This is a genomic window from Meridianimarinicoccus sp. MJW13, from assembly GCF_014901205.1.
GTDB lineage: Bacteria > Pseudomonadota > Alphaproteobacteria > Rhodobacterales > Rhodobacteraceae > Meridianimarinicoccus.
In genome coordinates, this window is the sequence record NZ_JACNMU010000002.1 from 277,742 (window position 1) to 332,065 (window position 54,324).

General features: G+C 64.8%; 58 protein-coding genes (2 of these 58 only partly in view). 30 read left to right on the forward strand and 28 right to left on the reverse strand.

The window, feature by feature from the left end; translation table 11 throughout:
- The 5 genes from H8B03_RS04300 to mdh form a co-directional block, all read right to left on the reverse strand.
- Positions 1 to 1,099: the beginning of a 2-oxoglutarate dehydrogenase E1 component gene (locus H8B03_RS04300; protein WP_193140499.1), read on the reverse strand. The gene continues 1,865 nt to the left of window position 1, outside the view; only the first 1,099 of its 2,964 coding nucleotides appear in the window; it begins with the start codon at positions 1,097 to 1,099; its stop codon lies off the left edge, out of view.
- Between the two features lie 322 nt (positions 1,100 to 1,421).
- Positions 1,422 to 2,309, reverse strand: a complete 888-nt coding sequence (gene sucD / locus H8B03_RS04305) for a succinate--CoA ligase subunit alpha (RefSeq protein WP_193140500.1) — start codon at positions 2,307 to 2,309, stop codon at positions 1,422 to 1,424.
- Positions 2,310 to 2,313: 4 nt separating this feature from the next.
- Entirely contained in the window at positions 2,314 to 3,507 is a 1,194-nt protein-coding gene (sucC, locus tag H8B03_RS04310) for an ADP-forming succinate--CoA ligase subunit beta (protein WP_193140501.1), read from the reverse strand.
- A 249-nt stretch (positions 3,508 to 3,756) separates the two neighbouring features.
- The gene (locus tag H8B03_RS04315; protein ID WP_193140502.1) at positions 3,757 to 4,584 is read right to left on the reverse strand and encodes a glycosyltransferase; all 828 of its coding nucleotides are present in this window, start codon (positions 4,582 to 4,584) and stop codon (positions 3,757 to 3,759) included.
- A 3-nt stretch (positions 4,585 to 4,587) separates the two neighbouring features.
- Positions 4,588 to 5,550: a malate dehydrogenase gene (mdh, locus tag H8B03_RS04320; RefSeq protein WP_193140503.1), complete on the reverse strand. Its 963-nt coding sequence runs from the start codon at positions 5,548 to 5,550 to the stop codon at positions 4,588 to 4,590.
- A 161-nt stretch (positions 5,551 to 5,711) separates the two neighbouring features.
- On the opposite strand from mdh, the gene H8B03_RS04325 reads away from it, so the two are divergent.
- The 13 genes from H8B03_RS04325 to H8B03_RS04385 all read left to right on the forward strand — a co-directional run bounded on the left by H8B03_RS04325 (position 5,712) and on the right by H8B03_RS04385 (position 14,523).
- Positions 5,712 to 6,464: a sulfite exporter TauE/SafE family protein gene (locus tag H8B03_RS04325; RefSeq protein ID WP_193140504.1), complete on the forward strand. Its 753-nt coding sequence runs from the start codon at positions 5,712 to 5,714 to the stop codon at positions 6,462 to 6,464.
- A gap of 111 nt (positions 6,465 to 6,575) precedes the next feature.
- On the forward strand, positions 6,576 to 7,448 hold the full coding sequence (locus H8B03_RS04330) for a CoA ester lyase (RefSeq protein ID WP_193140505.1): 873 nt from the start codon (positions 6,576 to 6,578) through the stop codon (positions 7,446 to 7,448).
- Between the two features lie 2 nt (positions 7,449 to 7,450).
- Positions 7,451 to 7,996, forward strand: coding sequence for an NnrU family protein (locus tag H8B03_RS04335; protein WP_193140506.1), 546 nt, complete (start codon positions 7,451 to 7,453; stop codon positions 7,994 to 7,996).
- Between the two features lie 3 nt (positions 7,997 to 7,999).
- Positions 8,000 to 8,203: a DUF1737 domain-containing protein gene (locus H8B03_RS04340; protein ID WP_193140507.1), complete on the forward strand. Its 204-nt coding sequence runs from the start codon at positions 8,000 to 8,002 to the stop codon at positions 8,201 to 8,203.
- A complete protein-coding gene (locus H8B03_RS04345) occupies positions 8,203 to 9,237 on the forward strand; it encodes a MaoC family dehydratase (RefSeq protein ID WP_193140508.1) in 1,035 nt (344 codons plus the stop codon). Before H8B03_RS04340 ends, H8B03_RS04345 begins: the two co-directional genes overlap by 1 nt.
- Before the next feature lie 175 nt (positions 9,238 to 9,412).
- Positions 9,413 to 9,796: a succinate dehydrogenase, cytochrome b556 subunit gene (sdhC, locus tag H8B03_RS04350; RefSeq protein WP_193140509.1), complete on the forward strand. Its 384-nt coding sequence runs from the start codon at positions 9,413 to 9,415 to the stop codon at positions 9,794 to 9,796.
- Positions 9,797 to 9,808: 12 nt separating this feature from the next.
- Positions 9,809 to 10,180, forward strand: a complete 372-nt coding sequence (sdhD, locus tag H8B03_RS04355) for a succinate dehydrogenase, hydrophobic membrane anchor protein (protein ID WP_193140510.1) — start codon at positions 9,809 to 9,811, stop codon at positions 10,178 to 10,180.
- A 20-nt stretch (positions 10,181 to 10,200) separates the two neighbouring features.
- Positions 10,201 to 12,006, forward strand: a complete 1,806-nt coding sequence (sdhA, locus tag H8B03_RS04360; RefSeq protein ID WP_193140511.1) for a succinate dehydrogenase flavoprotein subunit — start codon at positions 10,201 to 10,203, stop codon at positions 12,004 to 12,006.
- Positions 12,007 to 12,016: 10 nt separating this feature from the next.
- Entirely contained in the window at positions 12,017 to 12,796 is a 780-nt protein-coding gene (locus H8B03_RS04365; protein WP_193140512.1) for a succinate dehydrogenase iron-sulfur subunit, read from the forward strand.
- Positions 12,797 to 12,879: 83 nt separating this feature from the next.
- Entirely contained in the window at positions 12,880 to 13,077 is a 198-nt protein-coding gene (locus H8B03_RS04370; RefSeq protein WP_193140513.1) for a DUF3955 domain-containing protein, read from the forward strand.
- 3 nt (positions 13,078 to 13,080) lie between these two features.
- Complete coding sequence (locus H8B03_RS04375; protein ID WP_193140514.1) at positions 13,081 to 13,305, forward strand: hypothetical protein; 225 nt, start codon at positions 13,081 to 13,083, stop codon at positions 13,303 to 13,305.
- 113 nt (positions 13,306 to 13,418) lie between these two features.
- Positions 13,419 to 13,577, forward strand: a complete 159-nt coding sequence (locus tag H8B03_RS04380) for a hypothetical protein (protein WP_193140515.1) — start codon at positions 13,419 to 13,421, stop codon at positions 13,575 to 13,577.
- An 88-nt stretch (positions 13,578 to 13,665) separates the two neighbouring features.
- Positions 13,666 to 14,523, forward strand: a complete 858-nt coding sequence (locus H8B03_RS04385) for a DUF1989 domain-containing protein (RefSeq protein WP_193140516.1) — start codon at positions 13,666 to 13,668, stop codon at positions 14,521 to 14,523.
- Positions 14,524 to 14,552: 29 nt separating this feature from the next.
- On the opposite strand, the gene deoD is transcribed toward H8B03_RS04385, so the two are convergent.
- The 3 genes from deoD to H8B03_RS04400 form a co-directional block, all read right to left on the reverse strand.
- Positions 14,553 to 15,257, reverse strand: a complete 705-nt coding sequence (gene deoD / locus H8B03_RS04390; protein WP_193140517.1) for a purine-nucleoside phosphorylase — start codon at positions 15,255 to 15,257, stop codon at positions 14,553 to 14,555.
- 34 nt (positions 15,258 to 15,291) lie between these two features.
- Positions 15,292 to 15,756, reverse strand: coding sequence for a hypothetical protein (locus tag H8B03_RS04395; RefSeq protein WP_193140518.1), 465 nt, complete (start codon positions 15,754 to 15,756; stop codon positions 15,292 to 15,294).
- Between the two features lie 108 nt (positions 15,757 to 15,864).
- Positions 15,865 to 17,832 (reverse strand): protein meaA, encoded by a 1,968-nt coding sequence (locus tag H8B03_RS04400; protein ID WP_193140519.1) that lies wholly within the window; start codon positions 17,830 to 17,832, stop codon positions 15,865 to 15,867.
- A gap of 359 nt (positions 17,833 to 18,191) precedes the next feature.
- On the opposite strand from H8B03_RS04400, the gene ccrA reads away from it, so the two are divergent.
- The 5 genes from ccrA (at position 18,192) to H8B03_RS04425 (ending at position 22,898) form a co-directional block, all read left to right on the forward strand.
- Positions 18,192 to 19,481: a crotonyl-CoA carboxylase/reductase gene (gene ccrA / locus H8B03_RS04405; RefSeq protein WP_193140520.1), complete on the forward strand. Its 1,290-nt coding sequence runs from the start codon at positions 18,192 to 18,194 to the stop codon at positions 19,479 to 19,481.
- 219 nt (positions 19,482 to 19,700) lie between these two features.
- The gene (locus H8B03_RS04410; RefSeq protein ID WP_193140521.1) at positions 19,701 to 19,874 is read left to right on the forward strand and encodes a hypothetical protein; all 174 of its coding nucleotides are present in this window, start codon (positions 19,701 to 19,703) and stop codon (positions 19,872 to 19,874) included.
- Positions 19,846 to 20,559 carry a LuxR family transcriptional regulator gene (locus tag H8B03_RS04415; protein ID WP_193140522.1) on the forward strand — a complete coding sequence of 238 codons (714 nt, stop codon included), beginning with the start codon at positions 19,846 to 19,848 and terminating at the stop codon, positions 20,557 to 20,559. Before H8B03_RS04410 ends, H8B03_RS04415 begins: the two co-directional genes overlap by 29 nt.
- Before the next feature lie 104 nt (positions 20,560 to 20,663).
- Complete coding sequence (locus H8B03_RS04420) at positions 20,664 to 21,299, forward strand: acyl-homoserine-lactone synthase (protein ID WP_193140523.1); 636 nt, start codon at positions 20,664 to 20,666, stop codon at positions 21,297 to 21,299.
- Positions 21,300 to 21,338: 39 nt separating this feature from the next.
- Positions 21,339 to 22,898 carry an ATP-dependent RecD-like DNA helicase gene (locus tag H8B03_RS04425; protein WP_193140524.1) on the forward strand — a complete coding sequence of 520 codons (1,560 nt, stop codon included), beginning with the start codon at positions 21,339 to 21,341 and terminating at the stop codon, positions 22,896 to 22,898.
- Here H8B03_RS04425 and H8B03_RS04430 read toward each other — a convergent pair.
- The 12 genes from H8B03_RS04430 to trpS all read right to left on the reverse strand — a co-directional run bounded on the left by H8B03_RS04430 (position 22,869) and on the right by trpS (position 33,358).
- Entirely contained in the window at positions 22,869 to 23,627 is a 759-nt protein-coding gene (locus H8B03_RS04430) for a TIGR02186 family protein (protein WP_193140525.1), read from the reverse strand. The two genes, H8B03_RS04425 and H8B03_RS04430, sit on opposite strands and share 30 nt — an antisense overlap.
- Entirely contained in the window at positions 23,627 to 24,547 is a 921-nt protein-coding gene (locus H8B03_RS04435; protein WP_193140526.1) for a sulfite exporter TauE/SafE family protein, read from the reverse strand. The genes H8B03_RS04430 and H8B03_RS04435 overlap by 1 nt, the downstream gene beginning before the upstream one ends.
- A gap of 123 nt (positions 24,548 to 24,670) precedes the next feature.
- Positions 24,671 to 25,639, reverse strand: a complete 969-nt coding sequence (locus H8B03_RS04440; RefSeq protein WP_193140527.1) for an ABC transporter permease — start codon at positions 25,637 to 25,639, stop codon at positions 24,671 to 24,673.
- Positions 25,636 to 26,727, reverse strand: a complete 1,092-nt coding sequence (locus H8B03_RS04445; protein ID WP_193140528.1) for an ABC transporter permease — start codon at positions 26,725 to 26,727, stop codon at positions 25,636 to 25,638. Before H8B03_RS04445 ends, H8B03_RS04440 begins: the two co-directional genes overlap by 4 nt.
- 1 nt (position 26,728) lies before the next feature.
- A complete protein-coding gene (locus H8B03_RS04450) occupies positions 26,729 to 28,270 on the reverse strand; it encodes an ABC transporter ATP-binding protein (RefSeq protein WP_226925688.1) in 1,542 nt (513 codons plus the stop codon).
- Between the two features lie 42 nt (positions 28,271 to 28,312).
- Entirely contained in the window at positions 28,313 to 29,308 is a 996-nt protein-coding gene (locus tag H8B03_RS04455; RefSeq protein WP_193140530.1) for a BMP family protein, read from the reverse strand.
- A 177-nt stretch (positions 29,309 to 29,485) separates the two neighbouring features.
- Complete coding sequence (gene rimI, locus H8B03_RS04460; protein WP_193140531.1) at positions 29,486 to 29,899, reverse strand: ribosomal protein S18-alanine N-acetyltransferase; 414 nt, start codon at positions 29,897 to 29,899, stop codon at positions 29,486 to 29,488.
- Positions 29,896 to 30,549 carry a tRNA (adenosine(37)-N6)-threonylcarbamoyltransferase complex dimerization subunit type 1 TsaB gene (gene tsaB, locus H8B03_RS04465; protein ID WP_193140532.1) on the reverse strand — a complete coding sequence of 218 codons (654 nt, stop codon included), beginning with the start codon at positions 30,547 to 30,549 and terminating at the stop codon, positions 29,896 to 29,898. The genes rimI and tsaB overlap by 4 nt, the downstream gene beginning before the upstream one ends.
- Positions 30,550 to 30,553: 4 nt before the next feature.
- Positions 30,554 to 31,114: a NifU family protein gene (locus H8B03_RS04470; RefSeq protein ID WP_193140533.1), complete on the reverse strand. Its 561-nt coding sequence runs from the start codon at positions 31,112 to 31,114 to the stop codon at positions 30,554 to 30,556.
- 75 nt (positions 31,115 to 31,189) lie between these two features.
- Positions 31,190 to 31,645, reverse strand: coding sequence for a universal stress protein (locus H8B03_RS04475; RefSeq protein ID WP_193140534.1), 456 nt, complete (start codon positions 31,643 to 31,645; stop codon positions 31,190 to 31,192).
- Positions 31,646 to 31,720: 75 nt separating this feature from the next.
- Positions 31,721 to 32,200, reverse strand: a complete 480-nt coding sequence (locus tag H8B03_RS04480; RefSeq protein ID WP_193140535.1) for a VOC family protein — start codon at positions 32,198 to 32,200, stop codon at positions 31,721 to 31,723.
- Between the two features lie 102 nt (positions 32,201 to 32,302).
- Complete coding sequence (gene trpS, locus H8B03_RS04485) at positions 32,303 to 33,358, reverse strand: tryptophan--tRNA ligase (protein ID WP_193140536.1); 1,056 nt, start codon at positions 33,356 to 33,358, stop codon at positions 32,303 to 32,305.
- A 75-nt stretch (positions 33,359 to 33,433) separates the two neighbouring features.
- On the opposite strand from trpS, the gene H8B03_RS04490 reads away from it, so the two are divergent.
- On the forward strand, positions 33,434 to 34,111 hold the full coding sequence (locus H8B03_RS04490; protein ID WP_193140537.1) for a rhomboid family intramembrane serine protease: 678 nt from the start codon (positions 33,434 to 33,436) through the stop codon (positions 34,109 to 34,111).
- A 3-nt stretch (positions 34,112 to 34,114) separates the two neighbouring features.
- Here H8B03_RS04490 and murJ read toward each other — a convergent pair whose 3' ends face one another.
- From murJ to H8B03_RS04505, 3 genes are read right to left on the reverse strand one after another with little or no spacing between them, the layout of a single operon-like run.
- Positions 34,115 to 35,659 (reverse strand): murein biosynthesis integral membrane protein MurJ, encoded by a 1,545-nt coding sequence (gene murJ / locus H8B03_RS04495; protein WP_193140538.1) that lies wholly within the window; start codon positions 35,657 to 35,659, stop codon positions 34,115 to 34,117.
- Positions 35,656 to 38,463, reverse strand: coding sequence for a [protein-PII] uridylyltransferase (locus tag H8B03_RS04500; RefSeq protein ID WP_226925689.1), 2,808 nt, complete (start codon positions 38,461 to 38,463; stop codon positions 35,656 to 35,658). The genes murJ and H8B03_RS04500 overlap by 4 nt, the downstream gene beginning before the upstream one ends.
- Positions 38,464 to 38,475: 12 nt before the next feature.
- Entirely contained in the window at positions 38,476 to 39,636 is a 1,161-nt protein-coding gene (locus H8B03_RS04505) for a penicillin-binding protein activator (RefSeq protein ID WP_193140539.1), read from the reverse strand.
- 94 nt (positions 39,637 to 39,730) lie between these two features.
- On the opposite strand from H8B03_RS04505, the gene rsmI reads away from it, so the two are divergent.
- The 3 genes from rsmI to gshB all read left to right on the forward strand — a co-directional run bounded on the left by rsmI (position 39,731) and on the right by gshB (position 41,943).
- Entirely contained in the window at positions 39,731 to 40,591 is an 861-nt protein-coding gene (rsmI, locus tag H8B03_RS04510) for a 16S rRNA (cytidine(1402)-2'-O)-methyltransferase (RefSeq protein ID WP_226925690.1), read from the forward strand.
- Entirely contained in the window at positions 40,588 to 40,938 is a 351-nt protein-coding gene (locus tag H8B03_RS04515) for a YraN family protein (protein WP_193140541.1), read from the forward strand. The genes rsmI and H8B03_RS04515 overlap by 4 nt, the downstream gene beginning before the upstream one ends.
- A gap of 69 nt (positions 40,939 to 41,007) precedes the next feature.
- Positions 41,008 to 41,943 carry a glutathione synthase gene (gshB, locus tag H8B03_RS04520; protein ID WP_193140542.1) on the forward strand — a complete coding sequence of 312 codons (936 nt, stop codon included), beginning with the start codon at positions 41,008 to 41,010 and terminating at the stop codon, positions 41,941 to 41,943.
- A gap of 38 nt (positions 41,944 to 41,981) precedes the next feature.
- On the opposite strand, the gene H8B03_RS04525 is transcribed toward gshB, so the two are convergent.
- The 4 genes from H8B03_RS04525 to cobU are packed head-to-tail and all read right to left on the reverse strand — an operon-like array spanning position 41,982 to position 45,407.
- The gene (locus H8B03_RS04525; protein ID WP_193140543.1) at positions 41,982 to 43,493 is read right to left on the reverse strand and encodes a YifB family Mg chelatase-like AAA ATPase; all 1,512 of its coding nucleotides are present in this window, start codon (positions 43,491 to 43,493) and stop codon (positions 41,982 to 41,984) included.
- A 46-nt stretch (positions 43,494 to 43,539) separates the two neighbouring features.
- Positions 43,540 to 44,241: a glutathione S-transferase gene (locus tag H8B03_RS04530; protein WP_193140544.1), complete on the reverse strand. Its 702-nt coding sequence runs from the start codon at positions 44,239 to 44,241 to the stop codon at positions 43,540 to 43,542.
- 58 nt (positions 44,242 to 44,299) lie between these two features.
- Complete coding sequence (locus tag H8B03_RS04535) at positions 44,300 to 44,875, reverse strand: histidine phosphatase family protein (RefSeq protein ID WP_193140545.1); 576 nt, start codon at positions 44,873 to 44,875, stop codon at positions 44,300 to 44,302.
- On the reverse strand, positions 44,868 to 45,407 hold the full coding sequence (cobU, locus tag H8B03_RS04540; RefSeq protein ID WP_193140546.1) for a bifunctional adenosylcobinamide kinase/adenosylcobinamide-phosphate guanylyltransferase: 540 nt from the start codon (positions 45,405 to 45,407) through the stop codon (positions 44,868 to 44,870). Before cobU ends, H8B03_RS04535 begins: the two co-directional genes overlap by 8 nt.
- Positions 45,408 to 45,491: 84 nt before the next feature.
- Between cobU and H8B03_RS04545 the strand changes: the two genes are divergently transcribed.
- From H8B03_RS04545 to H8B03_RS04570, 6 genes are all read left to right on the forward strand, one after another.
- Positions 45,492 to 46,370, forward strand: a complete 879-nt coding sequence (locus tag H8B03_RS04545) for an RNA polymerase factor sigma-32 (RefSeq protein WP_193140547.1) — start codon at positions 45,492 to 45,494, stop codon at positions 46,368 to 46,370.
- Positions 46,330 to 47,163: a ChaN family lipoprotein gene (locus H8B03_RS04550; protein ID WP_193140548.1), complete on the forward strand. Its 834-nt coding sequence runs from the start codon at positions 46,330 to 46,332 to the stop codon at positions 47,161 to 47,163. The genes H8B03_RS04545 and H8B03_RS04550 overlap by 41 nt, the downstream gene beginning before the upstream one ends.
- 72 nt (positions 47,164 to 47,235) lie before the next feature.
- Positions 47,236 to 48,429 carry a bifunctional phosphopantothenoylcysteine decarboxylase/phosphopantothenate--cysteine ligase CoaBC gene (gene coaBC, locus H8B03_RS04555; RefSeq protein ID WP_193140754.1) on the forward strand — a complete coding sequence of 398 codons (1,194 nt, stop codon included), beginning with the start codon at positions 47,236 to 47,238 and terminating at the stop codon, positions 48,427 to 48,429.
- Positions 48,426 to 48,896 carry a dUTP diphosphatase gene (dut, locus tag H8B03_RS04560; RefSeq protein WP_193140549.1) on the forward strand — a complete coding sequence of 157 codons (471 nt, stop codon included), beginning with the start codon at positions 48,426 to 48,428 and terminating at the stop codon, positions 48,894 to 48,896. Before coaBC ends, dut begins: the two co-directional genes overlap by 4 nt.
- Positions 48,896 to 49,969: a HesA/MoeB/ThiF family protein gene (locus tag H8B03_RS04565; RefSeq protein ID WP_193140550.1), complete on the forward strand. Its 1,074-nt coding sequence runs from the start codon at positions 48,896 to 48,898 to the stop codon at positions 49,967 to 49,969. Before dut ends, H8B03_RS04565 begins: the two co-directional genes overlap by 1 nt.
- A complete protein-coding gene (locus H8B03_RS04570; protein ID WP_193140551.1) occupies positions 49,966 to 51,990 on the forward strand; it encodes a M3 family metallopeptidase in 2,025 nt (674 codons plus the stop codon). The genes H8B03_RS04565 and H8B03_RS04570 overlap by 4 nt, the downstream gene beginning before the upstream one ends.
- Before the next feature lie 17 nt (positions 51,991 to 52,007).
- Here H8B03_RS04570 and H8B03_RS04575 read toward each other — a convergent pair whose 3' ends face one another.
- Positions 52,008 to 52,544: an SH3 domain-containing protein gene (locus tag H8B03_RS04575; protein WP_226925691.1), complete on the reverse strand. Its 537-nt coding sequence runs from the start codon at positions 52,542 to 52,544 to the stop codon at positions 52,008 to 52,010.
- A gap of 120 nt (positions 52,545 to 52,664) precedes the next feature.
- Between H8B03_RS04575 and H8B03_RS04580 the strand changes: the two genes are divergently transcribed.
- Both H8B03_RS04580 and H8B03_RS04585 read left to right on the forward strand, forming a co-directional pair.
- Positions 52,665 to 53,651, forward strand: coding sequence for a D-glycerate dehydrogenase (locus H8B03_RS04580; RefSeq protein ID WP_193140552.1), 987 nt, complete (start codon positions 52,665 to 52,667; stop codon positions 53,649 to 53,651).
- A 7-nt stretch (positions 53,652 to 53,658) separates the two neighbouring features.
- On the forward strand, positions 53,659 to 54,324 hold the 5' portion of the coding sequence (locus tag H8B03_RS04585) for a hypothetical protein (protein ID WP_193140553.1). The gene runs 228 nt beyond the window's last position; the window shows 666 of its 894 coding nt (coding positions 1-666); it begins with the start codon at positions 53,659 to 53,661; the stop codon falls past the right edge of the window.

The following is a 54,324-nucleotide window of genomic DNA, read 5'->3' on the forward strand; positions in this document are numbered from 1 at the left end:
CCGGGTTCACGGCTTCAAGGTGCGAAGGGTTGGCGGTCAGCGACAGGTGGACCGTGTTGCCGTCGAACTCGCGGTCCGACGAGGCGCCGAGGTGATATTTCACGTCGCCGGAGCCATCCACGTCCTCGGGCTTGAAGCTGCCGCCCTGGAATTCGTTGAAGATGGCGCGGTAGGGCTTGCTCATCACGCTGGCCAGGATGTTCAGACGGCCACGGTGCGGCATGCCGATCACGATGTCCCGCAGGCCAAGCGCACCACCGCGCTTCACGATCTGTTCCATCGCCGGGATCAGGCTTTCGCCGCCGTCGAGACCGAACCGCTTGGTGCCCATGTACTTGACATGCAGGAATTTCTCGAAGCCCTCGGCCTCGACCAGCTTGTTCAGGATGGCGCGGCGGCCTTCGCGGGTGAAGGCGATTTCCTTGCCATAGCCTTCGATGCGTTCCTTCAGCCAGCCGGCCTGCTCGGGGTCCGAGATGTGCATGTACTGCAGCGCGAAGGTACCGCAATAGGTGCGCTTCACGATCTCGACGATCTGGCGCATGGTGGCCATTTCCAGCCCCAGCACCTTGTCGATGAAGATCGGGCGATCCATGTCGGCCTCGGTGAACCCGTACGAACGCGGGTCAAGTTCCGGGTGCGGGGTCTGGTCGTGCATCCCCAGCGGGTCCAGGTCTGCCACCAGGTGACCCCGGATCCGGTAGGCGCGGATGATCATCAGGGCGCGGATCGAATCCAGCACCGCGCGCTTGATGGTGTCGTCGCTGACCTCGACGCCCAGTTCCTGCGCCTTGGCCTTGATCTTGTCGCCCGCAGCTTTCTGTTCCTTGACCGGATCGGACCATTGCCCGTCCAGCGCGGCGGTCAGTTCGTCATTGGGCACCGGCGGCCAGTCGGCGCGGGCCCAGGACGGACCGGAAGCCTCGGCCCGCACGTCGCTTTCGGCATCCCCGAGCGCGCGGAAGAATTCAGCCCAGGCCGCGTCGACGCTGGCCGGATCGGTCGCGTAACGGGCGTAGAGTTGTTCCACATATTCGGCGTTGTGTCCCTGCAGGAAGGATGACGCATGAAAGAGGTCGTTGGGGGATTGATCGGTCATTTGATTGCCTCTTGCGGGTTAGGACCGGATTAGGGGCTGCCCAAAACGGGCGGGCAGGCGCGCCGGGGGAAGCGCGGGAAAATTCAGGGGCGCGGTCGATGACCACGCGTCGGGCACAGACCCGATCATGCCAGTTGCCCCGGACCGATCAACAGCCAATCCGGCCGGAAGGCCCGGCAGGTGGCGTGAAACGGAAGGAAACACTGCGATCATGGTGGCCTAAACATGTCGGGCGAGGGCCCGAAGTCCGGTTGCAGGGCGAGGGCGCGGCGGGACCGCACCCTCGGGTATCATTCGGGCGCCACGGGGGCGCGAAGCGGGCTCAGCCCAGTTCGATGGCCTTCAGCACGGCTTCGCCCAGACCGGCGGGGCTGTCCGCCACGACGATGCCAGCGGCTTGCATGGCTTCGATCTTGTCCTCGGCGCCGCCCTTGCCACCGGCAACGATCGCACCGGCATGGCCCATGCGGCGGCCCGGAGGCGCGGTGCGGCCGGCGATGAAGCCCGCGGTCGGTTTCCAGCGGCCCTTTTTCTTCTCGTCCGCCAGGAACTGCGCGGCTTCTTCTTCCGCCGAGCCACCGATTTCACCGATCATGATGATCGAGGTGGTTTCCGGGTCGGCCAGGAACATTTCCAGCACGTCGATATGCTCGGTGCCCTTGATCGGGTCGCCGCCGATGCCCACGGCCGTGGACTGGCCCAGACCGGCGTCGGAGGTCTGCTTGACCGCCTCGTAGGTCAGGGTGCCCGAGCGCGAGACCACGCCGACCGAGCCACGCTTGTGGATGTGGCCGGGCATGATGCCGATCTTGCAGGCGTCCGGGGTGATGACACCGGGGCAGTTCGGGCCGATCAGGCGCGACTTGGAGGTTTCCAGCGCTTTCTTGACCTTCATCATGTCCAGCACCGGGATGCCTTCGGTGATGCAGATGATCAGTTCCATCTCGGCGTCGATGGCTTCCAGGATCGAATCCGCAGCAAAGGGCGGCGGCACGTAGATCACCGAAGCATTGGCCGCGGTCACGTCCTTGGCTTCATGCACGGAGTTGAACACCGGCAGGTCAAGGTGGGTCGATCCGCCTTTGCCCGGCGTCACGCCGCCCACCATCTTGGTGCCATAGGCGATGGCCTGTTCGGAGTGGAAGGTCCCCTGCGAGCCGGTGAAGCCCTGGCAGATGACCTTGGTGTTTTCGTCGACAAGAACAGCCATTTTCTTAACCCTTCACCGCTTTCACGATTTTCTCGGCGCCATCGGACAGGTTGTCTGCCGCGATCACGTTCAGGCCGGAGGTGTTGATGATCTCCTTGCCTTTTTCCACGTTGGTCCCTTCCAGTCGGACAACCAGCGGCACCTGAAGACCGACTTCCTTGACCGCGCTGACCACGCCTTCCGCGATCACGTCGCAGCGCATGATGCCGCCGAAGATGTTCACCAGGATGCCTTTGACGTTCGGGTCGCTGGTGATGATCTTGAAGGCTTCGGTCACTTTCTCGGTGGTGGCGCCGCCGCCGACATCAAGGAAGTTGGCGGGCTCGGCGCCGTACAGCTTGATGATGTCCATGGTGGCCATCGCCAGGCCGGCACCGTTGACCATGCAGCCGATCTCGCCGTCCAGGGCGATGTAGTTCAGGTCGAACTTGGAAGCGGCCAGTTCCTTGGGGTCTTCTTCGGTCTCGTCGCGCAGGGCGGCGATATCGGCGTGGCGGTAGACCGCGTTGCCGTCAAAGCCGACCTTGGCGTCCAGAACCTTGAGGTTGCCCTCGTCGGTGACGATCAGCGGGTTGATCTCCAGCATCTCCATGTCCTTCTCGACGAAGGCCTTGTAGAGAATGCCCATCAGCGCCACGCACTGCTTCACCTGCGGGCCTTTCAGACCCAGCGAGAAGGCGATGCGGCGGCCGTGGAACGGCTGGTAGCCGGTGGCGGGATCGACCGAGAACGACAGGATCTTCTCGGGGGTGGCTGCGGCCACTTCCTCGATGTCCATGCCGCCTTCGGTGGAGCACACGAAGGAAATGCGCGAGGTCTGGCGATCGACCAGCAGCGCCAGGTACATCTCGGTCTCGATGCCCGAGCCGTCTTCGATGTAGATGCGGTTGACTTGCTTGCCCGCCGGGCCGGTCTGATGGGTCACAAGGGTGCGGCCCAGCATCTTCTTGGCTTCCTCGGCGGCTTCTTCCACCGATTTGGCCAGGCGCACGCCGCCCTTTTCGCCGGCGTCAGCTTCCTTGAACGAGCCCTTGCCGCGTCCGCCGGCATGGATCTGGGCTTTCACGACCCACAGCGGGCCGTCCATCTCGCTGGCAGCAGTCTTGGCATCTTCGGCCTTGAGAACGACGCGGCCGTCAGACACCGGAGCGCCGTAGTCGCGGAGGAGGGCTTTCGCCTGGTATTCATGAATGTTCATGAAACTGTCCCGTCTTGGTTCATGTGATGCGCCTGACTAACCACAGGTCATTCACAGTCGGAAACACCATTTGGTCGCACTGACGGGGTTTTAGCGGGTTTTCCGGCGTTTGTGATCACAGCCAAAAAATTAGTGATCACAAATCAATTCCCGATGCGCGGGATGATAGCGGAAACACGCATTTTCTGGCGAATCACCCAGGGGGCGTGCGGCTGCCCGGGGTTGGGGGTACGGGCCGCGTGGGTGGTTTCAGCCGCGCCTGATCCGGAACAGGTTGCCCAGCCTGCCACCCAGATCATAGGGACGGGGCACATAGCCGGTGGCGTCCGGGTTCAGGGTCCGGTCCTCGGCCAGCAGGTTTTTCACATGGCGCATGAAGGCGCGGCCATACAGCTGTTCGGGCGTGATCGGCTTGCCGTTCTTGAACCGCATGAAGCGGCTGGCGTGCAGCACGCGGGGCGCGGTCAGGCGGGAGCTTCCGTGCTGCCACAAAGCCCGGTCGCGGGAGTTGTATTCCGGCGGCAGGGTCGCGACGCGCAGGCTGCTGTCATAGATCAATTCACGCAGGACCGGTTGGTCCTTGGGCGCGCCCGCCTCCAGCGCGGCAATGCACTCCATCAGCATTTCGGTGACTTCAGGGCTGCGCCGGATGCCCAGAAGCCCGCCGTTGAACTGCGGAAAGGCATTCGGGATCGGCTTGCGCCAGGTCTTGCGCGCGAACTTCTGGTTGCGGTTCTGCACATGGGCCAGCGCCACGTCGAACCGTTCCAGAACGTCGAAGATGTCCGAGATATCGCCGACAACCACGATGTCCACATCAAGATAGACCGTGCGTTCGAACCGCGAACGCAGCAGCGCCTCGAACTTCGGCCGGAACCAGCTTTTGCCCAGGGCGTGCACCATGTCATAGGCGCTCTCGTCCACGGGACTGTCGGTATAGATGTCGATGGGGATGCCAGGAGAGGCTGCGCGCAGTGAGCGCGCAGCCCGGTCCGCGACCTTGGCAAACCGATCGCCCGAGGCTCCGAAAACGAAGCCGCAAGGGGCCGTGGCAGGTGTGCCGGTCGCGGTGGTCATGGCTTAGACCAGGGTATCGTCGATGCCCTTGCAGGCAGCCATCAGACCTTTGACGGCATCAACCGACTTGTCGAACATGACCTGTTCGTCCTTGCCAAGCTTGATGTCGATGACCTTTTCGATGCCACCGGCGCCGATCACGGTGGGCACGCCCACATACATGTCCTTCAGGCCGAATTCGCCGTTGCACTGAGCGGCACAGGGCAGGACGCGCTTCTGGTCCTTCAGGTAGCTTTCCGCCATTTCGATGGCCGAGGTGGCCGGTGCGTAGAAGGCCGATCCGGTCTTCAGCAGGCCAACGATTTCGGCGCCGCCGTCACGGGTGCGCTGCACGATGGCGTCCAGCTTTTCCTGCGTGGTCCAGCCCATGTCCACCAGGTCGGGCAGCGGGATGCCGGCGACGGTGGAATAGCGGGTCAGCGGCACCATTGTGTCGCCGTGGCCGCCCAGAACGAAGGCGGTGACGTCTTTCATCGAAACGTCGAATTCCACCGACAGGAAGTGGCGGAAACGTGCGCTGTCCAGAACGCCGGCCATGCCGCAGACCTTGTTCGCGGGCAGGCCCGAGAACTGCTGCAGGGCCCAGACCATGGCGTCCAGCGGGTTGGTGATGCAGATCACGAAGGCGTCGGGGGCGTTGTCGCGGATGCCTTCGCCGACCGATTTCATGACCTTCAGGTTGATGCCCAGCAGGTCATCGCGGCTCATGCCCGGCTTGCGCGGCACACCGGCGGTGACGATGCAGACGTCTGCGCCGGCAATATCGGCATAATCGGTGGTGCCGGTCATCGTGGCATCGAAGCCTTCGGAAGGACCGGATTCTGCAATGTCCAGGGCCTTGCCCTGCGGGATGCCGTCCGTGATGTCGAACAGAACGACGTCGCCCAGTTCTTTCAGAGCTGCGAGATGGGCAAGGGTGCCGCCAATTTGCCCCGCACCGATCAGGGCGATTTTGGGTCTGGCCATGAGTCTTGATCTCCGATCCTATGGATTGTGCGGGGTGCGTAGTCCTATTGCGACGTTGGTGCAAGTATCGCAGACGCGGCGAACCGCAGCAGTTAGCGCTCGCGTCCGGCAATAATTCCAAATAATCCGGGGGCAGTGACACACATCCGTTCGGTGGACCCATGCAATTCGACCTGTTCTTTCTTACGGTGGCCTCGGTCGGGGTGTTGGTGGCCGCGGTGTCGAAGACCGGGTTCGGCGGCGGAGCCTCTTTCGCGGCAACGCCGATCCTGGCGTTGGTGCTGGAACCGGGACTGGCGCTCAGTGTGATGCTGCCGCTTCTGATGCTGATGGATGTGACCGGGCTGAAAGCCTATTGGGGCAAGTGGAGCCTGCGCGAATTCCGCATCCTGATTGCCGGGGCGATGCCGGGCATCTTCCTGGCCGCCGCCGTCTATGGCTTTGCCGACCCGGATGTGTTCCGCTTTCTGATCGGGACCATCGCGCTGTTGTTCGTCGGATTCCAGCTGGCGGTGGCGCTGGGCTGGGTCAAGGCGCGGACCGAGCCGCTGCCGCCGCGGATCGGTCTGCTCAGCGGGCTGGGCGCCGGCTTCACCAGTTTCGTGGCTCATGCCGGCGGGCCGCCGACGCTGATGTACCTGTTGTCGCAGGGGCTGCCCAAGGTGATGTTCCAGGCCACCACCGTGGCGATGTTCTCGGTGGTCAACGCGGTCAAGGCGGCGGTCTATACCGGGCTGGGCATGTTCACGCTGGAAGGCATGACCATCGTGGTGTGGCTGGCGCCAGTGGCGGTTCTGGGCGCTGTTCTGGGGGTGTTCGCCAACCGTGTGATGCCTGACCGGCTGTTCTTCGGCATCACCTATGTTCTGCTGACCATCGCCGGGTCAAAGCTGATTTGGGATGCACTCACGTAGTGGCTAAGTAAAAATCCTTCGGAAAACACGGTCCTTGCGCATTTTTGTTGCGCACCCCCTTTGCAGTTGCGGCATAAATATGGCATGGCGCAGAAAACGAATGAGGGAATCATGGATAATCTCGCGCGCCCCTACCGGTCCGTCCTTTACATCCCCGGCTCGAACGAGCGGGCACTGGAAAAGGCCAAGACACTGCCGGTGGATGCCATCATTTTCGATCTGGAAGACGCGGTCGCCATCGACGCCAAGGACAGCGCCCGCGACACGCTGGCCGCGGCCCTGAGCGCGGGTGGATATGGTCAACGTTATCAGATCGTTCGCCTGAACGGCATGGACACGGACTGGGGCCCGAAGGATCTTGAGGTGATTGCCGCCGTCGGCCCGCAGGCGGTGCTGCTGCCCAAGGTCGGCTCGGCCGCCGAGATCGCGGCAGTGGCGGCCAGGCTGGACGCCATTCCGGCCTGCGCCGAGACCCGCATCTGGGCGATGATGGAGACCCCGCAGGGCATCCTGAACGCCGCCGATATTGCTGCGGCGCCGCGTATGGGCGGCTTCGTTATGGGCACCAACGATCTGGCCAAGGAGCTGATGACCCGCTTCCGCGCGGATCGCGAACCGCTGCTGACCTCGCTGCAACTGTGCCTGCTGGCAGCGCGTGCCGCTGGCATTGCCATCGTCGATGGTGTCTACAATGCCTTCAAGGACGAAGACGGGCTGAAGGTCGAATGCGATCAGGGCCGCGATATGGGGTTTGACGGCAAGACCCTCATCCACCCGGCGCAAGTGGCCGTCGCCAACGCTGCCTTCGCCCCGTCCGAGGCCGAGATCGACCTGTCGAAACGGCAGATCGAAGCCTTCGAGGCCGCCGAGGCCGAAGGGAAAGGTGTTGCCGTCGTCGATGGCAAGATCGTTGAAAACCTACATATCGTCACCGCCCGCCAGGTACTGGCGAAGGCGTCGGCGGTTGCAGCTCTGGAGGGCTGATCATGTTCCTTCTTATCCTGGGTCTGGCGCTGTGGATCGGCGCCCATGTGTTCAAACGGGTCGCGCCCGATCGTCGGGCTGGCCTGGGGGAGAAGGGCAAAGGTATGGTGGCGCTGGCCATCGGCGCCGGTCTGGTGCTGATGATCCTTGGCTATCGCGGCGCGGATTACATCGAAGTCTGGTCGCCGCCGACCTTTCTGACCCATGTCAACAATTTGCTGATGCTGATCTCGGTCTACTTTTTCGGCATCGGCTCGTCCAAGGGCCGGCTGGCGCAGATCGTCCGGCATCCGATGCTGACGGGCGTCAAGACCTGGGCGTTTGCGCATCTGCTGGTGAATGGCGATCTGGCCTCGATCCTGCTGTTCGGCGGGATTCTGGGCTGGGCGGTGGTGCAGGTCGTGCTGATCAACAAGGCCGAGCCGGAGTGGACCCCGCCCGCCGAGATCAGGCCGCGCGGCGACCTAGTCAACATCGGCATCTCGCTGGTGATCTATGCGGTGCTGGCCTGGGCGCACACTCTGTTTGGTCTTTCTGTTTTCGGGTGATCCATGAAAATCTATCGGTTCCTCAGCGAGGATGACACGAGCGCCTTCTGCCACAAGGTGACGGCGGCGCTGAACAAGGGATGGATGCTGCACGGCGATCCGACCTATGCCTTCGACGCGGCGCGTGGCGTGATGCGCTGCGGGCAGGCGGTCGTCAAGGATGCGCCGGGCGACTACACCCCCGACATCAAGCTGGGAGCGCAGTGATGGGCAAGACCAATCCGGGCCGGTTTTTCGAAGACTACCGCGTCGGCGAGGTAATCGCCCACGCGGTGCCGCGCACCGTGGCCGAGGGCGAGCGGGCGCTGTACCATGCGCTGTATCCGGCGCGGCATGCACTGTATTCCTCGGACATGTTCGCGCAGGATTGCGGGCTGGAAAGCGCACCGCTGGATGATCTGGCGGCTTTCCATGTGGTGTTCGGCAAGACTGTCCCCGACATTTCCCTGAATGCCGTGGCCAACCTTGGCTACGCCGAGGGCCGCTGGCTGGCGCCGGTCTGGCCCGGCGACACGCTGAATTCAGTGTCCGAGGTCATCGGGCTGAAGCAGAACTCCAACGGCAAATCGGGCGTGGTCTATGTGCGCACCACCGGCCTGAACCAGAATGGCGAGCCGGTGCTGGAATACGTGCGCTGGGTGATGGTGCGCAAACGCGACCCGGACGCCCCGGCGCCGGAAACCGTGATCCCCGCGTTGCGCACCGTGGTGGACCCGGCCGATCTGGTGATCCCCGAGGGGCTGGATTTCACCGGCTACAACTTCGCGCTGGCCGGAGAACCGCACCGCTGGGGCGACTACGAGATCGGCGAGAAGATCGACCACGTGGATGGCGTGACGCTGGAAGAGGCCGAGCACATGCTGGCCACGCGTTTGTGGCAGAACACGGCCAAGGTGCATTTCGACGCCACCTTCCGCCCCGATGGCCAGCGCCTGATCTATGGCGGGCACATCATCTCGCTGGCGCGCGCGCTGTCGTTCAACGGGCTGGCCAACGCGCAGATGATCGTCGGCCTGAACGGCGGCGCCCATGCCAACCCGGCGTTCTCGGGCCTGACCGTCAAGGCGTGGTCCGAAGTGCTGGACAAGGCCGAAACTTCCGCCCCCGGCGTCGGTGCCCTGCGCCTGCGTCTTGTGGCCACCAAGGACGGGGCCGAGCCCTTCGCGCTGAAGGGCGATGACGGCAAATACAAGCCCGAGGTCCTTCTGGATCTGGACTATTGGGCGCTGATTCCCATCTGAGGAGTCGCGCCCCGGAACGTGATCACAAAATTTTTCCTGTGATCACGTTTGCTGTCCGTTACCGCTAATTGCGCCAAAACACCGCGCCATTTGCGTGGCTTGCCGCGCTGACAGCTAGTGAAAAGCTGCTATCACCTATGCAGCAAGTGTATTCGATCCCGTGAAAGGATGACCTATGGCTGATGTGAACCGCGGATCCCGTCCGCTCTCGCCGCATCTGCAGATCTACCGTATGCCGCTGGCGGCCATTACTTCGATCCTGAACCGGATCACGGGCGTGGGTCTGCTGCTGGGCGCGCTCCTGTCCGTCTGGTGGCTGGTTGGTGCAGCGTCCGGGCCGGAGCATTTCGCCTTCGTCGACGGGATCGTCACAAGCTTCATCGGCGACCTGATCATGTTCTGCTCGGTCTGGGCGCTGTGGTATCACGCGCTGGCCGGACTTCGTCACCTTGTCTGGGACGCCGGCTATTGCCTTGAGGTCGAGATGGCCGACAAGCTGGCCTATGGCATCATCGGCGGCTCTGTCCTGCTGACCCTCATCACCGCGATCGCCGTCTGAGGAGACCGGAAAATGGCATATCTTACCGACCGCAAGCGCGCCGTGGGCATGGGCTCGGCCAAGACCGGCACCGAGAATTTCTGGCGGATGACCGTCAGCTCCTATGGCCTGCTGATCCTGACCCCGCTGTTCCTGTGCACCTTCGGGTCGCAACTGGGCCAACCCTATGAAGAGGTCCTGGCCCATTTCGCCCGCCCCTATCCGGCGGTGATCACCGCGCTGATGCTGGTGGCGGGCTTTCTGCACTTCATCCGCGGCATGCGGATGGTGATCGAGGACTACTCCCACGGCATGACGCGGGAATGGCTGATCATCGCCGTCACCTGCCTTTCCTATTTCGCCATGGGCATGGGCGTCTTCGCGCTTGTGCGGCTGGCCCTCTGATCTGACGGAGCTGACACCAAATGGCTGCTTATGAATACGAATCCCACGACTATGACGTGGTTGTCGTCGGCGCCGGTGGCGCGGGCCTGCGGGCCACGCTGGGCATGGCCGAACAGGGGCTGCGCACGGCCTGTGTGACCAAGGTCTTCCCGACCCGGTCGCACACCGTGGCGGCACAGGGGGGCATCGCTGCCTCGCTGTCCAACATGGGCCCCGACAACTGGCAGTGGCACATGTACGACACCGTGAAAGGGTCGGACTGGCTGGGCGATACGGACGCCATGGAATATCTGGCCCGCGAGGCGCCCAAGGCGGTGTACGAGCTGGAACACTACGGTGTGCCGTTTTCGCGGACCGAAGAAGGCAAGATCTACCAGCGCCCCTTCGGCGGTCACACCACCGAATTCGGCGAAGGCCCCCCCGTGCAGCGCACCTGCGCCGCGGCGGACCGGACCGGCCATGCCATCCTGCACACGCTTTATGGCCAGTCGCTGAAGAACAACGCCGAGTTCTACATCGAGTATTTCGCCATCGACCTGCTGATGAGCGACGACGGTGTCTGCCAGGGCGTGCTGTGCTGGAAGCTGGACGACGGCACCTTCCACGTGTTCAACGCCAAGATGGTGGTTCTGGCCACCGGTGGCTATGGCCGCGCCTATTTCTCGGCCACTTCGGCCCATACCTGCACCGGCGACGGTGGCGGCATGGTGGCCCGCGCCGGCCTGCCGCTGCAGGACATGGAGTTCGTGCAGTTCCACCCGACCGGCATTTATGGCTCGGGCTGCCTGATCACCGAAGGGGCGCGCGGCGAAGGCGGCTACCTGACCAACTCGGAAGGGGAGCGGTTCATGGAACGCTACGCCCCGACCTACAAGGACCTGGCCCCGCGCGACTATGTTTCCCGGTCGATGACCATGGAGATCCGCGAAGGCCGTGGCGTGGGTGCCGAGGGTGACCATATCCACCTGCACCTGAACCACCTGCCGCCCGAAACCCTGGCCGAACGCCTGCCCGGGATCTCGGAAAGCGCCAAGATCTTCGCCGGTGTCGATGTGAACAAGGAACCGATCCCGGTTCTGCCCACCGTGCATTACAACATGGGCGGTATCCCGACGAACTATTGGGGCGAGGTTCTGAACCCCACCGCCGACAACCCCACTGCCGTGGTGCCGGGCCTGATGGCCGTCGGTGAAGCGGGCTGTGCCTCGGTGCACGGGGCGAACCGCCTGGGCTCGAACTCGCTGATCGACCTGGTGGTCTTTGGCCGCGCTGCCGCGATCCGCGCCGGTGATGTGGTCGACCGCGAGGCCGCGATCCCGACCGCGCCTGCGGACAAGATCCAGAAGAGCTTCGACCGGTTCGACGGTCTGCGGTACGCGCAGGGCACCATCGGCACCGCCGAGTTGCGCCTGGAAATGCAAAAGACCATGCAGGCCGACGCCGCCGTGTTCCGCACCTCGGAAACCCTGAAGGAAGGCGTCGAGAAGATGACAGCCATCGCCGCGAAGCTGGATGACCTGAAGGTCACCGACACCTCGCTGGTGTGGAACTCGGATCTGATGGAAACGCTGGAACTGACCAACCTGATGCCGAACGCGCTGGCCACCATCACCGGGGCCGAGGCGCGTCAGGAAAGCCGTGGCGCCCATGCGCACGAGGATTTTCCGACCCGCGATGACGACAACTGGCGGGTGCACACCGTGGCGCGTGTCGACGGCATTGCCGTGGACCTGAGCTATCGCCCGGTCGTCACTGACCCGCTGTCCACCGAAGCTGAAGGCGGCATCAGCCTGGCCAAAATCGCGCCCAAGGCGCGGACGTTCTAAGGAGGCGACGATGGTACAATTTACCCTGCCCAAGAACTCCAAGATCACCACGGGCAAGACCTGGCCGAAGCCCCAGGGCGCGACCAACGTGCGCAAGTTCCAGATCTATCGCTGGAACCCGGACGACGGTCAGAACCCGCGCGTGGACACCTATTTCCTGGACATGGACACCTGCGGTCCGATGGTTCTGGATGCGCTGATCAAGATCAAGAACGAGATCGATCCGACGCTGACCTTCCGCCGGTCCTGCCGGGAAGGCATCTGCGGCTCCTGCGCGATGAACATCGACGGGACCAACACGCTGGCCTGCATCTATGGCATGGACGAGATCAAGGGCGACGTGAAGATCTACCCGCTGCCGCACATGCCGGTGGTCAAGGATCTGATCCCCGACCTGACCCATTTCTACGCCCAGCACGCCAGCATCATGCCGTGGCTGGAAACCAAGACCAACCGCCCGGCGAAAGAGTGGAAGCAATCCATCGAGGATCGCAAGAAGCTGGACGGTCTGTATGAATGCGTGATGTGCGCCTCCTGCTCGACCTCCTGCCCGAGCTATTGGTGGAACGGCGATCGCTACCTCGGCCCGGCCGCGCTGCTGCACGCCTACCGCTGGATCATCGACAGCCGCGACGAAGCCACGGGCGAGCGTCTGGACGAGCTGGAGGATCCCTTCAAGCTGTATCGCTGCCACACCATCATGAACTGTTCCAAGACCTGCCCCAAGGGGCTGAACCCGGCCAAGGCCATCGCCTCGATCAAGAAGATGATGGTCGAACGCCAGGTCTGAGGGAACGGTTCGACACGGTATTCGGGGGACGCGGCTTGTGGCCGTGTCCCCCGATTTCATTGCAACAAGGGGAACCGCCCGTGATGATGCGTCTGGGACTGATCCTGATGATCCTGGCGGCGGCCTGCTGGGTCGCCTTCGGACTGATCGGCAGCGAGGTCGACGAGAACGGCGTCCTGCAAGAACCCTTCTTCCTGCTGGGCGGTGGCTGGTTGTTGATGCTGGCCGGTGCCGGTCTGGTGCTGTTCGCACTGGTCACTCGGTTTTTCCGGAGAGGCTGAGCCATGCCCCTTCTTCTTGTCGTCGCGGTGATCGTGCTGGTCTGGATGATCCTGACCTACAAGGCGCGCCAGCGCCTGAAAGACTGCCGCTGGCGGGAAAACCACACCAAGGATACCCCCGAGGGGCGCTATTTCATCTGCATGAACTGCGGCGCGGAAACCTTTGCTGCCAACAACCTGCCGCCGCCCGTGTGCCTGCGCAAGGCACGGCGTACCCCGCGCCCCTAGATCCGACCGACATGCGTGGCACGCATGACGCCCTTGCCGACTTGGGCGATGACGTGCACGTCAGGCAGGCCTATCTTCATCGGCAGGGAGGATGTCTTGTTCTGGAGTTTCCAATGAACAATGTATCCGTGTTTCCGAAAACGCCGGCCGACAAGGCCTTGGCCATTCTGGAAGAATCGTGGTCCTACTACATGCCGGCCCCGGTCCGGACCAACGAAGAACTGCTGCGGCGCGACGCCCGTACGTTCGAGGGCTACTACGAAGCCGCCTGACCCTGCGCGGATTGCACTTGCAGCCGGAACCGATCCGGGGCGTTCTGGGGGAAACTTCCCTCTGGTGTCGCCCCGAAAGATTCCGCCCATGCCCCAACCGCCACAGGATGCCGAGGCCCGGCGCGCCGTCGCCCCGGTGATCTGCTATCCCAACCAGACCTTGCCCCGCCCCGCCTTCCGACCCGATGCTGCGCAGCGGGCGCAGTTGCACCCGGTCAGCAGCGTTACGGTGCCCGCGCGTGAGGCCGCCTGTTTTCACGTCCGCGCCGGACAGATCTTCCGCATCACCTGCACCGACGGGCCACAGGTTGGCGATCTGAACCTGTGGAATGCCCATGACCTGCACGAGCGCTTCTATTCCGGCAAGACCCGCGCCCTGCACGGCAGCCATGTCAGCAACGGCGACCGGCTCTGGTCCGGCTTTCCGACGCTGCGCCCGATGGCCACGATCACCCATGATTCGCTGGATTGGTACGGCATCGACGCCTACGGCGGTGCGGTCCACGACGTGATTGGCACCCGCTGCGATCCCTACACGCACATGCTGCTGTCGCAGGCCCCGTATCATCACTGTTGCCATTCCAACCTGACCCGCGCGCTGGCCGCCGAAACCGGCCTGTCGCTGGCCGAGGCCGAGGCGCATGTGCACGACGTTCTGAACGTCTTCATGTGCACCGGGTTCACCCGCGACACCGGCCAGTATTTCATGAAGGCAAGCCCGGTGCGGCCCGGTGATCATCTGGAGTTCTTCGCCGAGATCGATCTTCTGGGCGCGCTGTCGGCCTGTCCGGGCGGCGATTGCGGGGCGGAGCATTCCAGCGATACGGCCGCCTGTCACCCTCTGCGCGTCGATGTCTATGATCTGCCCGGGGGGGCGCTGGAGGGCTGGGCCGAACCGCCGCTCAATCCCTATGACCGCAGCCACGGCACGGAAAGCGGCGGCTGACCGGTTTCAGCCTCTGTCGTCCGAAGGGCTCAGGCGAAGGCGGCCTCCAGCGCGATCTCGACCATATCGCCAAAGCTGGATTGCCGGTCGGCGGCGCTCAGCGCTTCGTCGCGCAGCAGATGGTCCGAGATCGTCACCACCGCCAGCGCCCGCACCCCGAAGCGTGCGGCGAGGTTGTACAGTTCGGCCGCTTCCATCTCGACGGCAAGGATGCCGTGGCGGGTCATGATCTCGTTCAGATCGGGGCGTTCGTCATAGAACACATCCGATGAATAGATCCCGCCCACATGGGTGGCCGCCCCGCGCGCGGCGGCGGCCTCTTCCGCGGCTTTCAGCAGGCCATAGTCAGCACATGGGGCAAAGTTGATGTCCTTGAAGAACCCGCGCGAGGGCGTCGACAGGGTGGTTGCGGTCATCGCCAGCACCACGTCGCGCAGGTTTACATGGGTCTGCATCGCCCCGGCCGAGCCGATGCGGATCAGGGTCTTTGCGCCATAGGTCGAGATCAGCTCGTTGGCATAGATCGACAGCGACGGCATCCCCATGCCCGAGCCGTGGATCGTCACCCGGTTGCCGCGCCATGTGCCGGTGAAGCCCAGCATGCCGCGCACCTCGTTGATGCAGACCGGGTCGTCAAGAAAGGTCTCGGCGGCCCATTTCGCGCGCAGCGGGTCGCCGGGCAACAGGACGGTTTCTGCGATATCGCCGGGGGCGGCGCCAATATGAACGGTCATCGGGGGCTCCGTGGTTCGGGAAAGAGGGGCAGGGTCAGTTCTGGTCAATTGGTGAGAAGAAGCGGCCTTCAGTGGCGTCCCAGACCATCGCCTCGACGCAGGCGTTGACGTTGGTGCCGCCGCAGGCGCTGCCGTGGATCTGGATCAGCACCGTGCGCAGCGGGCCCAGGTCGGTGACGTCCCAGCCCTTGGACAGGCGCGAGGTGACCACCCCGTCGACCAGAAGGTTCAGCCCGCAGCCGCCGGTGCCGCAATACAACGAGGCGGCCGAGGAGCACCGCAGGTGAAATTCATCCAGTACCCAGTCGTCTTCGCCATTGCCGGTCAGGTCGACACGCTGGATGGCGTCGGCCTCCAGTTCCAGCGTGCCGCTCTCGAATCCCTCGCAGTCGGTGACGCGTTCCGACAGCACGGCGCGCAGCGGGTCGGGCAATTCGGTTTCGGCCCGCGCAGCGGCGGCAGACAGGCAAAGGGAAAGGATCAGGGAAAGGCGGATCATGGCAGGCTCGCATCCAGAAGTGTTTGCGGCAGCTTACCGAATTCCCGGCGCGCCAAAAGCGAAAACCCCGCCCAGAGGGCGGGGTCTTGCCGTGGCCGGGTGCCGGATCTACTCCGCCGCGACGGCGGCCGGGTCGGCCAGTTCCACGATATCGACCATGATGCGGTTCAGTTCGAAGTCCTTGGGGGTATAGACCTTGGCCACCCCCATCGCCAGCAGGCGCTTGGCGTCGTCGTCGGGAATGATGCCGCCGACCAGAACCGGAATGTGGGTCAGCCCTTCGGCCTTCACCTTTTCCATGAAGCTTTCGACCAACGGGATATGGCTGCCCGACAGGATCGACAGGCCGATCACATGGGGATCTTCGCGCTTGGCGGCGGCGATCAATTCGTCCGGTGTCAGGCGGATGCCCTCATAGTCGATTTCCATTCCGCAATCACGGGCGCGGAAGGCGATCTGCTCGGCGCCGTTGGAATGGCCGTCCAGTCCGGGCTTGCCCATCAGGAACTTCAGGCGGCGGCCCAGCTTGTCAGAGATCGCATCGACCGAGGCGCGGATATCGTCCAGCCCTTCGGTCTTGTTGGACACGGACCGCGACACGCCGGTGGGGCCGCGATACTGGCCAAAGACCTGGCGCATGGTTTCGGCCCATTCGCCGGTGGTGACGCCGGCCTTGGCGGCGGTGATCGAGGGTTCCATGATGTTGGTGCCATCCCTGGCCGCTGCGCGCAGGGCGGCCAGCGCGGATTTGACGGCATTGGCATCGCGCGAGGCGCGCCAGTCGTTCAGGCGACCGATCTGTTCGGCTTCGACCGCCGGATCGACGGTCATGATGCCGCCGTCCGCATCCATCAGCGGCGAGGGTTCGCCCTGCGTCCACTTGTTGACGCCCACGACGATGGTGTCGCCCTTTTCGATGCCGCCCAGCCGTTCGGCATTGGCGGTGACCAGTTGCGACTTCATGTATTCGATGGCCGAAACCGCGCCGCCCATGGCGTCGATATTGGCCAGCTCGGCCCGCGCGCCCTGCTTCAGCTCTTCGACCTTGTTCTCGACCGCCGGGTTGTGATCGAACAGGTCGGCGTATTCCAGCAGGTCGGTCTCATAGGCCATGATCTGCTGCATGCGCAGCGACCATTGCTGGTCGAAGGGGCGGGGCAGGCCAAGCGCCTCGTTCCACGCGGGAAGCTGCACGGCGCGGGCGCGGGCCTTTTTCGACAGGGTGACGGCCAGCATCTCGATCAGGATGCGGTAGACGTTGTTTTCGGGCTGCTGTTCGGTCAGCCCCAGCGAGTTCACCTGCACGCCATAGCGGAAGCGGCGGAACTTGGCATCGCCGACGTGGTAGCGGTGGGCGCAAAGCTCGTCCCACAGATCGACGAAGGCGCGCATCTTGCACATCTCGGTGACGAAGCGGATGCCGGCGTTCACGAAGAAGGAAATCCGCCCCACGACCTGCGGAAAATCCTCGGCTGGCACCTTGTCCTTGACGTCATCCAGCACCGCGCAGGCGGTGGCCAGCGCAAAGGCCAGTTCCTGCTCGGGCGTGGCCCCGGCCTCTTGCAGGTGATAGGAACACACGTTCATCGGGTTCCACTTGGGCACATTGGTATAGCAATAGGCGGCCACATCGGTGATCAGCCGCAACGACGGCTTGGGCGGGCAGATATAGGTGCCCCGGCTGAGATATTCCTTGATGATGTCATTCTGCACCGTGCCTTGCAGCTTGGTGATGTCGGCGCCCTGTTCCTCGGCCACCGCGATATACAGCGCCAGCAGCCAGGGCGCCGTGGCGTTGATGGTCATCGAGGTGTTCATCTGTTCCAGCGGGATATTGTCGAACAGGGCGCGCATGTCGCCCAGATGCGACACCGGCACGCCGACCTTGCCAACCTCGCCGCGCGCCAGTTCGTGATCGCTGTCATAGCCGGTCTGGGTCGGCAGGTCGAAGGCCACCGACAGCCCGGTCTGCCCCTTGGCAAGGTTGTTGCGGTAAAGCGCGTTCGACGCCTTGGCCGTGGAATGCCCCGCGTAGGTGCGGAAGAGCCAGGGGCGATCTTTTTTCACTTCACTCATATCTCGTCTCGCGTCTTGGGGTCGGTAATTTATGTGCGTCCGCGACTGCATATCTGGAATTTTATGACCTTGTCAATTCGCTGCGTTGCGGCGGTACACGTTACCTATACGGGGAAAAATCGCTCGGTTCACGGGATTTGGCGCCGCAGTGGTGCTGCAACTGCCAAAAGGTCGAAGTTTTTGGCCAATCGCTTGCCTGCTATATGTTTTAGCTCCTCGCGACGCAGGCATGATGAGACATAATCTTTCATTTTTCGCGCGAACGGTGTTGCGAAGTTGCGCAAAGGGCAGTATCCCGACCAGACACCGCCCATTGATTCTGCGATGCGGCAATTATGTGGACCAGCTTGGAGGCTTTGATGGCTCTCGATACACATTCGGCGATTGCGGAATATGACGCCCCGCAGAAGGACCTGTACGAAATCGGCGAGATGCCCCCGATGGGATATGTGCCCAAGCAGATGTACGCTTGGGCCATCCGTCGCGAGCGTCACGGCGAGCCGGACAAGTCCTTCCAGGTCGAGGTCGTCGATGTTCCGGTCTTGGACAGCCACGAGGTTCTGGTGCTCGTGATGGCCGCCGGCGTGAACTACAACGGCATCTGGGCCGGACTGGGCGTTCCGATCAGCCCCTTCGACAGCCATGGTGAAGACTACCACATCGCCGGTTCCGATGCCTCGGGCATCGTCTGGGCCGTGGGCGACAAGGTAAAGAGCTGGAAAGTGGGCGACGAGGTCGTGATCCACTGCAACCAGGACGATGGCGATGACGAGGAATGCAACGGCGGCGACCCGATGTATTCGCCCAGCCAGCGGATCTGGGGTTATGAAACGCCGGACGGATCCTTTGCCCAGTTCACCAACGTGCAGGCCCAGCAGCTGCTGCCGCGCCCGCGTCACCTGACCTGGGAAGAAAGCGCCTGCTACACGCTGACGCTGGCCACCGCTTACCGGATGCTGTTCGGCCATCACCCGCACGAATTGAAGCCGGGCCAGAACGTTCTGGTCTGGGGCGCCTCGGGCGGTCTGGGCTCTTTCGCGATCCAGCTGGCCAATGCCGCCGGGGCCAACGCCATCGGCGTGATCTCGGACGAGGACAAGCGCGAGTTTGTCATGAGCCTGGGTGCCAAGGGCGTTTTGAACCGCAAGGACTTTGACTGCTGGGGTCAACTGCCCACGGTGAACACGCCGGAATACAACACCTGGTTCAAGGAAGCCCGCAAGTTCGGCAAGGCGATCTGGGACATCACCGGCAAGGGCAACAACGTCGACATGGTGTTCGAACACCCGGGCGAAGCGACTTTCCCGGTCTCCACCTTCGTGGTGAAGAAGGGCGGCATGGTCGTGATCTGCGCCGGCACCTCGGGCTTCAACTGTACCTTCGACGTGCGTTACATGTGGATGCACCAGAAGCGCCTTCAGGGCTCGCACTTCGCGCATCTCAAGCAGGCGGCGGCCGCCAACAAGCTGATGATCGAGCGGCGCATCGATCCCTGCATGTCCGAGGTTTTCCCCTGGGAAGAGATCCCCGACGCCCACATCATGATGCTGCGCAACCAGCACAAGCCGGGCAACATGGCCGTTCTGGTGCAGGCCCCGAAAACCGGGCTGCGCACTTTCGAGGACACTCTGGAAGCCGGCAAGAGCTGAGCACGCCCCCCAAATCCTGATGACATTCGCACCGCCCCGGTTTCCGGGGCGGTTTGCGTTTCCACTGAAGCGGTTTACGGAATATCAACAGGTTAAACTCGCCAACCTCCCTATTTCTGGGGGGCACAAAGCGGTGAGTGTGTCACGATTTTCAGGCGTGTTACGGTGTTGTTAATGAATTCTTCAAGTCTTGGGGACGGATCCATGGATGCAGATTGGATGATCGATGTTCTGGCAGACCTGAAGAAGTTTGCGCGCCACAACCAGTTTTTGGAGTTGGCGGAGCAACTTGATGATACCATGATGGTGGCCGCTACGGAAATTCGGCGTAACAAGGTCAGGGACGTATGTCGGGCACGGGGTCATGAAGGAAAAGCTGGAGACGCTCATTAGCAGCCTGGAAGAGGCAACGACACGGGGAGATCTGCAGGATGTCGTTGTCAGGCTTCGCGATCTCTACGATGTGGATCACGTTGTTTACCATTCGGTCAACCGGGCTGGAGAACAATACGCAGCACTCACCTATGACGCCTCATGGGTGGATCGCTATATCGAGCGGGACTATGCGCGCATCGATCCGGTGGTGCAGGGCTGCTATCAGCGGTTCAACCCGGTGGATTGGAAACAGCTGGACTGGACCGGCGCCAAGGCACGGAACTTCATGGGCGAGGCTGCTGACGCCGGGATCGGAAACCAGGGGCTTTCGGTGCCGATCCGCGGACCAAACGGACAGTTCGCCCTGTTTACGGCCTCCAGCAATGCAAGCGACAGGACCTGGGCGAATTACAGCCGGTCCAATGTATCGGATCTGATTCTCGTGGCCCATTTCATCAATCAGAAAGCCCTTGAGATCGACAACGGCACCGATGTTCAGAAATCGGCCAGCCTGTCGCCCCGCGAGATCGACACGCTCAGCCTACTTGCAGTGGGCTACTCCCGCGCACAAGCCGCCGAAAGCCTGTGTATCTCGGAACACACGCTGCGGGTCTATATCGAATCCGCGCGGTTCAAACTGGGAGCGCAGAACACGACCCACGCCGTCGCCCGCGCCATCGCCCGCGGCCTGATTGTCGTCTGAACGAAGTTTTAACATTTCGTTAACGCACCGTACGGTGCGATTAACTCTGGTTAACCAGCGGTTGAACACCCTGAGCCCGTCAACACAGCGGACTGGGGATAAACATGCTGAGATACTTGTTTTCGAACGAACTGAACCATCACCCGAAGCTGCGCGATTCCATGTTTCAGGATCGCGCCGATCAGTTCCACACGCGTTTGGGCTGGGATGTATCCATCGACGATCATGGCGAGGAGCGTGACGAATACGACGCGATAAACCCGCTCTACGTGATCTGGGAAGAGCCTGACGGCAGCCATGGCGGCTCGATGCGGTTCCTGCCCACGTCGGGGCCGAACATGCTCGACGATCACTTTCGCAACCTTCTGGACGGGGCCCGGATCCGCAATTCGCAGATCTGGGAGTGCACCCGCTTCTGCCTTGCGCGCAACGCTGCTCCTCAGGTGTCGGCAGCGCTGATGCTGGGCGGCTGCGAGGTCGGCCTGGGCTTCGATCTGACCTTCTCGATCGGGGTGTTCGATGCCCGCATGGTGCGCATCTATCGCCGCCTGGGCTGGTCGCCGCTGGTGGTGGGCACGCAAGGCGAGGGCCGCGAGGCGATCAGCGCGGGCTTGTGGAGTTTCTCGGAAAGCCGCGCGGAAACCCTGTGTGACAAGGCCGGTATCCCGCGGGCCCAGTCGCGCCTGTGGTTCCACCTGTCGCGGCATCAGGCGCGGATCGAACTGGCGCACACCGCCTGAGTGCTGGTGCCCGTCGCGGTCCCGGACTAGGGTCCGGACATGAATGCCGTGACCGATATTGTCCTGTCCGAAGATCAGGATGCCGCTTTTGCGCGGGTGACCGAAGTCCTTGCCGCCGCCGGGATTGACCTGGCAGGCGGGGGGCTTGGCCCCCCGGCGTCCAAGGGCGATCAGACGCTGGCCGTTCTGGGCAAGGCGGGTTCGGGCAAGACCGTGCTTCTGGCAAAGCTCTACCACGCCATGGAGGCCGCGGGCGTCGAGATCGTCTCGGGCGATTACGAGGGCCGGCGCCGCAAGGAGCGGCGCACCCTTGCCATTCTGGCGCCCACCAACAAGGCGGCCTCGGTCCTGCGCAACCGGGGCGTTCCGGCGACGACGATCCACCGGGTGCTCTACACGCCGGTCTATGATCCCGAATACGAGAAAATCGCCGAATGGCTGGCAGGGCGCGGCCCGCGGCCGGAAACCGAGGTTCTGGACGACACCGCGCTGGACCGCGCCAAGGCGTTTTACGACCTGCACAAGTCGGTGCCGGGGGCGCTGGCTTCGGCCGGATTGCGCGGATCGGACTTCATCACTGGCTGGAAACGCCGCGAAGAGCCGCTGGACATCGGATTCGTCGATGAAAGTTCGATGCTGGACGCGCGACAATTTGACGACCTGAAAGAAATTTTTCCAACTTTGGTGCTGTTTGGCGACCCTGCGCAGCTGGCGCCGGTGGGACAATCGGGCGAAATGGTCTTCGACAAGCTGCCGGAACCGCGCCAACTGGTGCTGAGTCGCATTCACCGACAGGAACGGGACAACCCGATTCTCGATCTTGCCCACGCGTTGAGTGATCCGGACGTGGGATTTGAACAGTTCGAGAGGATGATAGACGATGCCGCCCGCCGCGACGATCGCGTTGTGGTTGCGGGAAGGGTCGAGGCCGATCTGATGGCGCGCTCGCCGGTGCTGGTCTGGCGCAACGCCACCCGCGTGCGGCTGATCCAGGCGTTCCGCAAGGCGCATGACGCGCCCGACGACAGCCTGTTGCCCGGCGAACCGCTGATCTGCGACGGGCTGGAACTGCCCCTGAAGCATCGCAAGAAGCGGCTGGACCTTGAGGCACGGGGACTGATCAAGGGCGCGCAGGTGATCTACCTGGGGCAGGGGCGCCGTCCGGGGTTTTCCCGGTTGCATGTGCTGGGCGCGCCCGAGCCGCAGGTCTCGGCGGCTTCGATCATCAAGATCGAACATCCCGATGAGGAAGAACCCTTCATCCCCTTCGCGGCCCGCATGGGGGCGGCCTTCCTGCACGGCGCGGCGGTAACCATCCACAAGGCGCAGGGCTCGCAATGGTCCGAGGTTCAGGTCTTCGGACCCGACATCTATGCCGCCTATCGCGCGGGGCGAACCGAGGCGGGGCTGCCGCTGTGGAAGCGGTTGGCCTATGTGGCGATCACCCGCGCCGAGACGCGGCTGCACTGGGTAATGCGGTATCGGCTGGGCAAGCCCACGGTGCCGCTGGGTACCGATGATCTGACGGTGCCGCCAGCGCCCGACCTGATCCGCGAGATCGACCCGACCCTATCGCTGGAACATCCGGAAGGCGGCTGAGGCCAGCCAACCCGCCGCGATGGCGATGACCAGCGACATGATCCCGTAGGCCAGTGGCCGTTCATGCGCGAGGTTGTACAGCCAGCGTTCCATCCCGACCTTGTGCACCTCGATCGTGGTGTCATAGCGATCTACGACCGCGCCGTCGCGGACAAGGAAGATCCGCATGGAATAAATGCCTTCGACAAGGTTTGCGGGCAGGTCGAGCGAGGTGCGGAACAGCGTCTCCTGATCCAGCGCCACGCCGGTTTCATGCTGCTGATACAGGTCGGCCTCGCTGCGAATGCGCACCAGCGCATCGGTGAACACGTCCAGTTCGGGCGCGGCATGGGCCGGGCCAACCGTGGTCATCACGTAGTCGACCGAGATGATGTGATGCTGGTCGTCGTCCATGTTCAGGATCTGATCCAGCGGCCGGGTGCTGGCCACCGCGTAGAAGCTGGGCGCGTGCAGCAGGTGGACCGAGTCGGTGTTGACCCAGATGCCCATGCGCCGTTCCTTGCGGCGGATATCCAGCGGGCCGGGTGGGCCGGACACGGTGATGATGACATCCAGATCGGAATCCTGCGGCAGCGGTTCCTCGCGCTTCACGGCGCCGAAGATCAACAGCGACGAGCCGTCGAAGGTGGCGGTGATGGCAACTTCGTCCTGGCTGAGGCCTAGAACCACCTTTTCGGCGCCGGCGGGCAGTGCCCACAGCAGCGTGGCGATGATCAGCAGGCGCAGCATCAGTGCCCGCCCTCGGTGCCGATGGAATACAGTTCGGACGGCTCGATCAGCAGGTCGAGACCCAGTTTGAAGCACACGAGCAGCACCATGCCCGCCAGCAGGATGCGCAGTTGTTCAGCCTTCATCCGGGTGCCGATGCGGGTGCCGATCTGGGCGCCGATGACACCGCCGACCAGCAGCAGGACCGCCAGAACCACGTCCACGGTATAGTTGGTGGTGGCGTGCAGAAGGGTCGAGAAGCCGGTGACGAAAATGATCTGGAACAGCGAGGTGCCAACCACCACCTTGGTGGGCATTCCCAGCAGATAGATCATCGCGGGCACCATGATGAAACCGCCGCCGACACCCATGATCGCCGACAGCACTCCGACGAACAGGCCGACCAGAAGCGGCGGGATGACCGAGATATACAGGCCCGAGGTGCGGAACTTGATCTTCAGCGGCAGTGCCTGCACCCAGGCCGCGCGCCGCCGTCTGGGGGCCGGGGCGCCGACCCGGCGCGCCTTGCGGATCGAGTTCAGGCTTTCGACGAACATCAGCCCGCCGATCACGCCCAGAAACACCACGTAGCAGAGCTTCACCAGAAGATCGACCTGGCCCATTTCCTTGAGCAGGGCAAAGACCTTCACCCCCAGTGCCGCGCCGATCAGGCCGCCGGTCAGCAGCACGACGCCCATCCTCAGGTCCACCGTCTTGCGCCTGAAATGCGCCAGCACACCCGAGAAGGAGGAGGCAACGATCTGGTTCGCCTCGGTCGCCACGGCCACCGCGGGGGGGATGCCGATGAAGAACAGCAATGGTGTCATCAGAAAGCCGCCGCCGACCCCGAACATGCCCGACAGCACGCCCACCAGTCCGCCCAGCCCAAGCAGCAGGAACGCGTTGACCGAAACTTCGGCGATGGGAAGATAGATTTGCATGGCGCGACAATAGTGACCCTTGCGACGGGGTCCAGTCCTTCGGGCTTCCTGCAGCGCGGCTACTCTGCAGTTTCTGGAAAAAAGCCGCCCGCACGACGCAAGATTGCGCGCCGTGCGGGTGGGTCAGCGTTCCTTGACGTAGGGCTCGCCACCTGCGCGGGGCGGGATGGCCTTGCCGACGAACCCCGCCAGAATCACCACCGTCAGGATATAGGGCAGGGCCTGCATCAGCTGCGTGGGCATGGTGACGCCCGCCAGTTCGAAGGTCTGGAAGCGGTTGCCCAGGGCCTCCAGAAGACCGAACAACAGGCAGGCGCCAAGCGCCGACCAGGGCCGCCACTTGGCAAAGATCAGGGCAGCCAGGGCGATGAAGCCGCGACCTGCACTCATGTCCTTGACGAAGCCCGCCGACAGGCCGGTGGCCAGATAGGTTCCCGCCAGCCCGCACAGCATCCCGCAGATCAGCACCGCCGAATAGCGCAGCCCGACGACCGAAACACCCGCCGTATCCACAGCGCCGGGATTCTCGCCCACGGCGCGCAGGCGCAGGCCAAACCTTGTGCGGAACAGCACGTACCAGCTGCCGAGCACGGACAAGAGGCCGACGTAGACCAGGATCGAATGCCCTGAAAGCACTTCGGAATAGAGCGGGCCAAGGATCGGCACCGACTCAATGGTGCTGGCCAGCGGCAGGTCGATGTTCTGGAACCGGGCATCGCCCTGCAGCGGCGGGGTGCGCCCGCCCAGCTTGAACCAGTTCTGCCCGATCAGCACGGTCAGCCCGACGGCCAGAAAGTTGATCGCCACGCCCGAGATCAGCTGGTTTCCCCGGAAGGTGATCGAGGCGACCCCGTGCAGGGCTGCCAGCAACAGCGAGGCGGTACAGCCGGCCGCCAGACCGACCCAGGCCGAGCCCGACACCGCCGCTGCCGCCGCCGAGAAGAAGGCCGCTGCCAGCATCTTGCCCTCAAGCCCGATGTCGAAAATGCCCGCGCGTTCGGAAAACAGCCCCGCAAGGCAGGCAAACAGCAGCGGCGTGGCCAGACGCAGGCTGGAGTCCAGTAGCTGAAGAATCGTGTTCAGATCCATCATGCCGCTCCTTTTCCAAAGCCCGAGAACAGCCGCGCCACGGGGGCCCGCACCATGTTGTCTAGCGCGCCGGTAAACAGGATCACCAGCGCCTGGATCACCACGATCATCTCGCGGCTGATGGCCGGGATCTCGAATTCCAGTTCCGCGCCGCCCTGGTAAAGCGCGCCGAACAGAACCGCGGCGATCAGCACGCCCACCGGGTGCGAACGCCCCATGAGCGCAACGGCAATCCCGACGAACCCGGCGCCCTGAACGCTGTCTATGATCAGGCGTTCCGCCTCTCCCTGCACGGCGTTGACCCCCATCAGACCGGCCAACCCGCCGGAAATCAGCATGGCGATCACGGTGATTTTCACCGGCTGGATTCCGGCATAGACCGCGGCCGGTTCGGACTGGCCAAAGGCGCGGATCTCGTATCCCAGCCGGGTCCGCCAGATCAGGAACCAGACCCCGACGCAGCAGGCCAGTGCCACGAAGAAGGCCACGTTCAGCGGGGCCGAGCGGGTGAACCCCAGCCACGCCCCGAAATCATAGGCCGTTGGCAGCCGCGCCCCTTCGATGAAGCGCGGGGTTTCGGGGGCCATCGAGCCGGGCACCTTCAACACGTTGTTCAGAAGGTAGACCAGCAAGGCCGAGGCAATGAAGTTGAACATGATCGTGGTGATCACGATGTGACTGCCGCGCTTGGCCTGCAGATAGGCCGGGATTGCCGCCCAGGCGGCCCCGAACAGCGCGCCACCAACCACTGCCGCGGGCAGCGCCAGCGTCCAATGCGGCCAGGGCAGTGCCAGGCAGACCAGCGCCACGCCCAGACCGCCCAGCATGGCCTGCCCTTCGCCGCCGATGTTGAACAGCCGGGCATGGAAGGCCACGGCCACCGCCAGCCCGGTGAAGATGAAGTTGGTCGCGTAGTACAGCGTATAGCCCCAGCCATAAGCCGAGCCGACCGCGCCCTTGATCATGATCTTCATCGCCTGCACCGGGTTTTCGCCGATATAGGCAATGACCAGCGCCGAGACGGCCAGCGCAAGCAACAGGTTGATGGCGGGGATCAGGGCCACATCGGCCCACTTCGGCATCTTGTTCATCTCAACCCGCCTTTCCGTCCATACCGGCCATCAACATGCCCAGTTCGGTCTCGTCGGTGTCGCCCGGCAGGCGCTCGCCCATGATGCGGCCGTCGAACATCACCGCGATCCTGTCCGACAGGGACAGGATCTCTTCCAGTTCGACCGAGACCAGCAGGATTGCCTTGCCCTCGTCTCGCAACTGGATCAGGCGCTGGTGAATGAACTCGATGGCGCCGATGTCCACGCCGCGGGTCGGCTGGCCCACCAGCAGCAGGTCGGGGTTCTGCTCCATCTCACGGGCCAGCACCAGTTTCTGCTGGTTGCCGCCGGAAAAGCTCTTTGCGGCCAGCCAGTTGTGCGGCGGGCGCACGTCGAAGCGCTCCATCTTGCCATCGGTGTCGGCGCGCAGGGCGGCGTTGTCCATGATGCCGCTGTGGCTGTATTCGGGGCGATGCTGATAGCCAAAGCCGGTGTTCTCCCACGCCGCGAAATCCAGGATCAGCCCCAGCTTGTGACGATCCTCCGGCACATGGGTGATGCCTGCGGCGCGGCGGGCGCGGCCGTCGCTGTCCGGGCCCGACAGGCTCAGCGGTTTGCCGTTCAGCGTGATTGTTCCCTTGGCGTCCGCAATGCCACCCAGCACCTGCAACAGTTCCGACTGGCCGTTGCCGGCCACCCCGGCAATGCCAAGGATTTCTCCCGCCCGCACGTTCAGGGACACGCCCTTCAGGCGCTCGACCCCCTTTTCGTCGGTGACCCGCAAGTCGGAAACATCCAGCACCGTGGCGCCGGGATTTGCCGGGGTCTTGTCGACGCGCAGCAGCACCTTTCGGCCCACCATCAGCTCGGCCAGTTCGGTGGGCGAGGTTTCGGCGGTCTTGACCGTGGCCGTCATTTCGCCGCGCCGCATGACGCTGACGGTGTCGGTGATCTCCATGATCTCGCGCAGCTTGTGGGTGATCAGGATGATGGTCTTGCCCTCGTCACGCAGCCCGTGAAGGATGCGGAACAGGTGGTCGGCCTCGGACGGCGTCAGCACGCCGGTGGGCTCGTCCAGAATCAGGATGTCGGCCTTGCGATACAGGGCCTTCAGGATCTCGACGCGCTGCTGGTGACCGACGCTCAGGTTTTCGATCAGGGCATCGGGGTCCACGTCCAGCGCGTATTCGCGCGACAGGTTCGTCAGTAGCGTGCGGGCCTTGGCCAGTGAGGGGCGCAGGAAAGCGCCTTCTTCGGCCCCCAGCACCACGTTTTCCAGAACGGTGAAGTTCTCGACCAGCTTGAAGTGCTGGAAGACCATCCCGATGCCGGCGCGAATGGCGGCCTGGCTGTCGGGGATCTCGGTTTTCTGTCCGCCGATGAAGATCTCGCCGGCGTCGGCCTTGTAGAAGCCGTAGAGGATCGACATCAGGGTCGATTTTCCAGCGCCGTTCTCGCCGATGATCCCGTGAATCGTGCCGCGTTCGACACGGATCGCGATGTCCTTGTTGGCCTGGACCGGACCGAAGGCTTTCGAGATGCCGCGCAGCTCGATGGCGGGGGCAGCGGAAGGGGCGGCCATGTCAGGCCGCCCCCCGGTCTGTGTTTGCGAGGTCATCTGCGCTCAGAAGGCCGGGCAGGAGCTGTCGGTGGTGTAGTCGTGCACCACGATGTCGCCCGAGATGATGCGGCCCTGGGTTTCTTCCAGCGTTGCCATCATCGATTCGGTGATGAGGGGTTCGTTGTTGTCATCCAGTGCCCAGCCGACGCCACCGTTGTTCAGGCCCATGACCTTGATGCCGGGGGTGAATTCGCCCTTCTCGAAGGTATCGAAAGCCTCGTAGACGGCGTTGTCCACGCGCTTGACCATCGAGGTCAGCACCTTGCCCGGATGCAGGTGGTTCTGGTTGCTGTCCACGCCGATGGACAGGATGCCTTCATCGGCAGCGGTTTGCAGAACACCGATGCCGGTGCCACCGGCGGCGGCATAGACCACGTCAGACCCCTGGCTGATCTGGGCGCGGGTCAGTTCGCCGCCCTTCACCGGGTCGTTCCACGCGGTGGGGGTGGTGCCGGTCATGTTGACGATGACCTTGGCGTCGGGCTTCACCGCCTTCACACCCTGTGCATAGCCACAGGCGAATTTCGAGATCAGCGGCACGTCCATCCCGCCAACGAAGCTGACGACATTGGATTCCGAGGCCATAGCGGCCAGAACGCCGACCAGATAGCTGCCTTCGTGCTCTTTGAAGACCACCGACTGCACGTTCGGCTGATCGACGACCATGTCGACGATGGTGAACATGGTTTCGGGATAGTCCGGCGCGACCTTTTCAAGGGTCGAGGCATTGGCGAAGCCCAGAACCACGACCGGGTTGGCGCCGCTTTCGGCCATGCGGCGCATGGATTGCTCGCGCTGCGCTTCGGATTGCAGTTCGGTTTCCTTGTAGGCGCCACCGGAGTCTTTCAGCCACCGCTGCGCCCCGTTATAGGCGCTTTCGTTGAAGGATTTGTCGAACTTGCCACCCAGATCGATGATCAGCCCCGGCTCCGCCAGCGCGGCGGTCATGCTCAGGGTCAGGGCGGTGCCCGCTCCGAAAAGCGTTTTCATGAAGGTCATTGCAGTCTCCCAACTATTGGACTTCTGCCGCGCAAAACGGCACGCCGCGCCTTGTTGCGGCGCGGTCTTGCCAGAAGTAGGCCGCAGCAGCGGAGAGGGGTCAACAGGTTTCTGCGGTTTGCCAAGCGGTTGCTGCCCAAAACGCCGGGGCAGGGCGGGGGCAGACACGGCGATCGCCTATACGATGGTCCGGGTCATCACCACCGCGTCGATCTTCGAACCATCGGGGGCAGTGTAGTACCGGGGTCGCAGCCCCACGCGGGCAAGGCCGCACCCGTCGTACAGGGCGAGCGCGGCGGCATTGTCCGCCGCGACCTCGAGAAACGCCTGTGTCGCGCCGCGCTCACGGGCCGTATCGATGAAGCGCGCCATCAGCGCCCGTCCGATCCCCGCGCGTCGGCAGGCCGGGTTGACGGCAAGGGTCAGAAGTTCGGCCTCATCCGCGATCACGCGGCCCAGGGCGAAGCCTGACGGGTGCGGTTCCAGAAACACCGCAGGCTGGGCCAGCAACCCGGCAAACTCGACCGCCCGCCAAGGGCGGGGCGTGGTGAAACATGCCGCGTGCAGATCCGCCAGCGTGTCTGGCGTCATGAGAGGATTTTCGGGGGCGGATCGCTGGCCGGGGCCGCGTCGGCTGCCCGCAGGTACAGGGGCGACGGGCGCGGGCTGTCGGCAGGTGCGCGGGCGGCGATGGTTGCGATGGCCACCGCCAACAGGTGCGGCGGGGGGGTGATGGGCCTGTTCAGGCTTTCGGCTTGCACCGCAAGATCGACGCCCAGCAACGAAGCGTCTGCGGGAAGCGCCAGCGTGGCCAGATCTGCGGCGGTGTGCAGGGCGGGGGGGTGAGGGCCGTCCGGCAGAAACGTCTGCACATAGGCGCTGCCGCGCGGGGCCGCGACCAGCGAGACCGCCGGGCGGGGGGCGTCCAGCACCTGCGCCTCAAGACGGCTGACCCCGATGGCTGGTATGCCCAGCGACAAGGCCAGGCCGCGCGCCGCCGAGACCGCGATGCGGATGCCGGTGAAATTGCCGGGACCGACGCCGACGCCAAGACGTGTCAGGTCGGCCCATGTCAGCCCGGTTTGGGCCAACCCGTCCTCAAGCAGGGGAAAAAGCTGTTCGGCCTGGCCGCGCGCGCCGTGCCAATCCCCCTGCCAAAGCACCTCGCCGCCCCGAAGCAGGGCGGCGGCGCAGAACGGACCTGAGGTGTCGAAGGCCAGGATCGGCCCGCTGTCGCGCATCGGTTCAGACGGCGACGGGGCGCACTTCCACCACTTCGGGGATATAGTGGCGCAGCAGGTTCTCGATGCCCATCTTCAGCGTCAGCGTGGACGAGGGGCACCCGGCGCAGGCGCCCTGCATATGCAGGTAGACGATGCCGCGATCAAAACCGTGGAAGGTGATGTCGCCGCCATCCTGCGCTACGGCGGGCCGCACGCGGGTGTCCAGCAATTCCTTGATCTGGCCGACGATTTCCGAATCCGGACCGTCATGCGCGGCATGGCCGGCGTTCTCGGCAGCGCCGTCCAGCGTCGCGTCACCGGACTGGAAATGCTCCATCACCGCGCCCAGCACGGCGGGCTTCAGGTGATCCCATTCGACGCCGTCTTTCTTGGTGACGGTGACGAAATCGGCGCCCAGGAAGACCGCGGTGACGCCCTCGACCGCGAAGATGCGGCGCGCCAGCGGGGATTTCGCGGCGCTGTCGGCCTCGGGGAAGTCGGCTGTGCCGCTTTCCAGAACCGCCATGCCGGGCAGGAACTTCAGGGTCGCGGGATTCGGGGTGGATTCGGTTTGAATGAACATGGCAAAGCCTCCGTTGCGCCTGATATGCGGCTAGAGCCGCGCGAAGTCAATGTTTGGAATGATTCCAAACTGGCGTCAGGTCACGCTTTCCAGTTGTTCCTTGGACATGTTGCCCGGCACCACGGTGAAGGGAATGGGCACCTGTGCCGCGGATTTGGTCATATGCGAGATCAGCGGACCGGGGCCGCTTTTCTCGGTACCCGCGCCCAGCACCAGAACCCCGATTTCGGGATTGTCGTGGATCTGAGCCAGCACTTCCTTGAACAGGTCGCCTTCGCGGATTACCAGGGTCGGATCGACGCCCTGCTTGTCGCGCATCCATTTGGCAAACACCTCGAAATGCGCAGTGATCCGTTCGCGGGCTTCTTCCCGCATGATGTCGCCCACGCCGACCCAATGGTTGAACTCGTCCGGCGGGATCACCGACAGGATCTCGACCCCGCCGCCGGTCTTGGCAGCACGCATGGCGGCAAAGCGCATGGCATTAAGACATTCCTGGCTGTCGTCGAGCACGACGAGAAAGGTACGCATGATGGATCCCCTGCTATCGGCGCCATGATGCCGCCTTTGTGCGCCAAGGCAAGGGAGGGCCGGGATATTTTCCGCTCAATTGGCCAGCAGATCGTCCAGATCGAGACGCCGGGTGTACATGGCAAGCTGGCCATCGGCATCGCGTGGCCATTCGGCGCGCGGCCGGTCCCAGTAAAGCTCGATCCCGTTACCGTCGGGATCGCTGAGATAGATCGCTTCGCTGACGCCATGATCCGAGGCCCCGTCCAGCGGCACACCGGCATCCACCATGCGCCGCACCACGCGGGCCAGTTCGACGCGGGTGGGGTACAGGAACGCCACATGAAACAGGCCGGTGTGCCGGACCGGCGCCGGGGTGCCACCTTCGCTGTGCCATGTGTTCAGCGCGATATGGTGATGATAGCTGCCCCATGACAGGAAGGCGACCGTGCGCCCGTCGGTGGCCTGCACCTCCAGCCCCAGAAGATCGGCATAGAAACGCACGGCGCGCTCAAGATCCGCCACTTTCAGATGGACGTGGCCGATGCGCGGCGTGGGAAGCGGGGCAGAGGTCATGGCGGTCTCCTGACACTTCAGACAGCCTAGGCCGGGCGCGGGGACCGTGTATATAGCGCGTCCTGCACGCCCCTCTGTGCGGGGACGCGCAGGATATCGGGGTCAGGTCAGCAGGCCGACGATCTCGTAGGCGCGTTTCAGGATCGGCTGGGCGATCTCGTCGGCCCGTTCCGCGCCATCGGCCAGAATGCGGTCGATCTCGGCGGGATCCTGCATCAGCCGGGACATTTCTCCGGTGATCGGCGACAGCTTGGCAACCGCCAGTTCGGCCAGCGCCGGCTTGAATTCGGAAAATGTCTTGCCGCCATGGTCGGCCATCACCGCATCGACGGGGATATCGGCCAGACCGGCGTAGATGTTGACCAGGTTGCGCGCCTCGGGCCGCTCGGCCAGGCCCTCGGCGCTTTCGGGCAGGGGCTCGGGGTCGGTCTTGGCCTTGCGGATCTTCTTGGCGATGGTGTCGGCATCGTCGGTGAGGTTGATGCGGCTCATGTCCGAGGGATCGGATTTCGACATTTTCTTAGAGCCGTCGCGCAGGCTCATCACCCGCGTGGCCGCGCCTTCGATCACCGGTTCGGTGATCGGGAAGAAATCGACGCCATAGTCGTTGTTGAACTTCATGGCGATGTCGCGGGTCAGCTCAAGGTGCTGCTTCTGATCCTCGCCCACGGGCACCTGTGTGGCATGATAGACCAGAATATCGGCAGCCATCAGGTTGGGATAGGCGAACAGCCCGGTCGAGGCCGCCTCGCGGTTCTTGCCCGCCTTGTCCTTGAACTGGGTCATCCGGTTCAACCAGCCCATGCGCGCCACGCAGTTGAACAGCCATGCCATCTGGGCATGGGCAGGCACGCGCGCCTGATTGAACAGGATCGACTTTTTCGGGTCCAGACCGCTGGCCAGGTATCCTGCCGCCAGTTCCCGCGTCGCGCGGGTCAGATCGGCCGGGTCCTGCCAGACCGTGATCGCGTGCAGATCGACGATGCAATACAGGGTCTGGATGCCGCTGTCCTGCATGTCGACAAAGCGTTTCACCGCGCCCAGGTAATTGCCCAGTTGCAGGTGGTTGGTCGGCTGGATTCCCGAAAAGACCCGCGGGGTGAAGGCGGCGTTCGGGGCTTCGGCCGGGGTGGACTGCGTTTGGACCGCATCCGTCATGGGGGTTCTCCGTCTGGATTTCCGTGCACGGCTCGCTTATCTGCGGGGCCGGATGCCGTCAATCAAGGAACACCCATGGAACCCGCCCGCCCCGTCAATCCCTTGCCCGCAGCGGTGATCGCGCTGGCCGCCGTCGTGTTCGGCGTCGAAGTGCTGTTCACCCTGGCCGAGCGGGGTCTGCTGGGCGGCCCCGGCGGCATTGGTCTGCGCACCCGCGCGGTCGAGAATTACGCCTTCTTCGGTCAGGCGCTGGACTGGATGGTGGTCAATCTGAAGTTCCCGCCGGACCTGATGGTGCGGTTCGTCACCTATCCGCTGCTGCATCTCAGCTTTACCCACGCGATGTTCGTCTGCGTCTTTCTGCTGGCCATGGGCAAGATGGTGGGCGAGGCTTTGGGCAACGTGGCAGTCTTTGCCATCTTCTTCGGCGCGTCGATCGGCGGGGCGCTGGCTTATGGTCTGCTGCTGAACGAGGATTTCCCGCTGGTGGGCGGTTATCCCGGCGTCTACGGGCTGATCGGCGGCTACACCTTCCTGATGTGGGTCCAGGCGAAGTTCCTGCGCCAGAACCAGTTGCAGGCGTTCCGGCTGATCGGCCTGCTGATGGCGATCCAGCTTCTGTTCGGGCTGCTGTTCGGCGGCCAGAAGGATTGGGTGGCCGATGTGGCGGGGTTTGCCAGCGGCTTCGGCCTGTCCTTCCTGCTGGTGCCGGGTGGCTGGGCCAAGCTGCGCGCGGCGTTGCGGCGGCGCTGAGGCTCAGCGACCGCGCCGGAAGGCCGACTTCAACTCGCGCAGGGTCAGCGCGCCCAGCAGGTGGGCGGCGGCGAAATAGCTGACGATCCCGGCCCCGATCAGCAGGGCCAGCGCGCCATAGCGCAGGCCCGCGGTGTGCAATGCGCCCTGCAACCCCTGCGCCAGCGCCCAAAGCACGGCCCCCATCAGAATCGAGGCCAGCAATTGCCGGGGCACGGCGCGGCGGAAGCGGTCGTCAAAGCGGGCGACCTCGCCCATTGTGCTGGTGCCGCGCCACAGGAAGACCACCATGGCCCAGCCCGCCAGCGTGGTGCCAAGGGCAGCGGCGGGCCAGCCGATCACCGGCGACAGGCCAATGGCGCAGCCGGCATTGACCAGCATCGCCCAGACCGCGAAGCGGAACGGGCTGCGGGTGTCCGAGCGGGCGAAATACAGCGGTTGCAGCACCTTTTGCAACACGAAGGCGGGCAGGCCCAACCCGTAGATCGCGGCGGCCAGCGCGGTGCCCTGGCTGTCAGCGGCAGTGAACTTGCCGCGTTCGAACAGGACCGAGACCATCGGTTCGGCAATCACCAGCAGGGCGACCGCCGCAGGCAGGGTGAGGGCCAGCGAAATCTCTCCGGCACGACTGAGCGCGGCGCGGCCCCCGGCGGCGTCATCGGCGGCCAGACGGCGCGACAGGTCGGGCAGCAGGACGATGCCCACGGCAATGCCCACGACGCCCAGCGGCAATTGGTACAGCCGGTCGGCGGTGTACATCCAGTCCATCGCCTTGTCGAAATAGCTGGCCACCTGCCGCCCGATCAGCAGGTTGATCTGCACCACCCCCGAGGCCAGCGCCGCCGGTGCCGCGACAATCGCCAGTTGCCGGATCTCTGGGGTGAAGCGCGGCATCGCGGGCCGCATGGTGAAGCCGGCCTTGCGCGCCGCGCTCCAGACCAGCGCGAATTGCGCCACGCCAGCAACGGGTACTGCCCAGATCAGCGCGCGGGCAACCTCGCCGCCCAGCCAGAGCGCCAGGCTCATGAAGGCGATGAAAATCACGTTCAGCAGCACCGGGGCGGCAGCGGCGGCCACGAAGCGGCCCGAGGCGTTCAGCACCCCCGACAGCATCGCCGCCAGCGCGATGAAGAAGATATAGGGAAAGGCGATGCGTCCGAAGCCGACCGCCAGATCGAATTGCTCCTGCCCGGCGAAACCGGACGCCATGGCATAGACCAGCCCCGGCATGGCCAGTTGCGCGATCAACGTCAGGACCAGCACTACGCTGGCCAGCGCCGCAAAGGCCTCCTGCGCGAAATCGGCCGGGCGGTCGCCGGTTTCCAGCCGCCGCGAGAACATCGGCACGAAGGCCATGTTGAAGGCGCCCTCGGCAAAGAAGCGGCGGAACATGTTGGGCAGCGAGAACGCCACGATGAAGGCCTGATAGGCCGGGCCAGTGCCCAGAAGCGCCACGATCATCGCGTCGCGGACAAAGCCCAGCACCCGGCTGGCCATGGTCCAGCCGCCGACGGTCAGCAGTCCGCTCAGCAGCCTGATGGGCTTCATTGCGCGGCGGCCTTGCTGGCACCCTGTTCGATGGCGTGCAGCAGCTTTTTTTCAAGGTTTTCCAGCTTGGTCTGGCCCATCAACTTCAGCCCGAACATGTCCTTGACGTAGAAGCTGTCCACCGCCTGCGTGCCATAAGTCGCGATCTGCGCCGAAGACAGGTAGATATTGTTGTTGGCCAGCGTCCGGGCGATGTCATACAGCAGTCCCGGCCGGTCGCGGGTGTCGACTTCGATGATGGTGTAGATGTCCGAGCCTTCGTTGTCGAAAGAGACCGAGGTCGGATGCCGGAAGGCCTTTTCCCGTTTCTTGATCTTGTCGCGCTTGACCATGGCCTCGCCCGCCACGATCTCGCCGCCCAGGGTCTTGTGGATCATCGATTTCAGCCGGCCCAGCCGGTCGACTTCATAGGGATGGCCGTCGGCATCCTGGATCCAGAAGGCAGCGGTGGCATAGCCGTCCTTGGTGGTGAAGGTGCGCGCGTCCACCACGTTGGCCCCCACCAGCGCCAGAGAACCTGCCAGCCGGGCAAAGATGCCGGGATGGTCGGCCATGACGAAACAGACGCGGGTGGCGTCGCGGTCCACGTCCTCGTGCAGGTCGATGCGCACCTCGTCATCCGTCAGCCCGTCCAGCAGATTGGCCATGACCACCTGCGTTTCGGTCTGCAGACCCTGCCAGTACGGACCGTAGTGGCGGCTGGTCTCGCGCCGCAGCCTGGCCTTGTCCCAATCGGCCAGTGCCTCGCGCAGCGCCTTCTTGGCATCGCTTTCGCGGGACACGCGATTGACGTCCTCCAACCCGGTCGACAGTGCCTCGGTGGTCTGGCGGTAGAGGTTGCGCAGCAGCATGGCCTTCCAGTTGTTCCAGACCCCCGGACCGACCCCGCGAATGTCGCAGGAGGTCAGCACCAGCAGCAGGTCAAGCCGCTTCTGGGTCTTCACCGCCTTGGCAAAGTCGCGCACCGTGCGCGGATCGGACAGGTCCCGCTTTTGTGCCATGTCGGACATCAGCAGGTGATGGCGGACCAGCCACTCCACGGTTTCGCAGTCCTTGGGCTTCAGCCCCAGACGCGGCGCCACGCGGCGGGCCACGCGCGCGCCCAGCAGCGAATGATCCTCGGGCCGGCCCTTGCCGATGTCGTGCAGCAACAGGGCCAGATACAGAACCCGGCGGTTGATGCCGTCCTCGACGATCCGGGTCGAGATCGGAAGCTCGTCCTTCAACTCGCCCTTTTCGACCTGGCACAGGTTCTCGATGCAGATGATGGTGTGCTCGTCGACGGTATAGTGGTGATACATGTTGAACTGCATCATCCCGACCACCGTCTGAAACTCGGGGATGAAGGCGCCCAGCAGGCCGGATTCCTTCATCCGCCGCAAGGCGCGGCCCGGATTGTTGCGTTTCAGCAGGCAGCTCAGGAAGATCTTGGATGCCAGCGGGTCGCGGCGCACGGTGTCGTCGATCAGATCCAGGTTGGCTGAAACCGCGCGCACGGCGTCCGGGTGCAGCTTGTAGCCAGTACGCAGCGCCTCGTCGAACAGCCGCAACAGGTTCACCGGATCGCTCAGGAATTCCTTCTCGTCCTGAATGTTGATCCGCCCGTGCACGATCTTGTAGCCCTGCTTGACCCGCTTGCGGCGCTGGAACAGGCCGGCAAGGGTGGGCATCCGCCGGATGTGGTCGGCCTCCATCGCGGTCAGCAGCACGCGGGTCAGGTCGCCGACGCGGGTGGCGTGGCGAAAATAGTCCTGCATGAAGATCTCGACGCCCCGGCGCCCGGCGCGATCCTTGTAGCCCAAGCGGTCGGCGACCTCGACCTGCAGGTCGAACGTCAGTTGATCCATAGCCCGCCCGGTGATCAGGTGCAGCTGGTTGCGCACCGCCCAGAGAAAATTCTCGGCGCGCTGGAAATAGCCGAACTCCTCGCGGGTGAAGAGGCCAAGATTGACCAGTTCGGCCGGGCGGTCGACGCCGTGGACGTATTTGGCGATCCAGAACAGCGCCTGAAGATCGCGCAGGCCGCCCTTGGCTTCCTTGACGTTGGGTTCCACCACGTAGCGATGGCCGCCCTGTTTCGAGTGCCGGGCTTCGCGCTCGGACATCTTGGATTCGATGAAATCGCCGGCGGTGTTCGAAAACAGCTCCTTGCGGAGTCGCTTTTTCAACTCTTGTGCCAGTGGCTGGTGCCCGGCCAGATAGCGGCTTTCCAGCAGGGCAGTGCGGATGGTGTGATCATCCTTGCCCAGACGCAGGCATTCATTGACGGTGCGGCTGGCGTGGCCGACCTTCAGGCGCAGGTCCCACAGCATGTAGAGCATCGATTCGATGACACTCTCGGCCCAGGGGGTCAGCTTCCAGGGGGTCAGGAACAGCAGGTCGACGTCGGAAAAGGGCGCCATCTCGGCGCGGCCATAGCCGCCCACGGCAACCAGTGCGAGGCCTTCCCAGGTGTCCGCAGAGGTGGCCGGATGCAGCACGTTGGTGGCCAGCAGGAAGGTGCTGCACACCACGCAGTCGGTCAGATAGGCATAGGCGCGCACGGCCGGACCCGCGTCCAGCGGTCGCTTGGCGATGGCCTCGGCTATGACGGCGCGGCCGTGCTTCATTTGCGCCGACAGAAGGCCCACGGTGGCGTTGCGCAAGGTTTTCGCGTCCGCCGAATCCTCGGCAAGCTGATGCAGCGCCGCCGCCACCGCCTGCCGGTCGAAGATGTTCTCGGGCGGGGCGATCAGGTTCAGGCTGTCGGGCGCGGCCGGAACGCAAAAGCGGTCGGCCGTGCTGTCAGGTGTTGTGTCGGACAAAAGTCAGTCTGCTTAAAAACCGGCGGCGCCAAAGGACTTCGGCGCCGGGTCAAGGATGCGCACGGCCTTGTTCTGGATGGTGGCCACGGACAGCGCGCGCTGGTTGCTGCCGTTTTGCAGGAAGCGGAACACGCCGCTGGCCCCGGCAAAGCCGCGCGACTGGGTGAAGCTGGAGGGGCTGAGCCCGTTGTTCGACCCGGCCAGCGCGCCAACGGCGGCGATGCCGTCATATCCCAGACCGGCGATGCTGTGCGGTGCCGCGCCAAAGGCCGTGGAATAGCGGCTGGAGAACTGGTTGAGGGCCTGCGTGTCCGGCAGTGCGAACCAGCCGCCCTGAACGCCCGGCAGCGCCAGTGCCGAGGCCGGCACGTCCCAGCGGGTCAGGCCGATGTACTGGATGCTTTCCGGCGTCAGCCCCTGTTCCGGCAGAAGCTGGGTGATGATCGGCAGGGCGGTGTCGGTGTTCGAGGTCAGGAACAGGGCACTGGCACCGCTGGCCTGGGTCTGGGCCACGATGCGGGGTGCCGCGGCGACCACGCCTTCCTGCGACATGGCAAAGCTCTCGCTGCCAGCGATGCGGATACCATAATCCTGCGCGGCGCGCACGATGGCATCGCGGCCGATCTGTTCGGCGGTGGTCTGGCCGTTGACCACCATCACGCTGTCGATGCCCTGTTTCTTGGCATACCCCATCATGCGGCGGGCCGTGTTGTCGAAGGTGGCACCCAGCACGAAGACATTGCCGCCCGCGATATCGCCATTGTTGGAGAAGCTCAGCACGGCGGTGTTGGTGCCGGCCACCGCGACGCCGACAGCGGCGGCGGCTTCGGCAAACAGCGGGCCGACGATCACGTCGGCGCCTTCGGCAACCGCATTGCGGGCCATGTTGGCGGCCTGGTTGGCATTGCCGGCGGTGTCATAGACCCGAAGGTCGATTTCGGTGCCTTCCAGGTCCGCCACCGCCAGCTTGGCGGCATTGACCAGCGACTGGGCCAGGAAGGCGACATTGCCGTCCGCCGATCCGCTGGGCACCAGAAGCGCGACCTGCGCCTTGCCGCCACGCCCTCCCGAGGTGATCGCCGTCGGATCACAGGCGGCCAGCGCCACCAGTGCGACGCCCATGGTGATGAATTTCGAAAGCTTGCGGATGATGCCGCCACCGGTCTTGGTCATGGAAACCCTCTTCCAAACTGGCCGGGGCAGACCTTGCAGGGGCCCCCGCGCTCCTCTACGCCTTTCCTACGCATCAATGAACTCGGGGCCAACCTTGAATTATCGCGTCACGCCGCTGCAGCCGGGGCTTTACCTGGTCGCGACCCCGATCGGGACCGCACGCGATATTACCCTGCGGGCGCTGGATATCCTGGCCTCGGCAGAGATTCTGGTGGCCGAGGACACCCGCAGCCTGAAGAAACTGCTGGCCATCCACGGCGTGCCGCTGGGCGATCGTCCGGTCTGGTCCTACCACGATCACAGCGGTGCCGGGACGCGGGCCAAGCTGGTCGAGGCGGTGAAACAGGGGCGCAGCGTGGCCTATGCGTCCGAGGCGGGCACGCCGATGGTCTCGGATCCCGGCTTTGACCTGGCGCGCGAGATGATCGCCGCGGATCTTCCGCTGACCGGCGCGCCGGGGCCGTCGGCGGCCATCGCGGCGCTGCTGTTGTCGGGGCTGCCCACCGACCGCTTTCTGTTTCTTGGCTTTCTGCCGCCGAAATCCACGGCCCGGAAAAAGGCGCTGGCCGAGGTGTCGCAGGTGCCGTGCAGCCTTGTGATCTACGAATCGCCCAAACGGGTTCACGCGTTGTTAAACGATCTGCGCGATGTCTTGGGAAGCAGCCGTCCTGCCGCCCTGTGCCGCGAACTGACCAAGCGCTTTGAAGAAGTTGTACGGGCACCGCTGGATGACCTGGCCGCAGAACTGATCGACCGCACCATCAAGGGCGAATGCGTGGTCATTGTCGGCCCACCGGGGGCCGCAGAGTGGACGGAGGACGATATGCGCAAGGCGTTGGCGGAAGCCCTGAAAACCCAATCCGTGCGCGATGCTGCGGCGTTCGTCGCCGCGCAATATGGCCTGCCTCGAAAAGCAGCCTACCAGATGGCCCTGAGCATGGACAAAGAGTCATGAGCGGGGCGCTGGCGGTTCATGCCGGACTGGCGGCCGAGGAGAGTGTCGCTGATTGCTATCGCAACAACGGATACCTGATGCGGGATCGCCGCTGGAAACGCCGGGGCGGCGAGATCGATCTGGTGATGAGCGATGGCAAGACAGTGGTTTTCATCGAAGTGAAAAAGGCCCGCAGTTTCGCGCAAGCCGCCGAATCGCTGCGGCCCGCCCAGATGCGCCGGTTGACTCGCACGGCGCAGACCTACCTTGGGCAACTCCCCGGTGGTCAGGACACGGATTGTCGTTTCGACGTGGCGTTGGTCGACGACGTCGGCCGGGTCGAAATCCTTCCCAACGCGTTTATCTAGGCCTAGCCATTGCAGCCCCGCTGACGATGCGGCATGCAGTCCCCAGACACACCAACAGGGGGTTGCCGCATGAAAATCGCCTTCCAGATGGATCCGATCCAATCGGTAGACATCAACGCCGACAGCAGTTTCCGCCTTGCGGAAGAGGCGCAGGCGCGGGGCCACGAGTTGTTCTTCTACCTGCCCGACACGCTGACCTATGCCGATGGTGGTATTCGCGTGCGCGGAAACCCTTTCACCGTGCAACGCGTTCAAGGTGACCATGCGCAGCTTGGGCCGGAAGAAACACGCGCGCTGAGCGATTTCGACGTGGTCTGGCTGCGCCAGGATCCGCCCTTCGACATGGGCTATATCACCACGACGCATCTGCTGGATCGCGTGCATCCGGAAACGCTGGTGGTGAATGATCCATTCTGGGTGCGCAACTATCCCGAAAAATTACTGGTGCTGCAGTTCCCCGACCTTATCCCCGCCACGACGATCACCCGCGATCTGGCCGAGTTGCGTGCCTTCAAGGCGCAGCATGGCGACATCATCGTGAAACCCTTGTTCGGAAACGGTGGCGCCGGGGTGTTCCGCTTGCGCCCGGATGACGGCAACCTTGCCTCGCTGCACGAGACATTCACCGGTCTCAACAACGAGCCACTGATCGCGCAGGAGTACCTTCCGGCGGTGAAGCAGGGTGACAAACGGGTGATCCTGGTCGATGGCGAGCCGATCGGAGCCATCAATCGCGTTCCCCAGAAGGGCGAGACCCGGTCCAACATGCACGTGGGCGGGCGGGCTGAGCCCGCGACCCTGACCGACCGGGACCGTGAAATCTGTGCCGCCATCGGGCCGGTGTTGCGCGACAATGGCCAGATTTTTGTTGGCATTGACGTGATCGGCGACAAGCTGACCGAGATCAACCTGACCTCGCCCACCGGCTTGCAAGAGCTGGAGCGGTTCAATGGCATCAACGCCGCCGCCGGGATCTGGGCGGCCATTGAGGCGCGGCGGGGCTGAACCCCGTCACCCCGGCTGCCAGTTCGCAGCGGGGTGCTTCAGCGCCGCTGGGTGTCCAACCTGTAGCTGATCGCCTCGGCAATATGGGCGCGCCCGACGTCGGTTTCGCCTGCCAGGTCGGCGATGGTGCGGGCCACGCGCAGCACCCGGTGATAGCCGCGTGCCGTCAGGCCCAGCCGGTCGGCGGCGGCGGCCATCAGCTCGCGCCCGGCCTTGTCAGGACGGGCGATGTCCTCCAGCAACACGCCTTCCGCGTCGGCATTGACCCGAACATCCGCAACTTCCGCATAACGCTCGGCCTGCACCTGCCGGGCCGCGGCCACGCGGGCGGCGATTTCGGCGCTGGGCGTGCCATCGCGCGGCAGGTCGAGGTCCTGGAACGAGACCGGCGGCACATCCACGCGCAGGTCGAACCGATCCATCAGCGGGCCCGAGATGCGCCCGAGGTAGTCGTCGCCGCAGGCCGGTGCGCGCGCGCAAGCCCGGCCCGGATCGCTCAGATAGCCGCAGCGGCAGGGATTGGCCGCTGCCACCAGCAGGAATCGGGCGGGATACCGCACATGAGCGTTGGCGCGCGACACCACCACGTCGCCGGTCTCGATCGGCTGGCGCAGGGTTTCCAGCACCGCGCGCGGGAATTCAGGCAGTTCATCCAAAAATAGAACGCCGTTGTGTGCCAGCGAGATCTCGCCCGGTTTGGCCCCCTTGCCGCCGCCGACGATGGAAGCCACCGAGGCCGTGTGATGCGGGCGTCGGTACGGGCGCACGCGTGATATTCCGCCTTCGTCCAGCAAGCCGGCCAGCGAGTGAATCATCGAGGTTTCAAGGGCTTCGGCTGCCGACAGGGGGGGCAGCAGCCCCGGCAACCGTGCAGCCAGCATGGATTTTCCGGATCCCGGCGTGCCGGTCATCAGCAGGTGGTGGCGTCCGGCAGCGGCAATCTCCAGCGCCCGTTTTGCCCGTTCCTGACCCTTGACGTCGCGCAGGTCAGCCACGTCGGCCTCGGCGCTCACCTCGCCGGGGCGGGCATCCTGCAACGGGGATTGTCCAGTAAAGTGGCGAACGACCTCACCCAGGGATCCGGCGGCCAGAACACGGGCGTCCCCGACCCAGGCCGCCTCGGCCCCGCAGGCACGCGGACACAGCAGGGCGCGATCGCCTTCCGCCGCAGCCAGCGCCGCCGGAAGCGCGCCGATCACCGGATGCAGCGTGCCGTCCAGCGACATTTCGCCCAGGGCCACGGTCTCGGCCACCTCCTCGGGCGGCAGAATGTCCAGCGCCGCCAGCAGGGCCAGCGCAATCGGCAGGTCGAAATGCGCGCCTTCCTTGGGCAGATCGGCGGGCGACAGGTTGATCGTCACCCGCTTCGAGGGCAGCGCGATGGACATGGCCGACAGCGCCATGCGGATGCGGTCGCGCGCCTCGCTCACCGCCTTGTTGGGCAGGCCGACGATGGAGAACGCGGGCAGGCCGGGCACGACGGCGCATTGCACCTCGACCAGCCGGGCGTCGATCCCTTCGAAGGCCACCGTGAAGGCCCGTGCCACCATGATCCCCTCCTGTGGGTGTTCATGGTTAAGGGAGCGCAGGAAGCCTTTAGGTTTGGTTAAGGTCCGCCGGTGTCGGCCAGGGCCGTTGCGGGAACGGGCGATCATAGGTGGCCTGATGCGGCCCCTGAGCCAGCCCCATCGCGCGCCAGGCCTGGAATGCCGGGTCGGCCAGATGCGCCGCTGTGTAGGCCGCGCTGACCGGGCCCACCTTCAGCCCGTACCCGGCGATGCGCCCGGCGACCGGGGCAAAGAAGGCGTCGGCGATGGAGTAGGGTCCACACAGCCACGGACCGTCGGCCGCGAACCTGTCGCGGGCGCGGCCCCAGATGTCTTCCAGCCGGTCCAGATCGGCCTGCACCTCGGCCTGAAGCGGCGTGTTTTCATAGGCGGTGCGCAGGTTCATCGGGCATTTGTCGCGCAGCACCATGAAGCCCGCGTGCATTTCGGCGGTCAATCCGCGCGCGTGGGCGCGGGCGGAGGGAGCCTGCGGCCACAGACCGGCGTCGGGAAAGCGGCTGGCCAGTTCCTCGGCAATGGCAAGGCTTTCGCAAACCACTGTGCCATCGTCCAGCTTCAGGGCCGGCACGGTGCGGGCCGGCGCGAAATCCGCCAGCATCTTCGGGAAATCAGGGGTGTAGAGATCGGCGAAGGTCAGCGAAACCGGCAGGTCAAAGCGCTGAATCAACAGGCCGATCCGCATGGACCAACTGGAATGGGCGGGGTCTGCAAGGGCGAGGATATGGGTCATGGCCCCACCCTAGACGCGCCGGTCAATCCAGAAAAACGATCATTCTTGAAGTGCCCCATCACGGCCTGTGATTGATCGGATGTGCCGACCAGCGCTGCCCGTCAAAGCTCAGCCGGGTGACCGACAGGTTGTTGATGTATTGCCCCATCACCTGCTTGGCGCTGACACCCTGCGCGCGCTGCACCTGGGTCAGGATGGCGCCGAAATGGGCCACCGCGATGACCTCGCCCAGGCCGTGCAACTGTGCCACGCCCCGGTTCACCCGATCGGCGAGCGCATTCCAGCTTTCGCCGCCGGGCGGGGAGATCTCGCCGGGCTGATCCCAGAACCGGAAGATGTGATCGGGGGCCTCGGATTCGATCTCTTCGAAGCTGCGATGCTCCCACGCGCCGAAATGGATCTCGCGCAACTCGGGCAGGGCGCTCAGGCGCGGACGGTCCCCGGCGATGGCCTCGGCGGTCTGGCGCGCCCGCAGCAGGTCCGAGGACACCACCGGCACGTCGGGCAGATAGGCGCGCAGGCGGGCCAGCACCGGCGCATCCGACAGGTCGGCGGGCAGGTCGGTCCAGCCGATCATGGTCTTGGCGTGGGTCGGCCCGTGGCGCACCCACCAGATGGTCAGCGGCTCACCCATGCGGCAACCGGCCCTTCAAGACCAACGGCAGGCCCGACATCACCGCGACCACCAGATCGGCCTCGGCGGCGACCTGCTGGTTCAGACGCCCCTGAACCTCGCGGAAGGCGCGGGCCATGGCATTTTCGGGCACGATGCCCTGTCCGACCTCATTGGTGACACAGACCACCTGGCTTGGCGCGCGGGCCAGGGCCTGTGCCAGCGCGGTGCATTCGGCGGCCAGATCCGCCTCGGCCAGCATCCGGTTGGTCAGCCACATGGTCAGACAATCGACCAGCAACACCTCTTCCGGCTGGGCCTGCGCCAGCGCCCCGGCCAGATCGTCGGGCGCATCCACCTGTCGCCAGTCCGGGCCGCGCTGCGCCCGGTGCCGCGCGATCTTGGCCCGCATCTCGTCATCCCAGGCCTGCGCGGTGGCGACATAGACGCGGGGGCGGCCAAAGCCCGACACCAGCCCTTCGGCGAAACGGGATTTCCCCGAGGCCGCTCCGCCGGTCACAAGCGCAAGCCGGGGCACTGCATTTTTTGTCATTTGTTGTGATCCAGTTTCCGCAGGTGTCCGTAACCCTTTCGACAACCACGCTGAACAGCAGCACCGACCGGGAGTGGAAATCATATGGCACTGGACGGATACGCGGATCAATCCATGACGCGCCGCGCAATGAAGGCTGAATTGTTGGACGCCGAGACCGAGCTGGCCCTGGCCTATGCCTGGCGCGACCAACGCGACGAGCAGGCCCTGCATCGCCTGATCACAGCCTACATGCGGCTGGCGATCTCGATGGCGTCGAAATTCAAGCGCTACGGCGCGCCGATGAACGACCTGATCCAAGAGGCCGGGCTGGGCCTGATGAAGGCCGCCGACAAGTTCGACCCGGATCGCGGCGTGCGATTTTCGACCTATGCGGTTTGGTGGATCAAGGCCTCCATCCAGGACTACGTGATGCGCAACTGGTCGATGGTGCGGACCGGCTCGACCAGCAGCCAGAAATCGTTGTTTTTCAACATGCGCCGGGTGCAGGCGCGGCTGGAGCGCGAGGCCATGACCCGCGGCGAGGAGCTTGACAAGCACCAGTTGCGGCAGATGATCGCCTCGGAGGTGGGGGTGCCCCTGCACGACGTGGAAATGATGGAAGGCCGCCTGTCAGGGTCGGATTTCTCCCTCAACGCCACGCAAAGCGCCGAGGATGAAGGCCGTGAATGGATTGACACGCTGGAAGACGACGGCCTTCAGGCCGAGCATATTGTCGAGCATTCGCGCGATACTTCCCGCCTGCGGGAGTGGCTGCTGGAGGCCATGGGCGCGCTCAACGAGCGCGAGCGGTTCATCGTCCGTGAACGCAAGCTGCGCGACACGCCCCGCACCCTGGAAAGCCTGGGCAACGAACTGGGCCTGTCGAAAGAACGGGTCCGCCAGCTGGAAGCCGCCGCTTTTGGCAAGATGCGCAGGAACCTTGAGGCGCAGTCCGGCGAGGTTCATCGCTTCCTGGTCTAGCCTTCTGGCCCTGGCAGGCGCGGCGGCGGCGTTCGAAGGCGCGCCCCCGCCGATCGAGCGGATCGATCTGCCCGATGCGCAGATCGTGCTGCTGGGCGAGGTGCATGACAATGGGGTCCATCACGAACGGCAGGCTGCTGTTCTGAGGGGCATGGACCCTGCCGCCGTGGTGTTCGAGATGCTGACCCCCGTTCAGGCCGGCATCCTTGCCGACAGCACTCTGTCAGGCAAGGCCCTGGCCGAAGCGCTGGATTGGGCCGGCTCCGGCTGGCCCGACTTTTCCTTTTATGAACCGGTGATCGAGGCGGCCCGCGCCACGCGCATCTTTGGCATGGCCGTGCCCCGCGCCGATCTTGGCGCAGTGTTCGATGTTGGGGCCGCGACGGCCTTCGGACCCGATGCCGCGCGCTTCGGGCTGGATCAGCCGTTGCCCGAGGACGAACAGGCCACCCGTGAAGAGGCGCAATTCGCGGCCCATTGCGATGCCCTCCCTTGCGAGATGCTGCCGGGCATGGTCGATGCCCAGCGGTTCCGCGATGCCGCCTTTGCCCGGTCGATCCTGCAGGCGCTGGAGGAAACCGGCGGCCCGGTGGCGGTGATTGCCGGCAACGGCCATGTGCGCAAGGACTGGGGTATTCCGGTCTACCTGTCCCACGCCGCGCCCGAGGTCACCGTGCTGTCAGTGGGGCAGATCGAAGATCAGGACACGCCGCCCGTCGACGCGCCCTATGATCTGTGGATCCTGTCGGCCCCGGCGGAACGCGACGATCCCTGCGCTGTCTTTGCGAAGTAGCAAGGCCAAAACCCCGGTTGCTCCGCCCGCGGCCCCGGCCTAGGGTCCGGGCAAGTCATGGAGCGGGACCAGATGCTGGCAGGCAAGCGCATTCTTCTGATCATCGGGGGCGGCATCGCTGCCTATAAATCGCTGGAGTTGATCCGCCGCTATCAGGACGCCGGCGCCAGCGTGACGCCGGTTCTGACCCGTGCGGGCGAGGAATTCGTCACCCCGCTGTCGGTCTCTGCGCTGGCCGGATCGAAGGTCTATCGCGATCTGTTCGACCTGACGGACGAGGCCGAGATGGGCCATATCCAACTGTCCCGCGCCGCCGATCTGGTGGTCGTGGCCCCGGCCACCGCCGATCTGATGGCCAAGATGGCCACCGGGCAGGCGAACGATCTGGCCACCACGCTGCTGCTGGCCACCGACACGCCGGTGCTGATCGCGCCCGCGATGAACGTGCGCATGTGGGATCATCCCGCCACCCGGCGCAATCTGGCGGTGCTGAAAGGCGATGGGGTGCGCGTGGTCGGCCCCAACGACGGGGCGATGGCCTGCGGCGAATTCGGCTTTGGCCGGATGGCCGAACCGGCCGAGATTCTGGCCGCCACACAGGCCCATTTCGCCGATGGACCGCTGACGGGCAAGCGCATCGTCGTGACCTCGGGTCCGACGCATGAACCCATTGATCCGGTGCGCTATATCGCCAACCGCTCGTCCGGCGCACAGGGCACGGCCCTGGCGGCGGCGCTGGCCGCACAGGGGGCCGAGGTGATTTTCGTGACGGGCCCGGCCAGCGTGCCACCGCCCGAAGGTGTGCAGGTCGTCGCCGTGGAAACCGCGCTCCAGATGCAAGAGGCCGTCAGCGCGGCCTTGCCGGCGGATGCCGCCGTCTTTGCCGCCGCCGTGGCCGATTGGCGCATGGCCGGTGCGGGCGACCGCAAGCTGAAAAAGGATGGCACCGGCGCACCGCCGCCGCTGGATCTGGTGGAAAATCCCGACATTCTGGCCGGGGTTTCCAAAGGGCCGGACCGCCCCGGACTGGTGGTCGGCTTTGCCGCCGAAACCCACGACGTGATTGCCCATGCGACGGCCAAGCGCCTCCGCAAGGGCTGCGACTGGATTGTCGCCAACGATGTCTCGCCGGGCACCGGCATCATGGGCGGCACCGAAAACGCTGTGACCCTGATCACCGAGGCCGGGGCCGAGGACTGGCCGCGCATGGGCAAGGCCGAGGTTTCGGCCCGGCTGGCCCAACGCATCGCCGAGGCCCTGACATGACCCGCATTCCCGTGACCTTGGCCTGGACCGACGAGGCCGACCGCACCCTGCCGCTGCCCTCCTATGAAACCTCGCAGGCCGCCGGTGCCGATCTGCGCGCCAATTTCGCTCCCAGCCTGCGCAAAAGCGGCATGACGGTCTATCCCGGCGCGCGCGGGCTGGTGCCCACCGGACTGCGGATGGCGATCCCTGAAGGCTACGAAGTGCAGATCCGCCCCCGCTCGGGGCTGGCGCTGAAACACGGGATCACCCTGCCCAATGCGCCCGGCACCATCGACGCCGACTATCGCGGCCCGCTGGGGGTGATCCTGATGAACATGGGCGAACAGCCCTTCGTGATCTCGCATGGCGACCGCATTGCCCAGATGATCCTGGCCCCGGTGCTGCAAGCGGGCTTCGTTCTGGCCGAAACGCTGGACGATACCGCGCGCGGCGCCGGGGGGTTCGGCTCGACCGGTACCGGCTGATGGCGCTGTTTCTGGCGGCGGCAGCGGGGTTTTGGGGGCTGGGCTGGATGCTCAGGATGCCCCTTCAGGCGCGGGCCCTGATGATCGGGCTTCTCTATCTGGCGGTGATCGCCGCGTTGCTGGTGCTGCCCGAGGGCGCGCCGCTGCGGCAGACGCTGGGAGGCTCGGCGGGCAACTGGCTGGTGCTGGGCGCACTGGGGGGGCTGGCCTATGGCTATGCCGTGGTGCTGAAACGCCTGCGCGCCCGCGTGCGCCCCGAGAACAAGGCTGACACGGCGCAGGCCGCGCCGGACCAGACCGCGCCGCTGACCGATGCCGAACTGGACCGCTATGCCCGCCACATCGTGCTGCGCGAATTGGGCGGCATGGGCCAGCGCCGTCTGAAAGCCGCCCAAGTGCTGGTGATCGGCGCGGGTGGTCTGGGGGCGCCGGTGCTGGAATATCTGGGCGCGGCGGGGGTCGGCACCCTCGGGGTGATCGACGACGATGTGGTCGATGCGTCCAACCTGCAACGGCAAGTGATCCATTCCGAGGCAACGCTGGGGATGCCCAAGGTGTTCTCGGCCCAGACCCGCCTGCGCGACCTGAACCCGCATGTGATCCTGCGCCCTTATCACCGCCGCCTGACCGAAGACATCGCCCATGACCTGATCGACGGTTACGATCTGGTGCTGGACGGCTGCGACGACTTCGCCACCCGCGCGCTGGTCAACCGCACCTGCGTGGCCCTTGGCAAACCGCTGATCTCGGGTGCCATCACCCAGTGGGAAGGCCAGTTGGCCCTGTTCGACCCGGCCACGGGCGGGCCGTGCTATGCCTGCATCTTCCCGCAGGAACCGGCGGCGGGACTTGCGCCCTCCTGCGCCGAGGGCGGGGTCATCGGCCCCTTGCCCGGCGTCATCGGCACCATGATGGCGGTGGAGGCGATCAAGCGGATCTGCGAGATCGGTGCGCCGCTGAACGATGCCCTTCTGATTTACGACGGACTGTGGGGCGAAACCCGCCGCATCGCCCTGACCCGGAACCCCGACTGCCCGGTTTGCGGTGCGGTCCCTTCGACGGAGTCTTCATGACCAACCCGCTGCTTGCCACTTGGGACACGCCCTTCGACCTGCCGCCCTATGACGCCATCCGGGACGAGGATTTCTCGCCGGCGGTCGCGGCCGCACTGGACGACGGCCGCGCCGCGATCAAGGCCATCACCGATCAGGCCGAAGCCCCGACCTTCGCCAACACCATCGAGGCACTGGAACGCGCCGACGAAACCCTGGGCCGGGTGCTGGGCGCCTTCTATGCCGTGGCCGGGGCCGATGCGACGCCCGCCCGCGAAGACCTGATGCGGGAATTTTCGCCCAAGCTGGCCGCCTATGGCAGCGAGATCACCATGAACGCCGATCTGTTTGCCCGGATCGAGACCCTGTGGCAGGCGCGTGACACGCTGGACCTGACCGAAGAACAGGCCCGTGTTCTGATGCTGACCCGGCGCGGGTTCGTGCGGGCAGGGGCGCAGTTGGAAGGGGCCGCGCGCAGCCGTCTGGGCGAGATCAAGGAACGGCTGGCCAGCCTTGGCACGCAGTTCACCCAGAACCTGCTGGCGGATGAGCGCGCCTGGTCGATGCCGCTGGCCGAGGCCGATCTGGAAGGTCTGCCCGACTTCGTGAAGGCCACCGCCCGCGCCGCCGGGGCCGAGCGTGGCCAAGACGGGCCGGTGGTGACGCTGTCGCGCTCGCTGATCGTGCCATTCCTGCAATTCTCGCCCCGCCGTGACCTGCGCCAGAAGGCGTTTGCCGCCTGGGTGGCGCGCGGGGCAAACGGCGGCAAGACCGACAACCGCGCCGTCGCCGCCGAGATCCTGAAGCTGCGCGAAGAACGCGCGGCCCTTTTGGGCTATGACAGTTTCGCCGCCTACAAGCTGGAAACCGAGATGGCCGAAACCCCAGACGCCGTGCGCAATCTGCTGATGGCGGTGTGGGAGCCTGCCCGCGCCATGGCCGAGGCCGATGCCGAGGTACTGACCGCGATGATGCGCGCCGATGGCATCAACGGCGATCTGGAACCCTGGGACTGGCGGTACTACGCCGAAAAGCGCCGCAAGGCCGAACATGATCTGGACGAGGCCGAGTTGAAGCCCTTCCTGCAGTTGGACCGGATGATCGAAGCCGCGTTTTCCTGTGCGCACCGGCTGTTCGGGATCGAAGCCCGGCCGGTCGATGTGCCGCTTTACCATCCCGACTGCCGCGCGTGGGAGATCACCCGCAACGGCGAGCATCTGGCGCTGTTCATCGGGGATTATTTCGCGCGCGCGTCGAAACGCTCGGGCGCATGGTGCTCGGCCATGCGCAGCCAGCAGAAACTGGCCGGGAACATCCGCCCCGTGGTCATCAACGTGTGCAATTTCGCCAAGCCCGAGGCCGGCCAGCCGGCGCTGCTGTCCTATGACGACGCCCGCACCCTGTTTCACGAATTCGGCCATGCGCTGCACCAGATGCTGTCGGACGTGACCTATGAAAGCATCTCTGGCACCTCGGTAGCACGGGATTTCGTGGAACTGCCCAGCCAGCTTTATGAACACTGGCTGGAAGTGCCCGAGGTCCTGGCCGAATTCGCCACCCATGCAGACACCGGCGCCCCGATGCCCGCCGACATGCTGGACCGCCTGTTGAAGGCCAAGAACTTCGATCAGGGCTTTGCCACGGTGGAATATGTCGCCTCGGCGCTGGTCGATCTGGCGTTTCACGAGGGCACCGCACCAGAGGATGTCATGGCGCGGCAGGCCGAGGTGCTGGCCGACATCGGGCTGCCCCACGCCATCACCATGCGCCACGCCAGCCCGCATTTCGCCCATGTCTTTTCCGGCGACGGATATTCCTCGGGCTACTACAGCTACATGTGGTCCGAGGTCATGGATGCCGATGCTTTCGAGGCCTTCGAGGACGTGGGCGATGCCTTCGATCCGGCCACCGCGCAGGCGCTGCACGACCATGTGCTGTCCAAGGGTGGCAGCGTCGATGCCAAGGCGCTCTATACCCGGTTCCGGGGGCGTTTGCCGGGGGTCGAGGCCTTGCTGAAAGGCCGGGGCCTGACAGCGGCCTGACCGACCAGCGCGGGGCTTCAGTCTTCGGGGGCGCCGCGCACGTCGTTCACGTCCAGTCCCCACAGGGCATTGGCCGCGACCCAGCCGCGATAGCCGTCGGCGCGAATCTCGCACCAGTCGTTCTCGCAGTCGCCCAGCCGGGCGATGACGCCTTTCTCGGCGCGGGCCTTGACCTTGGCGTTGGTCGACGGTTGGCTGCGCAGAAGAACCTCGTCGGCATCCACGATCACCGTTCGGGTGCCCGACAGCAGGGCATAATGGATCCAGCCGCCGACCCCGTCGCGATCCACCACCCGCCGCCAGTGGCCGTATTCGCCGGTGACGATCACCGGCATTCCCTGATGACGGAACACCCAGTCGATTCTGTGGGTGGTCGAGGGGCCGCGGCGGATGTTGGCCTCGTTGGTCTTGATCGAGACGAACCGCGGAATCGGCAGGTTCGTGACCGGTCCCAGGCTTTCGGCCCCGGTGCCGCTGGCCATTGCCATCACCATCATCGCTGAAATCGCCGCCATGGCCTTGCGCCACGCGGTCTGCCGCCAGTGCTTGCTCATGTTGTCCTGCCCGTTATCCGGCGTGTTTTTGTCGCTATCCGATCCCGGCGCTTGTGCGCCGGTTCCCTATAAGTCACTTTGCCAGCCAACACGACGGATTAGAAGACGAGGAGTTCCAGTATGCCCGCAAAGCGCGTGAGTGTTGTGGTGACACGACGGTTGCCGGAACCGGTGGAGAACCGGCTGAGGGATCTGTTTGACGTGCGTTTGCGCGACGAGGATACCCAGATGAGCCGCGCCGAACTGGTGGCAGCCATGCAGAGCTGCGAGGTGCTGGTGGCCACCGTCACCGACCAGATCGACGCTGCAATGATGGCGCAGGCCGGACCCGGTCTGAAGCTGATCGCGTCGTATGGCGCGGGCGTGGATCACATCGACGTGGCCTCGGCGCGCAGCCGCGCCATTCTGGTGACCAACACCCCCGGTGTCGTGACCGAGGATACTGCCGACATGGCGATGGCGCTGATGCTGTCGGTCACCCGCCGCATCCCCGAAGGGCTGGCCATGGTGCAAAGCAAAAGCTGGACCGGCTGGGCGCCGACCGCCTTGCTGGGCGGCCGCATCGGCGGGCGTCGGCTGGGCATTCTGGGCATGGGCCGCATTGGCCAGGCCCTGGCGCGCCGGGCGCAGGCCTTCGGCATGCAGGTGCATTATCACAACCGTCGCCGCGTCGCCGAAAGCATCGAGTCCGAGTTGGGCGCGACCTATTGGGAAGATCTGGACGAGATGGTCAAGCGCGTCGATGTGCTGTCGATCAACTGCCCCTCGACGCCCGACACCTTCCACCTGATCAACGCTCGCCGGTTGCAGCTGATGAAGCCCTCGGCGGTGATCGTGAACACCTCGCGCGGCGATGTGGTGGACGAAAACGCGCTGGCGCGCGAATTGCGGGCGGGCAATCTGGCCGGGGCCGGTCTGGATGTCTACGAGCATGGCGTCGAAATCAACGACGTGCTGCGCGAACTGCCCAACGTGGTGCTGCTGCCGCATATGTCCTCGGCCACCGTAGAAGGCCGCATCGAGATGGGCGAGAAGGTCATCATCAACATCAAGACCTTTGCCGATGGTCACCGGCCGCCGGATCAGGTCGTGCCGGGGGTGATGTAGCCCCTTGATGCGTGCCACGCCGGCCTCCCCCCTGTCGCGCGTCCTGCACCATTGGCGGCTGGCGGCGGCCGCGGTGTTGCTGGCGCTGGTGGTCACCGGCCCGCCGGGGCTGCGTGCCGCGCAGGAGTTCAATACCCGCGTTCTGACCAGCGCCGGAGCCACCTATGCGGCCTTGCGCACCATCAACGCGGTGCTGTCCACGGCCAAGCAGACCTCGGTCGGGGTGGAATTCGTCGGCGCCGTCGAAGGCAAGCCGGCGATGATCCTCGATCCGCTGGATGAAACCGTGGCGCGGGTGTCGGATGCGGTGTTCCTGTTGGCAGGGCTCTCAGCCCTTCTGGCGGTGGCCTTCGCGCCGCTGGGAACGGTCGGGCTGGCCCTGGCCACCGTCGGGCTGGCGGCGCAATGGGGGCTGCGCGATGCGCCGCGCCCGGTCCAGACGCCGCGCCTGCGCGGGCTTGAGCGGGGGTTCGCAACGGTTACCCGCTTTGGCCTCGTGATCGGGCTGGTTCTGCCGCTGAGCTATGCGGCGGGCGGCTGGCTTGGCGATTTGACAACCCATGATCGGCTGGAGACCGCCGTGGCCCAGCTTCAGGGGGAAGAAGCCACCCTGACCCGCGGGCTGGAGGCGCTGGCTGAAACCCCGGTCCCCGAAAATCCCGGCGACCCCGCG

What these genes read in the sequence shown, in the direction of transcription:
- H8B03_RS04545 (WP_193140547.1), top strand. Translation starts at nt 45,492, where the DNA reads ATGGCACTGGACGGATACGCGGATCAATCCATGACGCGCCGCGCAATG.
- H8B03_RS04365 (WP_193140512.1), top strand. Translation starts at nt 12,017, where the DNA reads ATGGTACAATTTACCCTGCCCAAGAACTCCAAGATCACCACGGGCAAG.
- murJ (WP_193140538.1), bottom strand. Translation starts at nt 35,659, where the DNA reads ATGAAGCCCATCAGGCTGCTGAGCGGACTGCTGACCGTCGGCGGCTGG.
- H8B03_RS04565 (WP_193140550.1), top strand. Translation starts at nt 48,896, where the DNA reads ATGGCGCTGTTTCTGGCGGCGGCAGCGGGGTTTTGGGGGCTGGGCTGG.
- H8B03_RS04400 (WP_193140519.1), bottom strand. Translation starts at nt 17,832, where the DNA reads ATGAGTGAAGTGAAAAAAGATCGCCCCTGGCTCTTCCGCACCTACGCG.
- H8B03_RS04470 (WP_193140533.1), bottom strand. Translation starts at nt 31,114, where the DNA reads ATGTTCATTCAAACCGAATCCACCCCGAATCCCGCGACCCTGAAGTTC.
- H8B03_RS04525 (WP_193140543.1), bottom strand. Translation starts at nt 43,493, where the DNA reads ATGGTGGCACGGGCCTTCACGGTGGCCTTCGAAGGGATCGACGCCCGG.
- tsaB (WP_193140532.1), bottom strand. Translation starts at nt 30,549, where the DNA reads ATGCGCGACAGCGGGCCGATCCTGGCCTTCGACACCTCAGGTCCGTTC.
- H8B03_RS04580 (WP_193140552.1), top strand. Translation starts at nt 52,665, where the DNA reads ATGCCCGCAAAGCGCGTGAGTGTTGTGGTGACACGACGGTTGCCGGAA.
- H8B03_RS04420 (WP_193140523.1), top strand. Translation starts at nt 20,664, where the DNA reads ATGCTGAGATACTTGTTTTCGAACGAACTGAACCATCACCCGAAGCTG.
- deoD (WP_193140517.1), bottom strand. Translation starts at nt 15,257, where the DNA reads ATGACCGTTCATATTGGCGCCGCCCCCGGCGATATCGCAGAAACCGTC.
- dut (WP_193140549.1), top strand. Translation starts at nt 48,426, where the DNA reads ATGACCCGCATTCCCGTGACCTTGGCCTGGACCGACGAGGCCGACCGC.
- gshB (WP_193140542.1), top strand. Translation starts at nt 41,008, where the DNA reads ATGAAAATCGCCTTCCAGATGGATCCGATCCAATCGGTAGACATCAAC.
- H8B03_RS04430 (WP_193140525.1), bottom strand. Translation starts at nt 23,627, where the DNA reads ATGCTGCGCCTGCTGATCATCGCCACGCTGCTGTGGGCACTGCCCGCC.
- H8B03_RS04340 (WP_193140507.1), top strand. Translation starts at nt 8,000, where the DNA reads ATGAAAATCTATCGGTTCCTCAGCGAGGATGACACGAGCGCCTTCTGC.
- rimI (WP_193140531.1), bottom strand. Translation starts at nt 29,899, where the DNA reads ATGACGCCAGACACGCTGGCGGATCTGCACGCGGCATGTTTCACCACG.
- trpS (WP_193140536.1), bottom strand. Translation starts at nt 33,358, where the DNA reads ATGACGGATGCGGTCCAAACGCAGTCCACCCCGGCCGAAGCCCCGAAC.
- H8B03_RS04490 (WP_193140537.1), top strand. Translation starts at nt 33,434, where the DNA reads ATGGAACCCGCCCGCCCCGTCAATCCCTTGCCCGCAGCGGTGATCGCG.
- H8B03_RS04440 (WP_193140527.1), bottom strand. Translation starts at nt 25,639, where the DNA reads ATGATGGATCTGAACACGATTCTTCAGCTACTGGACTCCAGCCTGCGT.
- H8B03_RS04505 (WP_193140539.1), bottom strand. Translation starts at nt 39,636, where the DNA reads ATGACCAAGACCGGTGGCGGCATCATCCGCAAGCTTTCGAAATTCATC.
- H8B03_RS04455 (WP_193140530.1), bottom strand. Translation starts at nt 29,308, where the DNA reads ATGACCTTCATGAAAACGCTTTTCGGAGCGGGCACCGCCCTGACCCTG.
- H8B03_RS04425 (WP_193140524.1), top strand. Translation starts at nt 21,339, where the DNA reads ATGAATGCCGTGACCGATATTGTCCTGTCCGAAGATCAGGATGCCGCT.
- H8B03_RS04385 (WP_193140516.1), top strand. Translation starts at nt 13,666, where the DNA reads ATGCCCCAACCGCCACAGGATGCCGAGGCCCGGCGCGCCGTCGCCCCG.
- H8B03_RS04375 (WP_193140514.1), top strand. Translation starts at nt 13,081, where the DNA reads ATGCCCCTTCTTCTTGTCGTCGCGGTGATCGTGCTGGTCTGGATGATC.
- H8B03_RS04330 (WP_193140505.1), top strand. Translation starts at nt 6,576, where the DNA reads ATGGATAATCTCGCGCGCCCCTACCGGTCCGTCCTTTACATCCCCGGC.
- H8B03_RS04370 (WP_193140513.1), top strand. Translation starts at nt 12,880, where the DNA reads ATGATGCGTCTGGGACTGATCCTGATGATCCTGGCGGCGGCCTGCTGG.
- H8B03_RS04535 (WP_193140545.1), bottom strand. Translation starts at nt 44,875, where the DNA reads ATGGGTGAGCCGCTGACCATCTGGTGGGTGCGCCACGGGCCGACCCAC.
- sdhD (WP_193140510.1), top strand. Translation starts at nt 9,809, where the DNA reads ATGGCATATCTTACCGACCGCAAGCGCGCCGTGGGCATGGGCTCGGCC.
- H8B03_RS04435 (WP_193140526.1), bottom strand. Translation starts at nt 24,547, where the DNA reads ATGCAAATCTATCTTCCCATCGCCGAAGTTTCGGTCAACGCGTTCCTG.
- mdh (WP_193140503.1), bottom strand. Translation starts at nt 5,550, where the DNA reads ATGGCCAGACCCAAAATCGCCCTGATCGGTGCGGGGCAAATTGGCGGC.
- H8B03_RS04380 (WP_193140515.1), top strand. Translation starts at nt 13,419, where the DNA reads ATGAACAATGTATCCGTGTTTCCGAAAACGCCGGCCGACAAGGCCTTG.
- H8B03_RS04480 (WP_193140535.1), bottom strand. Translation starts at nt 32,200, where the DNA reads ATGACCTCTGCCCCGCTTCCCACGCCGCGCATCGGCCACGTCCATCTG.
- H8B03_RS04570 (WP_193140551.1), top strand. Translation starts at nt 49,966, where the DNA reads ATGACCAACCCGCTGCTTGCCACTTGGGACACGCCCTTCGACCTGCCG.
- H8B03_RS04475 (WP_193140534.1), bottom strand. Translation starts at nt 31,645, where the DNA reads ATGCGTACCTTTCTCGTCGTGCTCGACGACAGCCAGGAATGTCTTAAT.
- H8B03_RS04345 (WP_193140508.1), top strand. Translation starts at nt 8,203, where the DNA reads ATGGGCAAGACCAATCCGGGCCGGTTTTTCGAAGACTACCGCGTCGGC.
- H8B03_RS04395 (WP_193140518.1), bottom strand. Translation starts at nt 15,756, where the DNA reads ATGATCCGCCTTTCCCTGATCCTTTCCCTTTGCCTGTCTGCCGCCGCT.
- sucD (WP_193140500.1), bottom strand. Translation starts at nt 2,309, where the DNA reads ATGGCTGTTCTTGTCGACGAAAACACCAAGGTCATCTGCCAGGGCTTC.
- H8B03_RS04445 (WP_193140528.1), bottom strand. Translation starts at nt 26,727, where the DNA reads ATGAACAAGATGCCGAAGTGGGCCGATGTGGCCCTGATCCCCGCCATC.
- sdhC (WP_193140509.1), top strand. Translation starts at nt 9,413, where the DNA reads ATGGCTGATGTGAACCGCGGATCCCGTCCGCTCTCGCCGCATCTGCAG.
- sdhA (WP_193140511.1), top strand. Translation starts at nt 10,201, where the DNA reads ATGGCTGCTTATGAATACGAATCCCACGACTATGACGTGGTTGTCGTC.
- H8B03_RS04575 (WP_226925691.1), bottom strand. Translation starts at nt 52,544, where the DNA reads ATGAGCAAGCACTGGCGGCAGACCGCGTGGCGCAAGGCCATGGCGGCG.
- H8B03_RS04315 (WP_193140502.1), bottom strand. Translation starts at nt 4,584, where the DNA reads ATGACCACCGCGACCGGCACACCTGCCACGGCCCCTTGCGGCTTCGTT.
- coaBC (WP_193140754.1), top strand. Translation starts at nt 47,236, where the DNA reads ATGCTGGCAGGCAAGCGCATTCTTCTGATCATCGGGGGCGGCATCGCT.
- H8B03_RS04335 (WP_193140506.1), top strand. Translation starts at nt 7,451, where the DNA reads ATGTTCCTTCTTATCCTGGGTCTGGCGCTGTGGATCGGCGCCCATGTG.
- H8B03_RS04515 (WP_193140541.1), top strand. Translation starts at nt 40,588, where the DNA reads ATGAGCGGGGCGCTGGCGGTTCATGCCGGACTGGCGGCCGAGGAGAGT.
- H8B03_RS04530 (WP_193140544.1), bottom strand. Translation starts at nt 44,241, where the DNA reads ATGACCCATATCCTCGCCCTTGCAGACCCCGCCCATTCCAGTTGGTCC.
- H8B03_RS04410 (WP_193140521.1), top strand. Translation starts at nt 19,701, where the DNA reads ATGATCGATGTTCTGGCAGACCTGAAGAAGTTTGCGCGCCACAACCAG.
- H8B03_RS04415 (WP_193140522.1), top strand. Translation starts at nt 19,846, where the DNA reads ATGAAGGAAAAGCTGGAGACGCTCATTAGCAGCCTGGAAGAGGCAACG.
- sucC (WP_193140501.1), bottom strand. Translation starts at nt 3,507, where the DNA reads ATGAACATTCATGAATACCAGGCGAAAGCCCTCCTCCGCGACTACGGC.
- ccrA (WP_193140520.1), top strand. Translation starts at nt 18,192, where the DNA reads ATGGCTCTCGATACACATTCGGCGATTGCGGAATATGACGCCCCGCAG.
- H8B03_RS04450 (WP_226925688.1), bottom strand. Translation starts at nt 28,270, where the DNA reads ATGGCCGCCCCTTCCGCTGCCCCCGCCATCGAGCTGCGCGGCATCTCG.
- cobU (WP_193140546.1), bottom strand. Translation starts at nt 45,407, where the DNA reads ATGACAAAAAATGCAGTGCCCCGGCTTGCGCTTGTGACCGGCGGAGCG.
- H8B03_RS04325 (WP_193140504.1), top strand. Translation starts at nt 5,712, where the DNA reads ATGCAATTCGACCTGTTCTTTCTTACGGTGGCCTCGGTCGGGGTGTTG.